This window comes from Azospirillum sp. VT-I1 (assembly GCF_055698305.1).
Genome location: NZ_CP168801.1, coordinates 1 through 45526, shown reverse-complemented (window position 1 = coordinate 45526; position 45526 = coordinate 1). Strand labels below are relative to the sequence as shown.

At 67.6% G+C, this 45526-nt stretch carries 42 protein-coding genes and 2 pseudogenes; 28 read left to right on the top strand and 16 right to left on the bottom strand.

All coding sequences use genetic code 11. From position 1 onward, the window contains the following. Window position 1: 1 nt before the first annotated feature. From AB8P05_RS14135 to AB8P05_RS14120, 4 genes and pseudogenes are all read left to right on the top strand, one after another. A pseudogene (locus tag AB8P05_RS14135) lies at window positions 2-964 on the top strand (class I tRNA ligase family protein); the annotation flags it as partial. A 52-nt stretch (window positions 965-1016) separates the two neighbouring features. Beyond that, window positions 1017-1523 carry an LPS assembly lipoprotein LptE gene (lptE, locus tag AB8P05_RS14130; protein WP_472757860.1) on the top strand — a complete coding sequence of 169 codons (507 nt, stop codon included), beginning with the start codon at window positions 1017-1019 and terminating at the stop codon, window positions 1521-1523. Window positions 1524-1541: 18 nt separating this feature from the next. Then, window positions 1542-2567 (top strand): DNA polymerase III subunit delta, encoded by a 1026-nt coding sequence (gene holA / locus AB8P05_RS14125; RefSeq protein ID WP_472757861.1) that lies wholly within the window; start codon window positions 1542-1544, stop codon window positions 2565-2567. A 47-nt stretch (window positions 2568-2614) separates the two neighbouring features. Then, window positions 2615-3142, top strand: a complete 528-nt coding sequence (locus tag AB8P05_RS14120) for a tryptophan-rich sensory protein (RefSeq protein ID WP_472757862.1) — start codon at window positions 2615-2617, stop codon at window positions 3140-3142. 10 nt (window positions 3143-3152) lie between these two features. On the opposite strand, the gene AB8P05_RS14115 is transcribed toward AB8P05_RS14120, so the two are convergent. Next, on the bottom strand, window positions 3153-4190 hold the full coding sequence (locus AB8P05_RS14115; RefSeq protein ID WP_472757863.1) for a lysine-2,3-aminomutase-like protein: 1038 nt from the start codon (window positions 4188-4190) through the stop codon (window positions 3153-3155). 66 nt (window positions 4191-4256) lie between these two features. On the opposite strand from AB8P05_RS14115, the gene AB8P05_RS14110 reads away from it, so the two are divergent. The 3 genes from AB8P05_RS14110 to irrA all read left to right on the top strand — a co-directional run bounded on the left by AB8P05_RS14110 (window position 4257) and on the right by irrA (window position 7322). Continuing rightward, window positions 4257-5000 (top strand): glycerophosphoryl diester phosphodiesterase, encoded by a 744-nt coding sequence (locus tag AB8P05_RS14110; RefSeq protein WP_472757864.1) that lies wholly within the window; start codon window positions 4257-4259, stop codon window positions 4998-5000. Between the two features lie 280 nt (window positions 5001-5280). Continuing rightward, a complete protein-coding gene (locus tag AB8P05_RS14105; protein WP_472759368.1) occupies window positions 5281-6654 on the top strand; it encodes an NAD(P)H-dependent flavin oxidoreductase in 1374 nt (457 codons plus the stop codon). A 239-nt stretch (window positions 6655-6893) separates the two neighbouring features. After that, window positions 6894-7322: an iron response transcriptional regulator IrrA gene (gene irrA, locus AB8P05_RS14100; RefSeq protein WP_472759367.1), complete on the top strand. Its 429-nt coding sequence runs from the start codon at window positions 6894-6896 to the stop codon at window positions 7320-7322. A gap of 30 nt (window positions 7323-7352) precedes the next feature. Here irrA and AB8P05_RS14095 read toward each other — a convergent pair whose 3' ends face one another. Then, window positions 7353-7589, bottom strand: coding sequence for a hypothetical protein (locus AB8P05_RS14095; RefSeq protein WP_472757865.1), 237 nt, complete (start codon window positions 7587-7589; stop codon window positions 7353-7355). After that, the gene (locus tag AB8P05_RS14090; RefSeq protein ID WP_014246573.1) at window positions 7586-7816 is read right to left on the bottom strand and encodes a hypothetical protein; all 231 of its coding nucleotides are present in this window, start codon (window positions 7814-7816) and stop codon (window positions 7586-7588) included. Before AB8P05_RS14090 ends, AB8P05_RS14095 begins: the two co-directional genes overlap by 4 nt. Window positions 7817-8127: 311 nt before the next feature. Between AB8P05_RS14090 and AB8P05_RS14085 the strand changes: the two genes are divergently transcribed. From AB8P05_RS14085 to AB8P05_RS14075, 3 genes are all read left to right on the top strand, one after another. Further along, window positions 8128-8538, top strand: a complete 411-nt coding sequence (locus AB8P05_RS14085; RefSeq protein ID WP_472757866.1) for a hypothetical protein — start codon at window positions 8128-8130, stop codon at window positions 8536-8538. A gap of 77 nt (window positions 8539-8615) precedes the next feature. Next, on the top strand, window positions 8616-10190 hold the full coding sequence (locus AB8P05_RS14080; RefSeq protein ID WP_472757867.1) for a sensor histidine kinase: 1575 nt from the start codon (window positions 8616-8618) through the stop codon (window positions 10188-10190). 36 nt (window positions 10191-10226) lie between these two features. After that, the gene (locus tag AB8P05_RS14075; RefSeq protein ID WP_310118976.1) at window positions 10227-10448 is read left to right on the top strand and encodes a hypothetical protein; all 222 of its coding nucleotides are present in this window, start codon (window positions 10227-10229) and stop codon (window positions 10446-10448) included. A 61-nt stretch (window positions 10449-10509) separates the two neighbouring features. Here AB8P05_RS14075 and AB8P05_RS14070 read toward each other — a convergent pair whose 3' ends face one another. Next, window positions 10510-12180: a cation acetate symporter gene (locus tag AB8P05_RS14070; RefSeq protein ID WP_472757868.1), complete on the bottom strand. Its 1671-nt coding sequence runs from the start codon at window positions 12178-12180 to the stop codon at window positions 10510-10512. Then, window positions 12177-12500 (bottom strand): DUF485 domain-containing protein, encoded by a 324-nt coding sequence (locus tag AB8P05_RS14065; protein ID WP_455170720.1) that lies wholly within the window; start codon window positions 12498-12500, stop codon window positions 12177-12179. Before AB8P05_RS14065 ends, AB8P05_RS14070 begins: the two co-directional genes overlap by 4 nt. Window positions 12501-12718: 218 nt before the next feature. Here AB8P05_RS14065 and AB8P05_RS14060 point away from each other — a divergent pair, with 218 nt between their 5' ends. From AB8P05_RS14060 to AB8P05_RS14035, 6 genes are all read left to right on the top strand, one after another. Beyond that, the gene (locus AB8P05_RS14060) at window positions 12719-15538 is read left to right on the top strand and encodes a cache domain-containing protein (RefSeq protein ID WP_472757869.1); all 2820 of its coding nucleotides are present in this window, start codon (window positions 12719-12721) and stop codon (window positions 15536-15538) included. A gap of 75 nt (window positions 15539-15613) precedes the next feature. Next, entirely contained in the window at window positions 15614-16336 is a 723-nt protein-coding gene (locus AB8P05_RS14055; RefSeq protein WP_472757870.1) for a response regulator transcription factor, read from the top strand. 170 nt (window positions 16337-16506) lie between these two features. Then, a complete protein-coding gene (locus AB8P05_RS14050) occupies window positions 16507-18159 on the top strand; it encodes an acyl-CoA synthetase (protein WP_472757871.1) in 1653 nt (550 codons plus the stop codon). Between the two features lie 202 nt (window positions 18160-18361). Further along, a complete protein-coding gene (locus AB8P05_RS14045) occupies window positions 18362-19111 on the top strand; it encodes an electron transfer flavoprotein subunit beta/FixA family protein (RefSeq protein WP_472757872.1) in 750 nt (249 codons plus the stop codon). A 186-nt stretch (window positions 19112-19297) separates the two neighbouring features. Continuing rightward, window positions 19298-20224 carry an electron transfer flavoprotein subunit alpha/FixB family protein gene (locus tag AB8P05_RS14040; protein ID WP_472757873.1) on the top strand — a complete coding sequence of 309 codons (927 nt, stop codon included), beginning with the start codon at window positions 19298-19300 and terminating at the stop codon, window positions 20222-20224. Window positions 20225-20260: 36 nt separating this feature from the next. Continuing rightward, entirely contained in the window at window positions 20261-22081 is a 1821-nt protein-coding gene (locus tag AB8P05_RS14035) for an acyl-CoA dehydrogenase family protein (RefSeq protein WP_472757874.1), read from the top strand. Here the strand turns inward: AB8P05_RS14035 and AB8P05_RS14030 are convergent. Beyond that, complete coding sequence (locus AB8P05_RS14030; RefSeq protein ID WP_472757875.1) at window positions 22023-22682, bottom strand: pseudouridine synthase; 660 nt, start codon at window positions 22680-22682, stop codon at window positions 22023-22025. The two genes, AB8P05_RS14035 and AB8P05_RS14030, sit on opposite strands and share 59 nt — an antisense overlap. Window positions 22683-22762: 80 nt before the next feature. On the opposite strand from AB8P05_RS14030, the gene AB8P05_RS14025 reads away from it, so the two are divergent. Beyond that, entirely contained in the window at window positions 22763-23689 is a 927-nt protein-coding gene (locus AB8P05_RS14025; protein WP_472757876.1) for a 2-hydroxyacid dehydrogenase, read from the top strand. A 126-nt stretch (window positions 23690-23815) separates the two neighbouring features. On the opposite strand, the gene ubiB is transcribed toward AB8P05_RS14025, so the two are convergent. After that, on the bottom strand, window positions 23816-25354 hold the full coding sequence (gene ubiB / locus AB8P05_RS14020; RefSeq protein ID WP_472757877.1) for a 2-polyprenylphenol 6-hydroxylase: 1539 nt from the start codon (window positions 25352-25354) through the stop codon (window positions 23816-23818). A gap of 6 nt (window positions 25355-25360) precedes the next feature. After that, window positions 25361-26137: a class I SAM-dependent methyltransferase gene (locus tag AB8P05_RS14015; RefSeq protein ID WP_472757878.1), complete on the bottom strand. Its 777-nt coding sequence runs from the start codon at window positions 26135-26137 to the stop codon at window positions 25361-25363. A gap of 460 nt (window positions 26138-26597) precedes the next feature. Between AB8P05_RS14015 and AB8P05_RS14010 the strand changes: the two genes are divergently transcribed. Continuing rightward, window positions 26598-27554, top strand: a complete 957-nt coding sequence (locus AB8P05_RS14010) for a tyrosine-type recombinase/integrase (protein ID WP_472757879.1) — start codon at window positions 26598-26600, stop codon at window positions 27552-27554. 36 nt (window positions 27555-27590) lie between these two features. Further along, on the top strand, window positions 27591-28118 hold the full coding sequence (locus AB8P05_RS14005) for a CDP-alcohol phosphatidyltransferase family protein (RefSeq protein WP_472757881.1): 528 nt from the start codon (window positions 27591-27593) through the stop codon (window positions 28116-28118). On the opposite strand, the gene AB8P05_RS14000 is transcribed toward AB8P05_RS14005, so the two are convergent. Continuing rightward, window positions 28104-29141, bottom strand: a complete 1038-nt coding sequence (locus AB8P05_RS14000; protein ID WP_472757880.1) for a hypothetical protein — start codon at window positions 29139-29141, stop codon at window positions 28104-28106. The two genes, AB8P05_RS14005 and AB8P05_RS14000, sit on opposite strands and share 15 nt — an antisense overlap. A 351-nt stretch (window positions 29142-29492) precedes the next feature. On the opposite strand from AB8P05_RS14000, the gene rpmI reads away from it, so the two are divergent. The 5 genes from rpmI to AB8P05_RS13975 all read left to right on the top strand — a co-directional run bounded on the left by rpmI (window position 29493) and on the right by AB8P05_RS13975 (window position 34510). Next, window positions 29493-29693, top strand: a complete 201-nt coding sequence (gene rpmI, locus AB8P05_RS13995) for a 50S ribosomal protein L35 (RefSeq protein ID WP_012975158.1) — start codon at window positions 29493-29495, stop codon at window positions 29691-29693. A gap of 35 nt (window positions 29694-29728) precedes the next feature. Beyond that, complete coding sequence (rplT, locus tag AB8P05_RS13990; RefSeq protein WP_012975157.1) at window positions 29729-30100, top strand: 50S ribosomal protein L20; 372 nt, start codon at window positions 29729-29731, stop codon at window positions 30098-30100. A 134-nt stretch (window positions 30101-30234) separates the two neighbouring features. Further along, the gene (pheS, locus tag AB8P05_RS13985; protein ID WP_472757882.1) at window positions 30235-31302 is read left to right on the top strand and encodes a phenylalanine--tRNA ligase subunit alpha; all 1068 of its coding nucleotides are present in this window, start codon (window positions 30235-30237) and stop codon (window positions 31300-31302) included. Between the two features lie 12 nt (window positions 31303-31314). Then, window positions 31315-33726 (top strand): phenylalanine--tRNA ligase subunit beta, encoded by a 2412-nt coding sequence (gene pheT, locus AB8P05_RS13980; protein WP_472757883.1) that lies wholly within the window; start codon window positions 31315-31317, stop codon window positions 33724-33726. A gap of 430 nt (window positions 33727-34156) precedes the next feature. Beyond that, window positions 34157-34510 (top strand): response regulator, encoded by a 354-nt coding sequence (locus AB8P05_RS13975; protein WP_455170733.1) that lies wholly within the window; start codon window positions 34157-34159, stop codon window positions 34508-34510. Between the two features lie 34 nt (window positions 34511-34544). On the opposite strand, the gene AB8P05_RS13970 is transcribed toward AB8P05_RS13975, so the two are convergent. The 5 genes and pseudogenes from AB8P05_RS13970 to AB8P05_RS13950 all read right to left on the bottom strand — a co-directional run bounded on the left by AB8P05_RS13970 (window position 34545) and on the right by AB8P05_RS13950 (window position 38242). Next, window positions 34545-35066 carry an HD-GYP domain-containing protein gene (locus tag AB8P05_RS13970; protein WP_472759366.1) on the bottom strand — a complete coding sequence of 174 codons (522 nt, stop codon included), beginning with the start codon at window positions 35064-35066 and terminating at the stop codon, window positions 34545-34547. Window positions 35067-35299: 233 nt separating this feature from the next. Continuing rightward, window positions 35300-36160, bottom strand: a pseudogene (locus AB8P05_RS13965) (DUF3369 domain-containing protein); the annotation flags it as partial. Window positions 36161-36373: 213 nt separating this feature from the next. Beyond that, window positions 36374-37033: a hypothetical protein gene (locus AB8P05_RS13960; protein ID WP_472759365.1), complete on the bottom strand. Its 660-nt coding sequence runs from the start codon at window positions 37031-37033 to the stop codon at window positions 36374-36376. Then, on the bottom strand, window positions 37002-37304 hold the full coding sequence (locus AB8P05_RS13955; protein ID WP_472759364.1) for an SH3 domain-containing protein: 303 nt from the start codon (window positions 37302-37304) through the stop codon (window positions 37002-37004). Before AB8P05_RS13955 ends, AB8P05_RS13960 begins: the two co-directional genes overlap by 32 nt. After that, window positions 37301-38242, bottom strand: a complete 942-nt coding sequence (locus AB8P05_RS13950) for a LysR substrate-binding domain-containing protein (protein WP_472757886.1) — start codon at window positions 38240-38242, stop codon at window positions 37301-37303. The genes AB8P05_RS13955 and AB8P05_RS13950 overlap by 4 nt, the downstream gene beginning before the upstream one ends. 159 nt (window positions 38243-38401) lie before the next feature. Here AB8P05_RS13950 and AB8P05_RS13945 point away from each other — a divergent pair, with 159 nt between their 5' ends. Then, window positions 38402-38638 carry a hypothetical protein gene (locus AB8P05_RS13945; RefSeq protein ID WP_472757887.1) on the top strand — a complete coding sequence of 79 codons (237 nt, stop codon included), beginning with the start codon at window positions 38402-38404 and terminating at the stop codon, window positions 38636-38638. 49 nt (window positions 38639-38687) lie between these two features. After that, the gene (locus tag AB8P05_RS13940; RefSeq protein WP_472757888.1) at window positions 38688-39773 is read left to right on the top strand and encodes an asparaginase; all 1086 of its coding nucleotides are present in this window, start codon (window positions 38688-38690) and stop codon (window positions 39771-39773) included. An 80-nt stretch (window positions 39774-39853) separates the two neighbouring features. On the opposite strand, the gene AB8P05_RS13935 is transcribed toward AB8P05_RS13940, so the two are convergent. Continuing rightward, window positions 39854-40474 carry a hypothetical protein gene (locus AB8P05_RS13935; protein WP_472757889.1) on the bottom strand — a complete coding sequence of 207 codons (621 nt, stop codon included), beginning with the start codon at window positions 40472-40474 and terminating at the stop codon, window positions 39854-39856. Between the two features lie 158 nt (window positions 40475-40632). Continuing rightward, window positions 40633-42435 carry a translation elongation factor 4 gene (lepA, locus tag AB8P05_RS13930; RefSeq protein WP_455170740.1) on the bottom strand — a complete coding sequence of 601 codons (1803 nt, stop codon included), beginning with the start codon at window positions 42433-42435 and terminating at the stop codon, window positions 40633-40635. Between the two features lie 264 nt (window positions 42436-42699). Here lepA and AB8P05_RS13925 point away from each other — a divergent pair, with 264 nt between their 5' ends. Together AB8P05_RS13925 and AB8P05_RS13920 are read left to right on the top strand one after the other, a co-directional pair. Continuing rightward, on the top strand, window positions 42700-43995 hold the full coding sequence (locus tag AB8P05_RS13925) for a CHAT domain-containing protein (protein WP_472759363.1): 1296 nt from the start codon (window positions 42700-42702) through the stop codon (window positions 43993-43995). Then, complete coding sequence (locus tag AB8P05_RS13920) at window positions 43878-45476, top strand: ATP-binding protein (RefSeq protein WP_472759369.1); 1599 nt, start codon at window positions 43878-43880, stop codon at window positions 45474-45476. Before AB8P05_RS13925 ends, AB8P05_RS13920 begins: the two co-directional genes overlap by 118 nt. Window positions 45477-45526 lie beyond the last annotated feature (50 nt).

Here is a 45526-nt window from a genome sequence, read left to right as displayed (position 1 = left end):
GCATGCGGTCCTGCACCTGCTCTACAGCCGCTTCTGGACGCGCGCGCTGAAGACCTGCGGCTACCTGAACCTGGACGAGCCGTTCACCGGCCTGTTCACCCAGGGCATGGTCAACCATGAGACTTACAAGGACGCCGGCACCGGCGCCTGGCTGGCCCCAACCGACCTGACGAAGAACGACAAGGGCGAATGGGTCCGGGCCGACACCGGCGCGCCGGTCAATGTCGGCCGCGTCGAGAAGATGTCGAAGTCCAAGAAGAACGTGGTGGACCCGGCGCACATCATCGGCACCTACGGCGCCGACGCCGCCCGCCTGTTCATGCTGTCCGACAGCCCGCCGGAACGCGATCTGGAATGGACCGAGGCCGGCATCGACGGCGCCTGGCGCTACATCAACCGCCTGTGGCGGATGGTGACGGAGGCCCCGGTGGAGCTGCCGCCCGCCGGCACGCCGAAACCCGAGTCGTTCGGCCCCAAGGCCGAGGCCGCCCGCCGTCTGGTCCACAAGACCATCGCCGGCGTGTCGGAGGATCTCGACAAGTTCCGCTTCAACAAGGCGGTTGCCCGCGTCCGCGAACTGTCCAACGCGCTGGGCGAACTGGACGGCAAAGGCGAGGGCGAGGCCTGGGTCCTGCGTGAGGGCTTCGAGTCGCTGGTCCGCCTCGTCGGCCCGATGATGCCGCATCTGGGCGAGGAGCTGTGGGCCCAGCTGGGTCACACCGACCTGCTGGCCGATCAGCCCTGGCCGGAAGCCGACCCCGCCCTGGTGGTGGAGGACAGCGTCAAGGTGGCGGTCCAGGTCAACGGCAAGCTGCGCGCCACGCTGGAGCTGCCGCGCGACATGGACAAGGACGCGGCGGAGCAGGCGGCGCTGGCCGATGCCAATGTCCAGCGCGCCATGGACGGCAAGCCGGCCCGCAAGGTCATCGTCGTCCCGAACCGGGTGATCAATGTCGTCGTCTGATCCCAGTCTGTTCAGCCGGAGCCCGCTCCGCCGGGCCCCGTTCCGTCAGGGTTTGACGCGGGGGCTGTTCGCCCTCGCGCTCGGCCTGTCCGCCATGTCGCTGTCGGGTTGCGGTTTCCAGCCGCTCTATGGCGGCAAGGGCGTCGGGGCCGAGGCGGCGGACCGGCTGATGGAGGTCGACATCGCGTCGATCCCCAACCGGGAAGGGCAGAAGCTCCGCAACCTGCTGATCGACAACTTCTATCCGTCGGAGCGGCCGAGCAATCCGCGCTACCGGCTGGACGTGTCGGTGTCGGCGTCGGAGCAGAAGCTGGCCCTGCAGAAGGACGCCACCGCGGTGCGCGCCCAGCTGCTGGTCAACGCGCCCTACCGGCTGACCGACACCCGGACGGGGCAGGTGGTGTTCCAGTCGAGTTCGCGGTCGATGATCAGCTACAACACGCTGGAACAGCATTACGCCGCCATCGTGACGGTGCAGAGCGCCTATGACCGGGCGCTAGAGGACATCTCCAACGACATCACCACCCGCGTCGCCATGTATCTCGGCCGCGGATCCTGACCGGCGGGAGATGGTCGGGTGAAGCTCCAGCCCAAGGCGATCGACGGTTTCCTGCGCAGCCCGGACCCCAAGGTCCGGGCGGTGCTGCTTTATGGCCCCGACTCGGGCCTCGTGCGCGACCGTGCCCAGACCTTGGGCAAGACGGTGGTGCCGGACCTGTCCGATCCCTTCCGCGTCGCCGAATTCCTGGGCCGCGCCATCGCCGACGATCCGGCGCGGCTGGCCGACGAGGCCGCGGCGATCTCCTTCACCGGCGGCCGGCGCCTGATCCGCGTCCGCGACGCCGAGGACAACAGCACCGCTGCCTTCACCGCCTTCCTGGAAAACCTGCCGCCGGGCGACAGCCTCGTGGTCGTCGAGTCGGGCGACCTGTCGGCCCGCTCCAAGCTGCGGCTTCTGTTCGAAGGTGCCGACGGTGCCGCCGCCATTCCCTGCTATGTGGAGGAGGAGGCGTCGCTCGGCCGCGTCATCGCCGACATCCTGCACGGCCACGGGCTGACCGCCGATCCCGACGCGCTGAGCTTCCTCGCCGCCAACCTCGTCGGCGACCGCATGGTGGCGCGCGGCGAGGCGGAGAAGCTGGCGCTCTATATGGGCACCGACAAGCGCGTGCGGCTGGAGGACGCCCAGGCCTGCATCGGCGACAGCGCCGCCTTGTCGATGGACGAGCCGGTGTGGGCGGCGGCGGAGGGCGACTTCGCCACGCTCGACCGCTCGCTGGCGCGGCTGTTCGCCGAGGGCACCTCGCCGGTGCCGATCCTGCGCGGCGCCCAGCGCCATTTCCAGCGCCTGCAACTGCTCTGCGCCCAGGTCGCCGCCGGCAAGTCGCCTGAGGCCGCCGTCGAGTCGCTGCGCCCGCCGGTCTTCTTCAAGCTGAAGACCCGGCTGGTCAAACAGGCCCGCCACTGGTCGCCCGGCCATGTCCGGCAGGCGCTGGAACGGCTGGTCGACGCCGAGGCCGACTGCAAGCGCACCAACATGCCGGACGAGACGCTGTGCGCCCGCGTGCTGTTCCAGCTCGCCTCGCTGGGGGCGCGGCGCTGAAGGGGCGCTGACTTGACCGTTGGGGCCCGCGCGCTATTTCGCCGGGCATGAGCGACGCCACCTACACCGCGCCACCGCCCGCCCCCTTCCGGGTCCGCTGGTGGCAACCCCTGCTGTTCTGGGTCATCGTCAACGCCTGGGGCTTCGTCGAACGCGGCGGCCAGCCCTTTCCCGGCCATCAGCCGTCGCCGCTGCAGCCGCCGGGCTGGGCCTTCCCGGTGATGTGGTTCACGCTGAACGTCTTCCAGATCTGGGGCGACATCCGACTGCTCGACCCGGCGCGCCGGATCCGAGACCGCGGCCTGCTGATCGGGCTCCAGGCGGTGACCTGGGTGATCTACGCGACCTTCAGCCTCGTCTATTTCACGCTGGGCAGTTCGATCCTCGCCGCGGTTTGGACGGTGTCCTTCTTCATCATCACGTCCATCTGCATCGCGCTGGTGGCGCGGGACGACCGCGGCATCGCGCTGATCTGGACGCCGCTGATCCTGTGGACCGGCTTCGCGTCGGTCGTCGGCATCCACAACGCCCTCATCAACCCCGATCCGCTGTTCGGCACGCCGGCCTTGTGGTGAGGAGCCGGCCTCATCCCCGGTAATCGTGAACCCGGCCGGTGAAGTCGGTCACGCGATAGCTACCCTCGCCCTGTTCTTCGATCCAGGCCGGAGCGGCGGGTGCCTTGCCGTGGCCGCCGGGGATGTCGAGAACATAGGTGGGCTGACACAGGCCCGACAGCCGCCCCCGCAGGCCGGTCACCAGCGCCTGCCCCTCGGCCAGGGTCGGCCGGAAATGGCTGGTGCCGGCGGCAAGGTCGGGGTGGTGCAGGTAATAGGGCTTCACCCGGTTGCGCACCATGCCGCGGAACAGCGCCTCCAGCGCCGCATGGCTGTCGTTGATGCCCTTCAGCAGCACGGTCTGGCCGACCAGCGGAATCCCGGCCTCCACCAGCCGGGCGAGTGCCGTCCGCACCGGCGCGGTCAGCTCGTCGGCGTGGTTGATGTGGACGGCGACCCAGGTGGCGAGGTCCGGCGCGGTCAGCGCCTCCACCAGCTCCGGCGTGACGCGGTCGGGATCGGCGGCTGGGATGCGGCTGTGCAGGCGGACGACGCCGACATGGGGCATGGCCGACAGCGCCTGGACGATCCCGCGCAGCCGGCGGGGCGACAGCAGCAGGGGGTCGCCGCCGGTGACGACGACCTCCCACACCTCCTCATGATCGCGGATGTAGGCGAGCGCGGCGTCCAACTCGTCGGCGGTCAGTGCCTCCCCGCCCGGACCGACCATCTCGCGGCGGAAGCAGAAGCGGCAATAGACCGCGCAGGCATGCAGCGGCTTCAGCAGCACCCGGTCGGGGTAGCGGTGGACGATGCCCTTCACCGGGCTGCGCGCCACGTCGCCGATGGGGTCTTCCATCTCCTCCGGCGTGCTGTACGCCTCGGCGGGGGAGGGGACGTACTGGGCATAGAGCGGGTCCCGCTGGTCTGTACGTCCGGCCAGCGTCTCGCGCAGGTACGGGGTCAGCGCCACGGCGTAGCGGTCGGCCACCGTACGCACGGCGTCGCCCGCCTCCGGCGTCATCAGGCCGGCGGCCACCAGATCGGAAACGCTGTGCAGGGCCTTCATCGCTCTTTCCCGTCTCGACGGAATGGGTCATGTAGGAAAGCGACCGCTCTTACTCCTGCGAGACCCATGCTGTCGACTCTTCCCCGCCTGATCGGCCATCGCGGCGCCAAGGAAAATGCGCCGGAAAACACGCTCGCCTCGATCCGGGAGGCCGCCCGCCAGGGCGCCCGCTGGGTGGAGGTCGATGTCATGCTGACCCGCGACCAGTATCCGGTGCTGATCCATGACGACACGCTGGACCGCACCACCACCGGCACCGGCCCGGTGCCGCTCCTCGATCTGGCCGAACTGCAACGGCTCGACGCCGGGCGCTGGTTCGATGCCGGCTTCGTCGGCGAACGGGTGCCGACGCTGGAGGAGGCGGTGGCGCTGGTCCGCGAACTCGGCCTCGGCCTGAACCTGGAGATCAAGCCCTATCCGGGACAGGAGGAGATCACGGCGGAGGTGGCGCTGAACAGCCTGCGTCCGCTCTGGCCGTCGGGCCTGCCGCTTCTGCTGTCCAGCTTCGAGGTGCCCTGCCTGGAGGTTGCGCAGCGGCTGTGGCCGGAGATCCCGCGCGGCTACCTGCTGTGGGATCCGCCGTCCGACTGGGCTGCCATCGCCGACCGCATCGGGGCGGCGACCCTGAATGTCGACCAGAAGCGTCAGACCGCGGAGACTGTGGCGGAATACCGCGCCACCGGGCGGCCGGTGCTGAGCTATACCGTCAACGACGCCGGCCGGGCGCGAACGCTGTTCGGCTGGGGCGTGTCCGCCGTCTTCACCGACGCACCGGGCCGGCTGGCGCGGGAGTTGGGGCCGGATGCCTGACGGGCACGCCTGACGGTGTGCCGGGGGAGCGTCCGGCAGGCTGACGCTTCCGTTCGCGACTGCGGCAAATCGTGAACGTTTTTTGCGCGGGGGGCTGAATCCGCTCGTAGGGCGGGCCAATTCCTCATATATAGGACCGCATTGGCGATCCCGCCGGAACCCACGTGGATTCCGGCGGAGCTTTTCGTCGTCTGGTTGTCCGCCGCTTTTGATCCGGTGTCCCGCTGGGCGCCACGTACGGTCTTTGGAGGGTTCGTTGAAGGCGTTGAAGCCGTTGCAGATGTCCGGCCGGGAGGTTTTGCCGCTCGTCGAGGGTGGCAAGGGTATTGCCGTATCCAACGGCGAAAGCTCCGGTGCCTGGGCGGCAGCCGGTGGGATTGGCACCTTTTCGGGTGTCAACGCCGACAGCTACGATGAGAACGGCAACCTTCTGCCGCAGATCTACAAGGGCAAGACTCGGCGCGAGCGCCACGACGAACTGATCGCCTTCGGCATCGAGGGCGGCATCGCCCAGGCGCGCATCGCGCACGAGACGTCGAACGGCAATGGCCGCATCCACATGAACGTCCTGTGGGAAATGGGCGGGGCGGAGCACATCCTGCACGGCGTGCTGGAGGGCTCGCAGGGCCTGATCCACGGCGTCACCTGCGGCGCCGGCATGCCCTACAAGGTTGCCGAGATCGCGGTGCGCTACGGCGTCCATTACTATCCGATCGTGTCGTCGGCCCGCGCCTTCCGCGCCCTGTGGCTGCGCGCCTACCACAAGTTCCGTGAACATCTGGGCGGCGTGGTCTACGAGGATCCGTGGCTGGCCGGTGGCCACAACGGCCTGTCCAACTCCGAAGACCCGCAGAAGCCGGAGGATCCGTTCCCCCGCGTCCTGGCCCTGCGCCAGATGATGAACAGCTTCGGCCTGAATGACACCCCCATCGTGATGGCGGGCGGCGTCTGGTGGCTGTCGGAGTGGGAGGACTGGATCGACAACCCCGACCTGGGGCCGGTCGCCTTCCAGTTCGGTACCCGTCCGCTGCTGACGCAGGAAAGCCCGATCTCCATGGCGTGGAAGCGCAAGCTGGTGGCGCTTCAGCCGGGCGACGTCTTCCTCAACCGCTTCTCGCCCACGGGCTTCTATTCGTCGGCGGTGAAGAACCCCTTCCTGCTGGACCTGATGGGCCGGTCGGAGCGACAGGTCGCCTATCTGTCCAAGCCGGTGGGCGAGCATTCGGCCGAATTCCCGGTCGGTCCGCGCGGCCGCCCTGTCTATGTGACCGAAAGCGACAAGCAGCGCGCCGAGGGCTGGCTGTCGCAGGGCTTCACCACCGCGCTGAAGACGCCCGACAGCACGCTGGTGTTCGTCACGCCCGAGCAGTCGGAAAAGATCCTGCGCGATCAGGTCGACTGCATGGGCTGCCTGTCGGCCTGCGGCTTCTCCAACTGGGCGCAGAACGAGGAAGGAACGACGGGCAAGCGTGCCGATCCGCGCTCCTTCTGCATCCAGAAGACGCTCCAGGCGGTCAGTCACACCGACGACTGCGAGAATCAGCTGATGTTCGCGGGGCACAACGCCTACCGCTTCGCCAGCGATCCTTACTACAATGACGGCTTCATCCCGACGGTGAAGCAGCTCGTGGAGCGGATCGCCACCGGCTATTGACCGGCTGCGATCCCGGACCGACAGGGCCGCCGGCGGGTGACTGCCGGCGGCCTTTGCTTTGAACCGTTCCGATTGCCGCCCGTCCGATTGAATCCTGTCCGGTTGACGTCGGTGCGACAATAACTTGCGCCGTCTTTCCGAATGGTTTTACAGTTGAACGGTCTGCGGCCTTGTGCCGCGGTCCTGTCCCGGACCTTCGTGTCCGCCCCTGTGTCGACCGTACGGGTGCCGCGCCCATGATGACCGCCGAACGCCCCTTCAAGCGAGCCCTCGACCGGCTGAACGGTGCCGGGCTCCGTCCGACCCGCCAGCGCCTCGGCCTTGCCCGGCTGCTGTTCGAAGGCTGCGACCGGCACGTCACCGCGGAGCAGCTGCATGGCGAGGCGCTGGCCGCCGACCTGCCGGTGTCGCTGGCGACCGTCTACAACACGCTGAACCAGTTCACCTCCGCCGGCCTGCTGCGCGAGGTGGTGGTGGAGGCCGGCAAGTCCTATTTCGACACCAACACCAGCGACCACCATCATTTCTTCGTCGAATCCACCGGCCGGCTCGAGGATATCCCCGCCGACCGCCTGATGGTGCAGAACCTGCCCGCCGCCCCGGCCGGCACCCGCGTCGCCCGTGTCGACGTGATTGTCCGCCTGATCGAGGACGACGGCGCGGCCTGATCCCCGCCGTCGTTCAGAGTGATCGGTCGTTCAGCGCGCGCTGTCCGTCCCCTCCGGGCGGGCGGGGCGGTCGACGAAGGGCCAGCGCATGTAGGCGAAGACCCAGACGGCAACGACGTTCAGGTACGGGAACAGCAGCAGCAGGATCCACAGCGGGCTGCGCCCGGCCTTCGCCAGCACCCAGCCGCCGGCGATCAGCGTGTAGGTCGTGACGATCGACCCGATCAGCAGCGCCCAGAAGTTCCACTCGATGATGGTGTCCGTCATGCCGTCCTCCGCGCCTTGACCTTGCGCGCCTCGCGCACCGGCAGCACCGGCCAGCGGCTGTGCGCCATCACGCCGATCGCCACCACATGGCCGAGCGGCAGCAGCGCGAACAGGGCCCACAGCGGCGAGAAGCCGGCCCGGCGCAGGATGCGCGCCATCGGCCAGACGATGGCGACCTGGAACAGCATTAGCCCCAGCAGCGGGCTGTTGACGTAATCCTCAAGCATGCCGTCCCGCACCCTCCTCCCCATGGTTCGAGGGGCAGAGAAGCGCGGGCGGCCGGCTTTGTCGAGCCAAACTTTCTGCGCGCCGCTGTTCCGCGGCCGGCCGCGGCCCCGAGGGTTTCCACCCGCACCGGGAGTACGCGGGCGTGAAATCGTCCGTGCTGGCGTGCTACAGTTTGCCGCGTCCGGCCGAACCGGCTTGACGTTCTCTGGAATTCAGTTGCGGCGGACTCTTGCCTTTGACGGATCTCTCCGAACCGGCCAGCGGCTCTCATGGGTGGCGGTGGTGGCGGCGGCGGTGGCGAGCGGGCGCCTTGTCCCTGTCCCCGGCTGCCTGTCTGCGCGCCGGTCTGCTCGCGGCGGTGATCGCCGGCTTCTGGCTGGTGGCCTACGCCGACCTTGAGCGTGCGCGCGACCGGGCGCTCCAGGACGGTCTGCGCCAGACCGCCAACCTGTCCCGCCTGCTGGAGGAGGATGCCCGCCGCGTCATGGTCGTTGCCGGCCGCGCGCTCTACGCGATGGCCGAAGGCGGGCGGATTCCACGCTATCTGCTGAGCGAGACGACCGGATATGCGGGGGAGGAGGCTGGCCCGGGTGTGGCGTTGCGCAGCCTGCTGGTGGTGGAGCCCGACGGGCGGGTGAGGGAGGCTGCCGGGCTGGACTCCCCGCCTCCATTGCCGGGACCCCGCCGGCCGAGGCGGCCCGCACCGGATCGGCTGCCTTAGTCGCCCCCTACCGGGACCCCGGCGGGGGCTGGCGCGCCGCCCTGGTCCGGCCGCTGGCCGACGGCAGCGGCGTTGCCATGGCGATGCTCGACCTCGACCGTTTCGCCCGGATCTACGCCACGCAGGACATCGGCCCGCGCAGCATAATCCTGCTGTATGGCGAGGATGGCGTGGTCCTGGCCTATTCACGGCCGAGCGAGTTGCTGGACCGTAACCGTGCCGTCTTCGCCTCTGTCCTTCCGCGCGTACCCGGCGGGGAAAGTGTGAGGACGCTGTCCGGGTTCGATCCGTCGGAAGGGCGCGACCGCATCGGCACGGTCCGTCGCGTGTCGGGCCAGCCGCTCTATGTTTATGTCCGTATCAGCGCCGACGACGTGCTGGCCGGCTGGTATGCCGATCGTTGGAAGCGCATCCTGGAAACCGCCGCGGTTTCGGTGGTGGTGACCCTGCTGGCCTTGCTGGCCCTGCGGCAGCTCGGCCGGCTGGAGACGACGACCCAGGCGCTGCGCGCCAGCGAGCGCCGGTCGCAGGCCCTGTTCGACAGCAGTTTCCAGATCATGGGGCTGCTGTCCCCCGACGGCCGGGTGCTGGCCTTGAACCGGCCGGCCTGCGCCCTGGCCGGGCTGCCGGCGGAGGCGCTGATCGGACGCCGCGCCTGGGAGTTCCGCGGCTGGGCCCGCACCGACGAACTGGCGGAGGCCTTCCGCCTTTCCATCGCGAAGGCGGCCTCGGGCCGCTTCGTCCGCTACGAGACCGACGTGATCGCCGACGGCGTCACCCGGGTGATGGATGTGACGATCAAGCCGGTCCTGGACGACCGGGGGGGCGTGAGCGTGCTGGTGGTCGAGGCGCGTGACATCACCGAACGGGTCGAGGCGGCCGGACGGCTTGCCGCGGCACTCGACCAGGCGGAGGCCGCCAACCGGGCCAAGAGCGCCTTCCTGGCGACCATGAGCCACGAGCTGCGCACGCCGCTAAACGCCATCATCGGCTTCTCGGACATCATGCTGCACGAGCTGTTCGGTCCGCTGGGCAGCCCGCGCTACCACGATTACGCGCGCCATGTGCAGAACAGCGGGCGGCACCTGCTGGACCTCATCAACGACGTTCTGGACATGTCGAAGCTGGAGGCCGGGCGCTACACGCTGGACGAAAGCTGGCTGGACCCGGCCGACGCCATCGATACCTGCCGGACGCTGGCGGCGGTCCCGGCCGACGCCGGCGGGGTGACGCTGGAGGTCGACTGCGCCCCCGGGCTGCCCGGCCTGCTGGCCGACGAGCGGGCCCTGCGGCAGGTGCTGCTGAACCTGCTGTCGAACGCGGTTAAGTTCACGCCGAGCGGCGGCCGGGTGACGGTGACGGCGGGGCTGGAGGCGGGGGGCGGACTCGCCATCGCCGTGCGCGACACCGGCATCGGCATCCCCGCCGACGCGCTGGCCCGCATCCTGGAGCCTTTCCAGCAGGCCGACAGCAGCATCCCCGGCCGTTTCGGCGGCACCGGGCTCGGCCTGTCGATCTGCCGCGACCTGATGGGCCTGCATGGCGGCAGCCTGTCCATCGCCAGCGAGCCCGGCCGCGGCACCACCGTCACCATCCGCTTCCCCGCCGACCGCGTCGCCCGGCCGGTTGCGGCCGGTGGGATGCAGGCGTAAGCCTGTCCCCGGTGAACGGAGCGAAAGGCGGACGGAATGATCGGGAATGACGGAAAGCCGGTGTCCAAGGAGGATTTGCGCAAGCACATCGCCGTCTACAACGGCCAGTCGCGCGGATCCAAGGAGTTCGCGGCGATCCCGCGGGCGCTGGTGACGATCCTGGACGGGCTGAAGCCGGGCAAGACCGGCTACGTCAAATGCCTGGACGGTCAGGTGCAGCTGTCGCGCCGCAAGGACAACAGCGTGTCGGCGGGCTGACAAAGGAAAGCGCCCTTCCCCGGCCATGGGGAAGGGCGCTTTCCGCCGGAGCGTCAGGCTGTCAGTGCTTCGCTGCAGCCGCGGCGCCGATGCCGGTCTGGGAACGGACGAACTGGTCCTCGAAGGCCTCGCGCTCCGCACGGGCGGACGCGCTGCTGTCCAGCTTCGACACGATGATGGTGACGATGAAGGCCAGCGTCATCGAGAACAGGGCCGGCTGCTCGTAAGGGAAGATCGGCTTCGGGTTGTTCAGAACCACGACCCACACCGCGTTCGACAGGATCACCAGCGTCACCGCGGAGATCAGGCCGGCGATTCCGCCCGCCAGCGCGCCGCGGGTGGTCAGGCCCTTCCAGTACATCGACAGGATCAGCACCGGGAAGTTCACCGACGCCGCGACGCCGAAGGTCAGGCCGACCAGGAAGGCGACGTTCTGCTTCTCGAAGGCGATGCCCAGCACGACGGCCAGCACGCCCAGGACCAGCGAGGCGATCTTCGACACGCGCATCTCCTCGCGCTCCGTCGCCTCGCCCTTGCGGATGACGCGGGCGTAGAGATCGTGCGCGATGGCCGAGGCGCCGGCCAGCGCCAGGCCCGACACCACCGCGAGGATGGTGGCGAAGGCGACCGCCGACAGGAAGCCCAGGAACAGGTCGCCGCCCAGCGCCTTGGCCAGATGCATCACCGGCATGTTGCCGCCGCCGATCAGCTTGCCGCCGACCTTGCCGCCTTCGAAGAACTGCGGGTCGGTGCCGACGATGGTGATCGCCGCCATGCCCAGCACGCAGACGATCAGGAAGAAGAAGCCGATGAAGCCCGAGGCGTAGAAGACCGACTTGCGGGCCTCGCGCGCGTTCGGGACGGTGAAGAAGCGCATCATGATATGCGGCAGGGCGGCGGTGCCGAACAGCAGGCCCAGCGACAGCGACACCGCCGACACCGGGTCGGCCAGCAGCGTGCCCGGCCCCATGATCTTCACGCCGTCCTTGTGCGAGGCGATGGCGCTCTGGGCGATGGCCTCCAGGCTGAAGCCGAAGCGCGACAGGGCCAGGAAGGCCAGGATCACACCGGCGCCAAGCAGGAGAACCGCCTTGATGATCTGCACCCAGGTGGTGGCGATCATGCCGCCGAAGGTGACGTAGACCACCATCAGCACGCCGACGACGATCACCGCGACGTTGTAGTCCAGCCCGAACAGCAGCTTGATCAGCTGGCCGGCACCGACCATCTGGACGATCAGGTAGAAGCAGACCACCGTCAGCGAGCCAACGGCGGCGAAGGTGCGGATCTTGCCCTGGTCCAGCCGGTACGACGCGATGTCGGCGAAGGTGAAGTGGCCGAGGTTGCGCAGCCGCTCCGCCAGCAGGAACAGGATGATCGGCCAGCCGACGAAGAAGCTGATGGTGTAGACGAAGCCGTCATAGCCCTTGGCGAACACCAGGCTCGACAGGCCCAGCAGGGTCGCGGCCGACATGTAGTCGCCGGCGATCGCCAGACCGTTCTGGAAGCCGCTGATGCCGCCGCCGGCCGTGTAGAAGTCGGAGGTGGAGCGGGTGCGGCTGGCCGCCCAGTAGGTGATGCCGAGGGTCAGCACCACGAAGGCCAGGAACATGCCGATGGCCGACAGGTTGACCGGCTGCTTTTCCAGCTGCCCGACGTCGCCAGCGGCCAGCGCCGGCAGGGCGAACAGGGTGGCGGCAACCGCCGCCGGGAGGATGCGGCGGGCGGTCATTGCAGGGTCTCCCGCGTGATCTCGTCGGTCAGGTCCTGGAAGCGGCCGTTGGCGAAGTGGGAATAGACGCCGGTCAGCAGCCAGGACAGGATGATGATCGCCGCCCCGATGGGGAAGCCGACGCTGAGCGCCGAACCGTCGGACATCGGCTTGTGCAGCAGGTCCGGCGCGAAGGCGACCACCATCATGAAGCTGTAGTAGCCGACCAGCACGATGGCCGACAGGATCAGGGCCAGCCGGCTGCGCTGGCGGACCAGCTCCTGGAATTTCGGGTTCCGGCGGACCCGTTCGTAGACCGGAGTGTTCGCGGGGGAGTGCATGTTTCCTCCAGACGCTAATCGTCCTTGTGGCACCCTGTTCGGGCTTATGGTTTTCCGGCTAACAAAACACTGTTTCGCAAATTTCCCGGAAATATGACGAATTGTTTCAACGCGATTCGGGCAACAATCCCACCGATTCGGATTGAGCCGCGGCGACGAAGCTGGAATGATGGCTGGGCTTCCTCCAATCCCCCGCATCCCGCCGCCCCGTCCGGAAAATGATCCGCTCGCCCCTGTTCCTCCGGCTTTTCTCGGCGATCCTGATCTCGCTCGGGCTGTTCTCGGCGGCGGCCTATGTCTTCTCCGTCCCCTTCATCGAGGAGAAGGCTTACGAGATCGAACGCGACGCCAGCCGCACCATCCTCGACAACGTGTTCGAACTGGTCAGCCGCATCCGCGGCGGGCTGGAGGAGCAGCGGAGCACCACGGTGGAGTCCTACAAGACCCGCCTGCGCGACGTGCTCGAACTGGCGGTCGGCTATATCGAGCATGTCCATGCCCGCGCCGACCGCGGCGAGATCACGGCGGAGGAGGCGCGGCGCGAGGCGATGGACGGGCTGCACGCCTTCCGCTACGGCAACGGCGACTATGTCTGGGCTATCGGCTACGACTCGGTGATCCTGTCGCATCCGTCGCCGGACTATCAGGGGCGGAAGTCCGACGACCTGCGCGACAATCTGGGCCGCCACATCCTGCCCACCATCGTCGCCACCGCCAAGCGGGAGGGGGAGGGCTTCCAGACCTATCCGTGGTGGCGCCCCAACGGCGACGAACGGGCGCCGAAGCTCAGCTTCTTCAAGGATCTGCCCAGGCGCGGCATCATCGTCGGCACCGGCGCCTATCTGGCCGACGTCGATGCCGAGGTGGAGCGGCGCAAGGCCGAGGCCATCGAGGATCTGCGCCAGGCGCTGCGCAAGCTGCGGATCGCCCGCACCGGCTATCTCTACATCTTCGATTCGGCGAACCGGATGATCATCCACCCGAATTCGAACATCGAAGGCACCGCCTTCGGCGACCGGCTGAACTCAGCCACCGGCCGCCCGATCGCCGAGGACCTGAAGGCTGCCGCAGCGAAGGGGGAGCCGCTGACCTACCTGTGGGACAAGCCAGACGATCCCGGCAACTACGCCTACGAGAAGATCAGCTGGGTCCGGCATTTCGAAGGGTTCGACTGGTACATCGCCTCGTCGGTCTATGTGGACGAGCTGCGGCGGTCGTCGGTGGTGCTGGGCAACCGCATCCTCGCCATCGGCATGGCGCTGATGGCGGCGGGCAGCCTGCTGGGCTATATCGCGGTCGGGCGTCTGGTCGGGCCGCTGCGCCGGCTGGCCGACACCGCGGTGCAGGTGCGGGCCGGTGATCTCGGCGCGCAGAGCGGCATCCGCCGCGGCGACGAGATCGGGCTGCTGGCATCGGCCTTCGACGGCATGGTCCGGCAGCTGCGCGACACCGTCGCCACGCTGGACAGCCGGGTGCGCGACCGCACCGCGGCGCTGGCGGAGGCGGAGACGCGCCAGCGCGTGATCCTGGACGCCATTCCCGCCTGCATCGCCGGGCTGGACCGTGACGGGCGGCTGACCTTCGCCAACCTGCGCTGGGGCGAGCTGGTCGGCCGCGACAAGGCGGAGGTGATCGGCCGCGACGTCGCCGCGGTCGTCGGCCGGCGCGCCATGGCGGTGCTGCGCCCCCATCTCGACCGCTGTTTGTCGGGGGAGGTGGTGACCTTCGAATACGCCTTCCCGCGCGACGGCCGCGAGATGGTGACCAAGACCACGCTGATCCCCCATCGTGGTGAGGGCCATGGTGGCGAGAGGAGGGCGGAAGAGGGCGCCGTCGGGACGGGCATCGTCACCGGCCTGTTCGTGCTGACGCTGGACATCACCGACGAGAAGCAGACCGAACGCCAGCTGGTGGAAGCACAGCGCCTGAAGGCGGTCGGCCAGCTGTCCGGCGGGCTGGCGCACGACTTCAACAACCTGCTGTCGATCATCATCGGCAACCTTGCGGCGGCGCGGGAGCGCTATGCCGCGGTCAAGGGTCTGGACGCCTATCTGGAGCCGGCCCAGCGGGCCGGCCGCCGCGGCGCCGACATCACCGCCCGGCTGCTCGCCTTCTCCCGCCAGCAACCGCTGAAGCCGGAGCCGATCGAGCTGTGCGGGCTGCTGCGTGACATGGCGGTGCTGCTGCGCCGCTCCTTCCCCAGCTCCATCGCCATCGGCGTGCCGGAGGAGGGGCGGGAATGCTGGACCATCGCCGACCAGACCCAGCTGGAGAATGCGCTGGTGAACCTCGCCATCAACGCGCGCGACGCCATGCCCAACGGCGGCCGGCTCGACATCGCGGTCGGCGTCCGCCGGGTGGAGGAGGCGCTGGCCTTCGACGAACCGGTCCGCCCCGACGATTACCTGGAAATCCGCGTCACGGACACCGGCACCGGCTTCACGCCGGAGGCGCTGGCCCGCGCGGTGGAGCCCTTCTTCACCACCAAGGCGCTGGGATCGGGGCTGGGGCTGTCGATGGTCTACGGCTTCGTCAAGCAGTCGCGCGGCTATCTGCGCATCGACAGCCGGCCGGGGGAGGGGACCGCCGTCACCCTGCTGCTGCCGCGCGCCGAGCCGGTGGCCCGCCTGCTCGATGCCGACCCGGCGCTGGCCGAACCGCAGGGCGGCGGCTGGTCCGGCCAGCTGGCGCTGGTGGCGGAGGACAACGACGACGTCCGGCAGGTGATGCGCCAGCAGCTGGTCGACCTCGGCTTCTCGGTGGTGGAGGCGGCGAGCGGCGACGAGGCGGCGGAACTGGTGGAGCAGATCGACGGGCTGTCGCTTCTGGTCTCCGACATCGTCATGCCCGGCCTGTCGGGGGTGGAGCTGGCGCGGCGCGCCCGGCTGCTGCGGCCGGAGATGCGGGTGGTGCTGGTCAGCGGATTTTCCGTCGAGTATGGCGACATCCCCGCCGATGCAGTCATACTGCACAAGCCATGGGACAAGCGGGATCTGGTGGCGGCTATCGGCCACGCCGCCCAACCCGCGCCGGTCTGATATGATCGGCCGGATGAACGCAGTTGGAAAATGCACCTGGAAAACCAGGGCGACGAGTGCCGAGGGGAAACGCGCGTGGTGCAGAAAAAGCGCATCTATCTGGTCGAGGACGAGGCCGACATCCGCCGGCTGGTGACCGAGGTGCTGGAGGGGTACGGCTACGAGGTGTCCTGCTGGGCCAGCGGGCGGGAGGCGCGGGCGGCGATCCAGCGCCAGGCGCCCGACCTGTGCCTTGTCGATCTCGGCCTGCCGGACATGGACGGGCTGACGCTGGTCCGCGAATTGTGGGAGGACGTGCGCTTCGGCGTCATCATCCTGTCCGGACGCGGCGGCACCTCCGACCGGATCCTGGGGCTGGAACTGGGCGCCGACGACTACATCGTGAAACCCTTCGAGCCGCGGGAGCTGGTCGCCCGCGTCAACAGCGCCATCCGCCGGCGCGAACAGCTGACCGGTGCCGCGGCGCCGGCGGAAACCGCGCGGGCGCGTTTCGGCAACTGGGTGTTCGACCTGGGCAACCTGACGCTGAGCGCCGACGACGGACGCCAGGAAAGCCTGACCGCGGCGGAGGCCTCGCTGCTGCTGACGCTGCTGAAGGCGCCCAAGCGGGTGCTGTCGCGCGAGCATCTGCAGGGCCCCGACCAGGATCGCGACGATTTCCCCTATGACCGCAGCATCGATGTCCGCGTGTCGCGCATCCGCAAGAAGATCGAGGAGGATCCCCGCGCGCCGCGGCTGATCAAGACGGTCTATGGCGCCGGATACCTGTTCGCCGGCGACGTGACCTGGATACGGTGACCTGGATTACGATGGACGGGGCACCTCGTTTGCCCGGCGCCGCAACAACTCCAATAACAATTGGTCATAATCCTGAGAAAGTTGCGCAAAGCTGATCTGGTACAGGCTGTTTCCAACACCGCCGCGCCCAATGCCGGCGCGCGACAAGAACCTCTGGGGAGAACGGTCCGATGAGTGAAACTGCCGCCGCAGTCAATCCCAGCGCCAATCCGTACGAACGCGACCTCGACCGCAACGCCGCCAACTTCGTCGCGCTGACGCCGCTGACCTTCCTGGAGCGCGCCGCTTCCGTGTGGCCCGACCGGCTGGCGGTCGTCCACGGCCCGGTCCGGCGGACCTGGGCGGAGACCCTCGTCCGCGTGCGCTGTCTGGCCGCGGCGCTGGCGAATGTGGGTATCGGCACCGGCGACACCGTCGCCATGCTGGCCGCCAACACGCCGGAACTGTTCGAGGCGCATTTCGGCGTACCGCTGGCCGGCGCCGTGCTGAACGCCGTCAACACCCGCCTGGACGCCGAGGCCATCGCCTTCATCCTGAAGCACGGAGAGGCGAAGATCCTAATCGTCGACCGAGAGTTCTCCGGCGTCGCCAAGAAGGCGCTGGCCCTGCTGGATGCGCCGATCCCGGTGGTGGATATCGACGACCCGACCTACAGCGGCGGCGAGCTGATCGGCGACCGCGATTACGAAGCCTTCATCAGCGATGTCGGCACCGAGCATCCCTGGACCCTGCCGGCTGACGAATGGCAGGCCATCGCGCTGAACTACACCTCCGGCACCACCGGCAACCCGAAGGGCGTCGTCTATCACCACCGCGGCGCCTACCTGAACGCGGTGTCGAACGCGCTGTCCTGGAACATGGGCGACGCGCCCGTGTATCTGTGGACGCTGCCGATGTTCCACTGCAACGGCTGGTGCTTCCCCTGGACCATCGCGGTCACCGCCGGAACCGCCGTCTGCCTGCGTCAGGTCCGCCCTGACGCCGTGCTGAAGCTGATCCGCGAGGAGCGGGTGACCAACTTCTGCGGCGCGCCCATCGTGCTGAACATGCTGAACAATGCGCCGGCCGAGCTGAAGCAGGGCATCGAGCAGACGGTGAAGGTGATGGTGGCCGGCGCCGCGCCGCCCGCCGCCGTCATCGCCGGGATGGAGCGCATGGGCTGGGAAGTCACCCATGTCTACGGCCTGACCGAATGCTATGGCCCGACCGTGGTCTGCGTCTGGCACGACCGCTGGGACGGCCTGTCGCTGGACGAGAAGGCGGCGATCAAGGCCCGCCAGGGCGTGCGCGGCCCGATGCTGGAGGCGGTGATCGTCGCCGACCCCTTCACGCTGGAGCCGGTGCCGAAGGACGGCCGCACGATGGGCGAGATCATGATGCGCGGCAACAACGTCATGAAGGGTTACCTGAAGAACCCCAAGGCGACCGAAGAGGCCTTTGCCGGCGGCTGGTTCCACACCGGTGACCTCGCCGTCTGGCATGAGGACGGCTATGTCGAGATCAAGGACCGGTCGAAGGACATCATCATCTCCGGCGGCGAGAACATCTCGTCCATCGAGGTGGAGGACGTCCTCTACAAGCATCCTGAGGTTCTGGAGGCCGCGGTCGTCGCCCGCCATGACGAGAAGTGGGGCGAGACGCCCTGCGCCTTCGTCACGCTGAAGGATGGCGCCACCGCGACCGAGGCCGACATCATCGCCTTCTGCCGCGCCCACATGGCTCACTTCAAGTGCCCGCGCACGGTGGTGTTCGGCCCGCTGCCGAAAACCTCGACCGGCAAGATCCAGAAATACGTCCTGCGCAAGCAGACCGAGGCGCTGTAAGGGGCACTTTGCCCCCTCCCTAACCCTCTCCCCTATCGGACCAGCCTGCGGCCGGTCGAGGAGAGAGGGGACTGCCGCAACTCCTTTGCAAGAACTCCCGCAAGCGTCCTGCCCCCTCTCCCACCGAAGGTGGGGAGGGATGGGGTGGGGGCCAACGCTCTCCCATGCCCGCACTGCGCCCAATTTCAAAGGGACCCGCGCCATGAAGATCCTCTGCGCCGTGAAGCGCGTCGTCGACTACAACGTCAAGATCCGGGTTAAGACCGACCAGTCCGGCGTCGAGACGTCCAACGTGAAGTTCTCGATGAACCCCTTCGACGAAATCGCTGTCGAGGAGGCCGTGCGCCTGAAGGAAGCCGGCAAGGCGACCGAGATCGTCGTCGTCTCCATCGGCCCGGCCCAAGCGCAGGAGACCCTGCGCACCGCGCTGGCGATGGGTGCCGACCGCGCCATCCTGGTGCAGACCGACGTGACCACCGAACCGCTGGCCGTCGCAAAGGTGCTGAAGGCGCTGGTCGAGAAGGAGGCCCCCGGCCTCGTCATCCTCGGCAAGCAGGCGATCGACGACGACTGCAACCAGACCGGCCAGATGCTGGCCGCCCTGCTCGGCTGGGGCCAGGGCACCTTCGCCTCGAAGGTCGAACCGGCCGGGGACACCGTGGCGGTGACGCGAGAGATCGACGGCGGGCTTGAGATCGTGTCGCTGAAGCTGCCGGCGGTGGTGACGGCCGACCTGCGCCTGAACGAGCCGCGCTATGCCAGCCTGCCGAATATCATGAAGGCGAAGAAGAAGCCGCTGGAGACCGTCACGCCGGACGCGCTCGGCGTCGATGTGACGCCGCGGCTGAAGACGGTGAAGGTGGCCGAGCCGGCCAAGCGCCAGGCCGGCATCAAGGTGCCCGACGTCGCCACCCTGGTCGACAAGCTGAAGAACGAGGCGCGGGTGATCTGAGGACTGGTCGTATCGGGGTGCCCCCTCCCTAACCCTCCCCGCTTCGCGGGAGAGGGAACTGCCGCCGCTTTGGCAATCACGTCACGCCGCCAAGCGTCCTACCCCCTCTCCCGCGAAGCGGGGAGGGATGGGGAGGGGGCATACCACAGCCGACACCTCGCCACCCGCCAACCAAGGACCCGCCCCATGCCCATCCTGATCCTTGCCGACCACGACAACGCCGCCCTCAAGCCCGCCACCGCCCACGCGGTCACCGCCGCCGCCAAGCTCGGCGGCGACGTCCACATCCTGGTCGCCGGCCGCAACGCCGCCCCGGCCGCGGATGCCGCCGCCAAGCTGGCCGGCGTCGCCAAGGTGCTGCTCGCCGACGATGCCGCCTACGAGCATGCCCTGGCCGAGCCGGTCGCAGCATTGCTGGTCTCGCTCGCCCCCGGCTACAGCCATCTCCTCGCCGCCGCCACGTCGGCCGGCAAGAATGTGCTGCCGCACGTCGCCGCACTGCTCGACGTGGCGATGATCTCCGACATCACCGCCGTGGTCTCCGCCGACACGTTCGAGCGGCCGATCTATGCCGGCAACGCCATCGCCACCGTGCAGTCCGGCGACGCGGTGAAGGTCATCACCGTCCGCACCACCGCCTTCGAGGCGGCGGCAGCCACCGGTGGCGCCCCGGTGGAGAGCGTCGCCGCCGTAGCCGACCCCGGTCTGTCGGGCTTCGTCTCGGCCGAGCTGTCGAAGTCGGAACGTCCGGAGCTGACCTCGGCCCGCATCGTCATCTCGGGCGGTCGCGGCATGCAGTCGGGCGACAACTTCCACCTGCTGGAGGTCATCGCCGACAAGCTGGGTGCCGCCGTCGGCGCCAGCCGCGCCGCCGTCGATGCTGGCTTCGTGCCCAACGACTATCAGGTCGGGCAGACCGGCAAGATCGTGGCGCCGGACCTCTATGTCGCCGTCGGCATCTCGGGCGCCATCCAGCATCTGGCCGGCATGAAGGACAGCAAGGTGATCGTCGCCATCAACAAGGACGAGGAGGCGCCGATCTTCCAGGTCGCCGACTACGGCCTCGTCGCCGACCTGTTCAAGGCGCTGCCGGAACTGCAGCAGGCCGTCTGATCCCGTTCATTCCCCCGTTACCCGAAGAGGTCCCCCATGACCGCCGCCGCGATCCCCTACACCCCGCCGCTGAAAGAGATCCGCTTCGTCCTCGACCACCTCGCCGGCATGGCCGAGGTGGCGGCTCTGCCGGGTTTCGAGGATGCCAGCCCCGACATGGTCGACAGCATCCTGGGCGAGGCGGCGAAGATCGCCGAGAATATCCTGGCCCCGCTGAACCGCATCGGCGACGTCCAGGGGGCGAAGCTCGACGCCGACGGCATTGCCCGCACGGCGGAGGGCTGGGGGGCGGCGTGGCGGGCGCTGGTCGAGGGCGGCTGGAACGGGCTGCCCTTCGATCCGGCGCGCGGCGGCATGGGGCTGCCCAACCTGCTGAACACCGCCGTGCAGGAGATGTGGCATTCCGCCAATATGGCCTTCGCGCTCTGCCCGATGCTGACGCAGGGGGCGGTGAACGCAGTTCAGCTCTATGGCTCCGACGCGCTGAAGGACCTCTATTTGCCCAAGATGATCTCGGGCGAGTGGACCGGCACCATGAACATCACCGAGCCGCAGGCGGGCAGCGACCTTGCCGCCACGCGGTCGCGCGCGGTGCCGAACGGCGACCATTACCTTGTCACCGGGCAGAAGATTTTCATCACCTACGGCGACCATGACCTGACGGAGAATATCGTCCATCTGGTGCTGGCCCGCCTGCCCGATGCGCCTCCCGGCGTGAAGGGCATCAGCCTGTTCGTCGTGCCGAAGTTCCTGGTCAATGCCGACGGCAGCCTGGGCGCCCGCAATCAGGTGAAGTGCGTGTCGCTGGAGCACAAGCTGGGCATCCACGGCAGCCCGACCGCCGTGCTGTCCTTCGGCGACGAGGGCGGGGCGACCGGCTTCCTGGTGGGCGAGCCGAACCGCGGCCTGGAATACATGTTCACCATGATGAACCACGCCCGGCTGAACGTCGCCATGCAGGGCCTGTCGATCGCCGAGCGCGCCTATCAGCAGGCTTTGGCCTATGCCCGCGACCGCGTGCAGGGCAAGCCGCTGGGCTGGACCGAGGGTCAGTCGAAGGGCATCGTCAACCACCCCGACGTCCGCCGTCTGCTGATGGGCATGAAGGCGCGGATCGAGGCGATGCGCGGCATCCTCTACACCGCCGCCGCCGCGGTGGATGTCTCGCACCATCACGCCGACGAGGCGGCGCGCGGCCGGGCCGGCCTGCTGGTCGATCTGCTGACCCCCATTGCCAAGGGCTGGTGCACCGAGACCGGGCAGCAGCTGGCGTCGGACGGCGTGCAGGTCCATGGCGGCATGGGCTTTGTCGAGGAGACCGGCGCCGCCCAGCATCTGCGCGATGCCCGCATCACCACGATCTATGAGGGCACCACCGCCATCCAGGCCAACGACCTGATCAACCGCAAGATCCTGCGCGACGGCGGGGCGACGGCCAACGGCCTGCTGGACGAGATCGCGGCGCTGGCCGGCGAGTTGTCCGGCCATGCGGACGAGGCGCTGCGGGTCACCGGTGCCGAACTGGCCGCCTCCGTCCTGGAGGCCAAGCAGGCGGTGGCCTGGGTGCTGAGCGTGGCGAAGCAGGACCCGCGCCTGCCGGCCGCGGCGTCGGTGACCCTGCTGGAGCTGATGGGCGTGGTCGCCGGCGGCTGGCAGCTTGCCCGCGCCGCCAAGGTGGCGGTGGAGCGGCTGGCGGAGGGCGATGCCGACACCGCCTTCCTGTCGGCCAAGCCGCTGACCGCCCGCTTCTACGCCACCCATGTGCTGCCGAAGGCGGCGGCGCTGCGGGCGACCGTCGTCAACGGCTCCGCGAGCGTGATGGCGCTGAGCGAGGAGCAGCTGTTCGGCGCGGCTTGACGGAGCCGCGCTTGCCGGTTGGTGCCGGGGTCTTTGGCCCTTTGCCGGGTGTCGCGGGCGGTTGGGGGACCTCCCGCCACTGCCCCGGCGCCAGCCCGTCCAGCGTCCAGTCGCCGATGGACCAGCGGATCAGCCGCAGGGTGGGGAAGCCGACCGCCGCGGTCATCCGGCGGACCTGCCGGTTGCGCCCCTCGCGCAGGGTGAGTGCTATCCAGCTGGTGGGGATGGCGGCGCGGTAGCGCACCGGCGGATCGCGCGGCCACAGCGACTCCGGCTCCTCCATCCGCCGCACCTCGGCGGGCAGGGTGGGGCCGTCCTTCAGCGTCACGCCGCGACGCAGCGCCTCCAGCGCCTCGTCGGTCGGGACACCTTCCACCTGCACCCAATAGGTCTTGGGCATCTTGTTGGCTGGGGAGGCGATGCGGGCGATCAGCGGGCCGTCGTCGCTGAGCGCCAGCAATCCCTCGCTGTCGCGGTCGAGCCGGCCGGCGGCATAGACGCCCTTCACCGGCACCAGCTCCGCCAGGGTGGGGCGGCCCTGGTCGTCGGTGAATTGCGGCAGCACGCCATAGGGCTTGTTCAGCAGGATCAGGCGCGGCACGGGCTTGCTTCCTTGCGCGGTTCGGGAAAGGCGCTATCGTTCGCACCCCAACATGATCTCTTGATAGCAGGGGTTCGGCCGTGACGCTTCTGTTCTGCTCCGCCAGCGACAGCGCCGAGGATTGGCGCCGGGAAATCGCCCGCCATCTTCCCGGGTTGGAGATGCGCGTCTGGCCCGAGACCGGCGACATCGCCGACATCGAGGTGGCGGTGGTATGGAAGCCGCCGGCCGGCATGCTGGCGACGCTGCCCAACCTGAAGCTGATCGTCTCGCTGGGCGCCGGGGTGGAGCCGATCCTTGAGGATCCGACCCTTCCCGACGTGCCGCTGGTGCGCATGGTGTCGGACGGCTTGACCCTCGACATGGCCGGCTATGTGGTCTTCCAGGTGCTCTACTGGCACCGGCTGATGGACCAGTACGCCGCCTTCCAGGCCGAGGCGCGGTGGGAGCAACTGGACCATCGCCCGGCTTCCGAGGTGACCGTCGGCTTCCTGGGCATGGGCGAGCTGGGGGCAGCGTCGGCCCGCACGCTGCGGACCTTGGACTACCGGTTGGTGGGCTGGAGCCGCAGTCCGAAGAACATCGAGGGGGTGGAGAGCTTCTCCGGCCCCGACGGGCTGGCGGCGATGCTGCCGCAGTGCGATGTGCTGGTCTGCCTGCTGCCGCTGACCGACGAGACCCGCGGCATCATGAATGCGTCGCTGTTTGCCGCCCTGCCCAAGGGGGCGGTGGTCGTCAACGCCGCGCGCGGTGGGCATCTGGTCGAGTCGGACCTGCTCGACGCGCTGGAGAGCGGGCATCTGCGCGGCGCCAGCCTGGACGTCTTCGCCACCGAACCGCTGCCGGCCGACCATCCGCTCTGGCGCCATCCGAAGGTCCGCGTCACCCCGCATGTCGCCGGGGTCACCCACCCGTCGCTCTGCGCCGTGCAGGTGGCCGATGCGGTGAAGGCCCTGCGCGAAGGCCGGCCGCTGCCCAATCTGGTGGACCGCAGCCGGGGTTACTGAGAACCATCTTATCGAGTATGAAGCCTGATAAATCAGGCTTCATACTCCTTGCCCTTAATCGGCGGGCGCGGCCGTCCGGCCGCTTGCCTCCGCAGGCATGGGCCTGCGGGGCCGCAGTCGCGGCCCTTACAGCATCTGGACGGCGATCACCGCCAGCAGGGCCGCGATCACCCACAGGGCGGCGCGGTCGGAGCGGCGGCGGTGTTCCCAGCCGTTCAGCATCTGGCGGAGGGTGTGCGGGTGCAGGCGCACACCGCCTTCCGCGATGTCGCGGGTCACCCGCTCCGCCTCGCTGACCAGGGCGGGGATGCGACGGACGGTGGTCAGCAGGGCGCCGGCATCGTCGATCAGCTGCGCCTCCGGCCCGCGGTTCTCGCGCATCCACTCCTCGATCAGCGGACGCGCCAGTTCCCACATGTTGATGTTGGGGTTCAGCAGCCGGCCGACGCCCTCGGCCGTCAGCATGCTCTTCTGCAGGAGGAGCAGCTGCGGCTGGGTTTCCATTTCGAACTGTTCGGTGACGGCGAACAGTTGGGCCAGCAGCCGGCCGACCGAGATGTCGGCCAGCGGCTTGTTCTGCAACGGCTCGCCGATGGCGCGGCAGGCCTGGGTGAAGATTTCGATCGACTGGTGGCGCGGCACATAGCCGGCCTCGAAATGCACGATGGCGACGCGGCGGTAGTCGCCGGTCAGGAAGCCGATCAGCATGTCCGCGAGGTAATAGCGCGTCTCGCGGTCCAGCCGGCCCATGATGCCGAAATCGACCGCGGTGATGGTGCCCTGTTCGTTGATGAACAGGTTGCCGGGATGCAGGTCGGCGTGGAAGAAGCCGTCGCGGAAGACCTGGTTGAAGAAGCTGGCCGATGCCATTGCCAGGATCTCGTCGCGGTCGAAACCGGCGGCGGAGATGCGGGCGGGCTCGTCCACCTTGAAGCCGCGGATGCGCTCCAGCGTCAGCACCCGGCCGCCGGTGCGCTCCCAATCGACCTTGGGCACGTTGAAGGTCGGATCGTCCTTGAAGTTCGACGCCAGCTCCGACGCGGCGGCCGCCTCCATCCGCAGATCCATCTCCAGCCGCGAGGTGCGGGCGAAGGTGTCGACCACCTCGACCAGCCGCAGCCGCTTCAGCCGGGGCAGAACCCATTCCGCGAGGCTCGCCAGCCGGTAGAACAGGTCGATGTCGCGTTCGAACGCCTCTTCGATGCCCGGACGCAGCACCTTGACCGCCACCTCCTGCCCATCGGCGGTGACGGCGAAATGCACCTGGGCGATGGAGGCGGCGGCGACCGGCTTGTCGTCGAAGCTCTGGAACAGCGCCTGGACGGGCTGGCCGAACTCCGCCTCGATGATGGCGCGGGCCTGATGGCCGGGGAAGGGCGGCAGCTTGTCCTGCAGTTCGGCCAGATCGACGGCCATCCGCTCGCCGACCAGATCGGAGCGGGTGGACAGCAGCTGCCCCAGCTTGATGTAGGTGGGGCCGAGTTCGGCCAGCGCGCGGGCCAGCCGCTCGCCCTCGCGGCCGGGCACGTCCTTGCGGGCGATGCGGCGCCACAGCCAGAGCAGGCCGGGGGCGGTGCCGAGCAGGCTGGTGGGCAGGGCGTCGTGACGGGCGACCGTCCGGCCGATCACGGCCATCCGGATCAGGTTGCGCAGGATACGGAACACGGGGACTTAGATCCGCCAGCCGGAATGGATGGCGGCGATCCCGCCCGACAGGTTGCGCACGCGCACGGCGCCGAACCCCGCGGCCTCGATCCGTTTGGCCAGATCGGCCTGCGGCGGGAAGCGGCGGATGCTCTCGGCCAGATAGCGGTAGCTCGCCTCGTCCTTCGCCACCACGCGGCCCATGAAGGGCAGCACCTGGAAGGAATAGACGTCGTACAGCTCGCGCAGCACCGGCAGGACGACGTGGCTGAACTCCAGGCAATAGAACTTGCCGCCCGGCTTCAGGACGCGGTGCGCCTCCTTGATCGCCTCGTCGATGCGGGTGACGTTGCGCAGGCCGAAGGCGATGGTGTAGGCGTCGACCGAGCGCGAGGCGATGGGCAGCCGTTCCGCGTCGCCGACCGTCCATTGCACGCCGGACAGGATGTTGCGGTCGATGGCGCGGTCGCGCCCGACCCGGACCATCGCCTCGGTGATGTCGCAGACCACCGCGGCCCCGCCGCCCTTCTTCAGGAAGCGGAAGGCGATGTCGCCGGTGCCGCCGGCCACGTCGAGCAGGGTCATGTCCGGCTTGGGCGCCACCATCTCCATCAGCGTGTCCTTCCACAGCCGATGGATGCCGCCCGACATCAGGTCGTTCATCAGGTCGTAGTTGGTCGCCACGCTGTCGAAGACGGCGCGGACCAGCCCGGACTTGGCGGACGGATCGACGGGGGTGAAGCCGAACCAGTTGCCTTCGGCACCGGACGCGGGCTTTTGCGGGTCGGGGGTGTGGTCGCTCATGGCCGGGAAGATAGCGCGCACAGGGGCCATGCGCCAGCGGGGGCGTGCAATGCGGAAGACGCTGCGGCGAATGGCGTAGGACGGGGGGAGTGAGGGGCGGGGGAGGGAGGATGGAACATCGTGGAACAGGTTTCGGAGACTGTTCCATGGGGTGCGGTTCGGCGGTGGTTCGGCGGTTCGCCGGGTGATGGAACAGGGTGAAACAGTTTCCCGGTGATGTTCCATCGCCGTGGCGACCTCCTGGGGGTGTAGGCAATCAATCCTATCACGGGGTCGACCGACGGGAAAGGATGGGGAGAATTCCTGCCTGTCCTGCTTCGCCGTCCTTTCGGTGGAAGAGCCTGGAGGCGCGGCTGTGCTTGCCATTGACCAGGGGCTGGCCTACTGACTGCCGGGAAGATCATACGCCCGTATTCCTGTGGCTGTCGTGGCCGTGGGTGGGAGCCTCTGGTGGATCGGCATGACCCTTGCTGAAGCCTGCGCCGAATTCCTGACCCACTGCCGGGTCGCCAAGAACCTGTCGCCCCACAGCCTGCGCGCCTACACCATCGATCTGGCCGAGTTCGAGCGGTTCGCCGGTTCAGCGACAGCGGTGGCGGTCGTGGACCGCCCGCTGCTGCGCCGCTATCTCAGCCACCTGTTCGAGGTGCGGCGGCTGAAGGAAACCAGCGTCAAGCGGCGGATCGCCTGCCTGAAGGTGATGTTCCGCTGGCTTGAGCTGGACGAGGTGATCGAGATCAGCCCCTTCCACCGGCTGGACGCCCGCATCCGCCTGCCGCGCCGCCTGCCGCGCAACCTGACCGACGACGAGGTGCGCCGCTTGCGGGCCGCTGCTCTCGCCGGGGCGGGGATTACCGGCCGGATCACCGAAACCAAGGCAGTGCGCGCCGCCCGCAAGGCCGACCATGACGCCTTCACGGCCCTGGTGGCGGTGGAGGTGCTGCTGGCCACGGGGTTGCGCGTGGGGGAACTGGCCGGCATGCGGGTGGAGGATGTGGATCTGATTTGCCGCGTCATCACCATCGTCGGCAAGGGCAGCCGCCAGCGCCGGGTGTTCCTGCCCGACGATGCGGTGACGGCGCTGGTGACGGCTTATCAGGGTGTGACGGGCGCGCGGCGGCGTGACCATGACCGGTTCCTGATGACGGGAACGGGCGGGCCGGCATCGACCCAGCATCTCCGCTTGCTGATTCGGGGAATTGGCGAGGATGCGCAACTGGCCCGCCGCGTCACTCCTCACATGCTGCGCCACACGGCGGCGACCCGGCTGCTGGAGAACGGGGTGGACATCCGCTTCGTCCAGCGCCTGCTGGGGCACCAGAGCATCTCGACGACGGAAATCTACACGACGGTGACGGATGCCAGCCTGCGGGCGGCGGTGGTCAAGGCAGCGGAGGGGATGAGGGGAATGGGATGATAACTAGGAATTATGGAGCCAAGACGGTACCATAAATTGCTGACGGCGCTTTCGCTATCGAGAGTGATCCTCGCAGTCTGCGCCCTACTCATCTTTCGAGGCGACCCGATTTCATCGGCTGTGGTGATCGCCCTTGCCATAGTCGCACAAGTTACAGATAATTTAGACGGTTACATAGCGCGCAAATATTCGACTCCTACTCTAGGCGGCGATATAGTCGATTCTGTGTCCGATAAAGCCATGCAATTTGCGCTCACTATTGCTGTATGCCGAGAGTTCCAAATCGGCTATACGATCGCGTGGATCGCATTCATGAGAGAAGTTTCCGTTTTGTCTATAAGGACATTATCAAAAAGTACGGACAAAATAAGATTATCGCCAAAATGGATGTCTAGACTTTATGCCGGCGGCTGGAGATTGTTTCTTCTAATAATGATTTCCACACCAATCGGTGTCGAGCTCGGAGCCAGCTTCCATTTTTTTATTTATACAGCTCAAGGAATATACATTTTGTCATTTGCATTTGCCATGTACTCACTCGGCAACGAGTTAAGAAAAGTGTAGATACGCTTTAGCTGATGAAACAACGAGGGGAGACAGGCGTACTGCTGCAATAAATAGCTTTTCTTTTTCGCTATACGGACTGAACGAGACGTGATTTTTTATATGCGTCAATCGACTGAAGGTTTCGTTGTCAAAGTTTCTACTCAGTCTGCTGCTGTATATTATTAGGAATATTGCTTTCTTTTCGCGTAAAAATCCACGCAAGGGATATAGCATCACTGACGTGCCCGTCAACAACATGGCGGTCGCTATCACAAATCCTGATATCAATCCTGGGTTAAAATGCTTATGCTGAAACAAAACTAGTATTAGCTCTCCATAAATGACAATCATTCCCACCAAAAAAATTATGTTAGCGTCGCCAAGATAAGAGAAACCTCCACATCCATCTTTGTGGAAAATGTTAAAACTTAAAACCTTGTGCTTTCTAGTTGTTGATATTATTTTAAAAAAAGTGTATAATATGATTACGCAAATATACGCCATGTATGGCAACAGAATGACCCATGAGTTAAAAAATACAAATTTCGCTGCAAAATATCCAAGGGGGTTGTTTATCGAGCCAAATACGTCGCAGCCGTAGAAGCGATAAGGGTCAAGAGTTTGCTTGGCGTTATTGGCCCAAAAGAGGATGGCAAAGAGGCATGATAAAAAATATATCCGAACGCCACGGTTTTCAAAATATATGTAAGATAACATGTTTCTTTTCGCTATCCTGAGGTATCGGCGCGCTAGCTCACTCCGATCTGTTGGGAAATGCTTTGTCATCTTTTTTGCGTGACTTACCATCCATTGAACAATGGACATGGTTAAAAGGTCGCCAACAAGTATCCCAAGAACACCTGGCAATTCCAAGAGCCCTTGATTCTCCCCCGCCATATACAAAGTGCCTTCATATATGGCGGCAGAAAACAGCAACCCCGTATTTGCAAAGAAAATTACAAGACCGAGCACTAGTGCCTGCCGTCGAGTTCGCGCCACTGAGAACAAGGCTCTGGCAAAGGCGTAGGCGTACCGTTCCATAATTCCTAGTTATCATCCTGACTATTAATTGGATGGATATGCTGGCGATTGTCACATTAAGGTAGTGTGCCAGAAATCAGCGATGTACTCAAGAGTTAGCTTATAATGGGTTTTGCGCTCATTTGTGTGCATTCTGTCAAAAGGATCGGCGTTTCCGCGCCCGCCAAGCCCGCAGTACCGCCTGTGGCTTGCGCAGGCTTCAAAAAGATCACCCCCACATCCCCCTTGCATCCCGCCGCCCCCGCGCGTATAAGCGCATCCTTCCACGGGCGGCGAGGCCGGGCCGTATGGCTCAGGGCATGCCCAACCGTCCGCTGGAAATTCCGCCTCATTTCCATCTAGGAAACGAAAATGCCCAAGCTGAAGACGAAGAGCGGCGCCAAGAAGCGCTTCAAGGTGACCGCCACGGGTAAGGTCCGCGCTCAGGCCGCCTACAAGCGCCACTGCCTGGAACAGAAGTCCCCGAACATGAAGCGCAACGCGCGCGGCATGATGACCCTGTGCGACTCCAACGCCCGCACGGTGCTGAAGAACTGGCTGCGCAACGCCTGATCTCGGCACATCATAGAATTCGGAAGGACTGAACCATGGCTCGTGTTAAGCGCGGCGTCACGACGCACGCCCGTCACCGCAAGATCCTGAAGCTCGCCAAGGGCTACCGGGGTCGCAATTCCAAGAATTTCCGCATTGCGATCGAGAAGGTCGAAAAGGCGCTTCGTTACGCCTACCGCGACCGCCGCAATAAGAAGCGCGATTTCCGCGGCCTGTGGATCCAGCGCATCAACGCCGGCGTCCGTCAGTACGGCCTGACCTACTCGCGCTTCATCAACGGCATCAAGCTGGCCGGCATCGAGATCGACCGCAAGGTCCTGTCCGATCTGGCCGCGCGCGAGCCGGAGGCCTTTAAGACCCTGGTGGACAAGGCCCAGGCCGCGCTCGCCTCCAAGGCCGCCGCGTAACGCGCCTCGCGTTTCCCGAATTCAGGGAACGCTTGCCGTCACGGCGTCAGTTGTAAGAGAAGGGAGCCGGGCCGCTGGGCCGGCTCCCTTTTTCTTTTGCACCGATTTCTTCCCCACGCTTGCCGGGAACCGCCATGCTCGACGCGCTGAAAGACGAACTTCTGTCGCAGGTCAACGCCGCCGCCGACCTTTCGGCGCTGGACGAGGTGCGGGTCTCCGCGCTCGGCAAGAAGGGGCGCATCACCGGCTTCATGAAGGAGCTGGGGAACCTCACCCCCGACGAGCGCAAGGAGCGCGGCCAGGCGCTGAACGCGCTGAAGGACGAGATCGCCGCCGCCATCGACACGCGCAAGGCCGACCTCGCCGCCGCCCACCTGAAGGCGCGGCTGGAGGCCGAACGGGTCGACGTGACCCTGCCGGTCCGGCCGGAGACGGAGGGGCGCATCCACCCGATCAGCCAGACGATGGACGAGATGGTCGCCATCTTCGCCGAGATGGGATTCTCGGTCGCCGAAGGGCCGGACATCGAGGATGATTTCCACAACTTCACCGCCCTGAACTTCCCGCCCGGCCACCCGGCGCGCGACATGCACGACACCTTCTATCTGCCCGATTCGGGGGATAAGAAGATGCTGCTGCGCACCCACACCAGCCCGGTGCAGGTCCGCACCATGCTGAACAACAAGCCGCCGATCCGCATCATCGCGCCGGGGCGCACCTACCGCTCCGACTACGACATGACCCACACCCCGATGTTCCACCAGATCGAGGGGCTGGTCATCGACGAGGCGACCAACATGGGGCACCTGAAGGGCTGCCTCGTGGAGTTCTGCCGCGCCTTCTTCGACGTGGACGACCTGCCGCTGCGCTTCCGCCCCAGCTTCTTCCCCTTCACCGAACCGTCGGCGGAGGTCGACATCGGCTGCTCGCGCAAGGGCGGCGAGCTGAAGCTGGGCAATTACGGCGACTGGCTGGAGATCCTCGGCTGCGGCATGGTCCATCCCAACGTGCTGGAAGCCTGCGGCATCGACAGCACCAAGTATCAGGGCTTCGCCTTCGGCATGGGGGTGGAGCGCGTCGCCATGCTGAAATACGGCATTCCCGACCTGCGCACCTTCTTCGAAGCCGACCTGCGCTGGCTGAAGCATTACGGCTTCGTGCCGCTCGACATTCCCAACATCGCCCACGGCCTGACGCGCTAAGGAGCCGGACCCATGAAGTTCACGCTGTCCTGGCTGAAGGACCATCTGGAGACCGACGCCTCGCTCGACCAGATCACGGAGAAGCTGACCGCCCTCGGGCTGGAGGTGGAAGGCGTCCATGACCGGTCGAAGGAGCTGGCGCCCTTCCGCGTCGCCCATGTCGTCTCGGCCGAGAAGCACCCGGACGCCGACAAGCTGCGCGTGCTGATGGTCGATACCGGCGCCGGCACCCTGCAGGTGGTCTGCGGCGCCCCCAACGCGCGCGCCGGCATGAAGGGCGTCTTCGCGCCGGAGGGGACCTATGTCCCGGGTTCCGACATCACGCTGAAGAAGGGCGTCATCCGCGGCGTCGAGTCGAACGGCATGATGTGCTCCAAGCGCGAGCTGAAGCTGTCGGACGAGCATGAGGGCATCATCGAGCTGCCGGACGACGCCCCCGTCGGCGCCGGCTTCGCCGATTATGCCGGGCTGAACGATCCGGTCATCGACATCAACCTGACGCCCGACCGCGCCGACTGCGCCGGGGTGCGCGGCATCGCCCGCGACCTCGCCGCTGCCGGGATGGGCAGGCTGAAGCCGCTGACCGAGGGGCTGCTGAACGCCACCCCGGTCCCCGGCGCCTTCAAGAGCCCGATCGGGGTTGAGATCGAGGCGCTGGACGCCTGCCCCTACTATGTCGGCCGTTATTTCCGCGGCGTGAAGAACGGCCCGTCGCCGCAATGGCTGCAGGACAAGCTGACCGCCATCGGCCTGCGTCCGATCTCCATCCTGGTCGACATCACCAACTACATCACCTTCGACGTTTCCCGCCCGCTGCACGCCTTCGACGCCGACAAGGTGAAGGGCGGCATCGTGGTCCGGCTGGCGCGCGAGGGCGAGACCCTGCCGGCGCTGAACGGCAAGGAATACCAGCTCGACCTAGCGATGACGGTGATCGCCGACCATGAGCGGGCCGAGGCGCTGGGCGGCATCATCGGTGGCGAGACGTCCGGCTGCACCGAGGAGACGACCAACGTCTTCCTGGAAGCCGCGATTTTCGACACCGTCCGCACCGCGCAGACCGGCCGCCGGCTGGGTGTGGAATCGGACGCCCGCTACCGGCTGGAGCGCGGCGTCGATCCCGCCGCGGTGGTCGAGGGGATCGAGCGGGCGACCCGACTCATCCTCGATCTGTGCGGCGGCGAGGCGTCGGAGATCGTGACGGCGGGGGCCGAGCCGGAGTGGAAGCGCACGCTGACCCTGCGTCCGGGCCGCGTCGCCGCGCTCGGCGGCGTCGAGCTGCCGCGCGAGCGTCAGGAGCGCATCCTGACCGATCTGGGCTTCACCCTGGAAGGCGAGGATGCCGAGGGCCGGCTGGTCGTCGGCGTCCCGTCCTGGCGGGCCGACGTCCATGGCGAGGCCGATCTGGTCGAGGAGGTGCTGCGCGTCCACGGCTTCGACGCCATCCCGGCGACGCCGCTGCCGCGCGAGACGGTGCTGACCCGCCCGGCGCTGACGCTGAAGCAGCGCCGCGTGGCGCTGGCCAAGCGCACGCTGGCCGCGCGCGGCCTGTCGGAGGCCGTCACCTGGTCCTTCCTGTCCGGTGCGGTCGCCGAGCTGTTCGGCGGCGTCGAGCCGGGCCTGCGGCTGGTCAACCCGATCAGCAGCGACCTGGACGTCATGCGCCCGTCGGTCCTGCCCAACCTGATCCAGGCCGCCGGCCGCAACGCCGACCGCGGCTATGCCGACGTGCGCCTGTTCGAGGTCGGGGCGGCCTTCCACAACCCGGCGCCGGACGGGCAGGATACGGTCGCCGCCGGCATCCGCGCCGGTGCGGCGGTGCCGCGCCACTGGGCGGAGAAGGCCCGCGGCGTCGACGTGTTCGACGCCAAGGCCGACGCGCTGGCGGTGCTGGAGTCGGCCGGTGCCCCGACGGCCAACCTGCAGGTCACCACCGACGCGCCGGGCTGGTACCACCCCGGCCGGTCCGGCGTGCTGCGGCTCGGCCCCACCGTGATGGCCCGCTTCGGCGAGATTCACCCGTCGGTGCTGGAAACGCTGGGCGTCAAGGGGCCGGTCGTCGGCTTCGAGGTGATGCTGGACGCCGTGCCGCTGCCCAAGAAGAAGGGCGGCACCGCCAAGCCGATGGTCCAGCTCTCCGCCTTCCAGCCGGTGGAGCGCGACTTCGCCTTTGTGGTCGACCGCAGGGTGGAGGCCGACAAGATCCTCCGCGCCGTCAAGGGCGCCGACAAGGCGCTGGTCAAGGATGTCGCGGTCTTCGATGTGTATGAAGGTCCCGGCGTGGGCGAAGGGCGCAAGTCGGTCGCCGTCTCGGTCACCTACCAGCCGACCACCGCGACCCTGACCGACGAGGCAATCGAGGCGGTCGGCCAGAAGATCGTCACGGCCGTGGTCAAGGCCACCGGCGGCAGTCTGCGCACCTGAGGGTCGGCACCTTCCGGTTGAAGGAAAGGCCGAGCAATACAAAGGCCCCCGCTTCCCCGGGGGTCTTTTTTTGTGAAGCGGAAAAACTCACAGGGAATCGCTACTCAGTTACCCGATCACACAAGCATATGATGAATCGCTGATTGAGGAGTCCCGAGTGCTTTCGGTAAGGGAAGACTGTGGCGCTCTTCGTTGCAATTGAATGTTTGACGGAAGCGTGGGGCTCTGTGGAAAGATTGGGGTTCCGGACAATTTGTCTGCGGTAGGCCCACGATGCGCCCGATGTCACCGCTATGGCACAGGCAACGCTTCCATTGCCTTGGCGTGTTCGGTGGCAATCATAATGCTGATGACGGAGCTGGGGTAACCAATGGCTGAGCCGAAGGACGATCAAGCGAGCAAACCATCGGCAGGTAAACCACTTATCGTTGTGGTCGATGACGACCGGTCGATCGTCGAAGGGTTGGCGATCCTGCTGGACGGCTGGGGGTACGAGGTGGTGACGGCGGGCAGCGCCGCCGCCCTGGAGGCGCAGCTCGGCGGCCTGACACGCACGCCGAACCTGATCATCGCCGACCATTACCTGCCGGCCGGCCGGACCGGGCGCGAAGTGGTGGAGCGGGTGCGTGCGGAAACCGGGCAGCAGATCCCGGCCATCATCCTGACCGGCGACAGCACCCCCGAACGGCGGGACGAGGCCGAGCTGATGGGCTGCCAGCTGCTGCTGAAGCCGGTGCAGGTCGGCCCGCTGCGCGAGGCGGTGGAAGCGCTTTGCCGCCCCTGAAGGCGGCGGACCGCGACCCGATGGGCACGAACGCCTAACGCGGCGCCGGACCCATCCGGCCGATCATCCGGTCAATCACTCGGTCGATCTCCGGCAGCACCGCAAGGAAGGCATCGACCACCGCCGGGTCGAACCGCAGACCCGCCAGACGTCGGATTTCCGCCACCGACTCCTCCCGCGACAGCGCCTTGCGATAGGGACGGTCGCGCGTCATCGCGTCGAAGGCGTCGGCGACGGCGACGATGCGGGCGCACAGCGGGATCGCTGCCCCGGTGCGGCCGTCCGGATAGCCGGTGCCGTCCCAATTCTCGTGATGCCAGCGCGCCACCGCCGCCCCCAGATGCAGGTGGGTCGGTCCGTCGGCCAGATCGCTCGCCTGGCTCAGCAGGGTGGCGCCGGCCACGGTGTGGGCCTGCATGGCGCTGCGTTCCGCCGGGTCGAGGGGGCCGGGCTTCGACAGGATGTCGGGATTGACTGCGGCGTTGCCGATGTCGTGCAGGATCGCCGCCAGCCCGATGATCTCCAGCGTCGAGTCGTCCAGCGACTCGGGGAACAACCCGTCTTCATGCAGGCGGCGGGCGATCGTTCCGTGATCGCCGCGATGCGTAGCGACCGGCTGAAGCGGCCATCTTCCACCATCTCCGCAGCAAGCCCGTCCGGGGCAAGCGCGCCGCGCCCGCGTTCGGCCAGATCGGCCAGCGCCGCGAGCGTGCCCTGCTGCGCCCGGTAGAGCTGTTCGTAATGGTGCAGATTGTCGAAACCGACCGAGATCTTGCCGCAGAACACCTCTATCAGCTTGCGGTCCAACTCCGACAGCGGGCGGTGGGAGCGCAGATAGACCACCGTCTCGCGGTCGTTCGGCGTGCGGATATAGAGCGTGCAATGGTCGCCGGCATAGGCATGCGCCCGCCTTTCCAGGCAGGCCGTCACCGCATCCAGCACCGAAGGGTCGACATGACCGGCGGCTGGCTCGTTGATGAGAGCCTCGAACCGGCCCGATCCGGCCAGCACATAGAGGCCGTTGCCGCCGCTGCCGTTGCCGTTGACGTTTTTGCCGCTGAAGGGCGGGTTGCAGCTACCCTGGCCGCCGGCGCCGCCGCGCTGCACGCACAGGATCGCGTCGGGCCCCACCCCCAGCAGGCCCGACAGCTGGGTCAGCACGCCGGCGGCGAACAGCTTCATGGAGCGGGCGCGGAACAGCGACGACGACGCCTCGATGATCTTTTCCAGGCCGCGGCGGTTGGCGTCGATGGCGACGATGTCCTCGTAGGAGCGCAGGGCCGCGACCGTGGTGGTGAACAGCTGCTGGGCGGTCAGCTGGGTCTTCGCCTTGTAGTCGTTGATGTCGTAATCGAGGATCACCGCGCGTTCCGGTGCCTGTCCCGGCTGGCCGGTGCGCAGGATGATGCGGACGTTGCGGTTCTGCAGCTCTTCCCGGATGTGGTGGACCAGCCGCAGGCCGGCATCCTCCGTCTCCATCACCACGTCCAGCAGGATCAGTGCGATGTCGCTTTCCCGCGCCAGGATCCGCCGCGCCTCCGCCGCCGAATGGGCGGACAGGAAGCGCGCCTTGCGCCCCTTGTAGGCGAAGTCGGACAGCACGAGCTTGGTGATCGCATGGACCTCCGGCTCGTCATCGACGATCAGCATGGTCCAGCGGCTGCCGGGATCCTGATCCTCCTCCGGCGGCTGGCCGGCATCGGCGGACGCATCGTCCAGGAACACCAGATCCTCGTCGCCGCTGTCGGGCGGGAGGGGGCTTCGCGTCGTCCTGGGGTCCGGTCGGGTCGGCGTTGGTCATGGCTCTTCGATCGTGAAGGGGTCATGAAGGAGGGCGCGGCCGGCCCGTCTGGTGCGGACCCATCAAAACGTATCCAGCTCGATCACCGTACAATCGAGTCCGCGTTGCGCCAACGTGCCGCAGGCGGTGTCCACCTGCAACCGCGTGAAGGGGGCGACCCCCACCTCGTACAGCAGCCGGCCCTTGCGGAAGACCGGCCACACCATCGGCGGCAGGTCGCGATAGGCGCTGCCCGGCCCGGCGGTGAACTCCTTCCAGGCGCGCAGGCCCTCGGCATAGCTGACATATTCGCCGAGCTTGATGCCGTAGAGCATGCCCGGCTCCACCGGCGGCATGCCCGGCAGCGGATAGGGCGCCACCACCCCGACCAGCCCCTGGACCGGCGCCACCGCGCGGGTGCCGGCGGGCAGGGCCAGCGTCGCCTCGCCGTTGGCGGCGCCGATCAGCGCCACCACGTCGCCCTTGCGCAGGGTGAAGCCGCGCCGCTTGCGGTTGCTCAGGATCTCGGTCGCGGAGATCGGGCCGGCGGCGACGACATAGCCCTCCGCCGGGGTCTGGGCGGCCTTGTCCCAGGCGGCGCGCGGGACGACGGCGGCGCTGCGGTGGGGCGGCGGGGCGTCCGCCGGCTGGCTGGCGGCGGCTTGGGCGGGCGCGGCCCCTCGCCGCCGACCGCCGGCCGGCCGGTGACCATCAGCGCCGGGTCCAGCGATCGGCGGGCACATAGCCGATGGGCTGGCCGCCGATGGCGATCTCCGTCCAATAGGTGCCGCGCGGGGTGCCCAACGCGTTCAGCGCCTTGCCCTGCTTCAGCGTCATGACGATGCGGGCGTCTTCGCTGGGGCCGATCCGCACCTCGATGTCGCGGTTCAGCACCACCTCGCCGGTCAGGGGGGCGCCGATGGCGACCGGGCTCTGCGCCCGGGCCTGCGGGATGGCCGCCATGGCGCCGGCAAGGCCGAGGAGGATGGCGGCGGTGATGGACGCTGCGGTCATGGCGTGACTTCCCTCGCGTGCACGGGCACATCGCGGTTCGGCACCCGGCGGCCCAGCATCTGTTGGCCGACAAGGTCGTGGATGGCGTCGGCCAACAGGCGCACCGGCTTGGCCGCCGTACCGCGGGCGCGGTGCAGGGCGATGTCGATGTCCGGCAGCTCCGGAAACCCCTCCGCCGCACCGATGCGTCGCAGGCTGGGCGGGATGGTGCAGTTTTCCATCGCCGTCACCCCCAGCCCGCCCATCACCGCGCCATGGACGGCGACGACGCTCTTGCTGGTGAAGGCGACGCGCCAGTCGCGCCCCATCCCGTCCAGGGCGGCGACGGCGAGGTCGCGCACGACGCAGCCCTTGGGGAACAGCGCCAGCGGCAGCGGATCGAGGCTTTCGACCGGACGGTATCCCGGAGGCGGAACCGAATCCTGCGGCGGGGCGACCCAGGACACCGGTTCCTGCCGCACCAGCTCGCCCCCGGCCTCGCCGGCCTTGCGGGTGACCAGGGCGAGGTCGTAGCGGCCCTTGTCGATCTCCGCCACCAGATCGGGGCTGTTGTCGCAGATCACCTCCACCATCACGTCGGGATAGGCGGCGTTGAAGCGGGCCAGCACGTCGGGCAGCAGCATGGTGGCGTAATCGTCGGGCGTGCCGATGCGGACGCTTGCCACCGCCGGGCTGCGGTGCATCAGCGCCATCACCTCGTCGTTCAGGGTCAGCATGCGCCGGGCATAGGCCAGCAGGACCTCGCCGTCACGGGTCATGCGCACGCCGTGGGTGTCGCGTTCGAACACGCGCTTGCCCACCGTGTCCTCCAGCCGGCGCACCTGCTGGCTGACCGCCGCCTGGGTGCGGCCCAGCCTTTCGCCGGCACGGGTGAAGCTGGCGCTGTCGGCGACGGCCACGAAGGCGCGCAGCAGGTCGGTGTCGAGATTGGCGGGCATGGCTGGGGACCGGAAGTTGCCTCCCATTCAAGCAGAGCGCCCGTCCATCCGCAACGTCGCGGTCATTACGAATCGTGATGACGGCATAATGCCTATTCGTTTCCAAGGGAATGGTGGGCGGCCCATGTTCGGTTTCCAACCGCTTTGGAGTTTCCGACCATGTCCCTGTTCGCCGCCTGGACCAGCGTGGTTCTTGCTGCCGCCCGGATCGATCCGCCCGCGGCATGCCAGCCGGCGGTGCCGGAACCGCGGCGATTCCGCCTTGCCTACAACCCTGTTCCGGCAGGCATTCCCGCCCTCGGCGCCGCGCCTGGCCGGCAGCTGGTCGCGGAGGAGGCCCCGGCGTCGGTGCGGAGCCCGCTGGCGCTCCAGGACCGGCTGTGCCTTGAGAAGTAGGCGGGGGAAGCCTATCCTGCCGCCGCCAAGATTGCGGGAGGAGCGGACGATGGCGCGGGTCTATGTGCTGTACACCGGGGGCACCATCGGGTGCGTCACCAATCCCGACGGGGCACTGGCCCCGGTGCCGGGTGCGGAGTTCGAACGGCTGGTCCTGTCGATGCCCGGCCTGTCCGGCCACGGGGTGCGGGATTACAAGGACCTGACCTGGACCATGGGCTGGTTCGACCGCACGCTCGACAGCTCCAACATGACCCCGGCGGACTGGATCGCCATCGCCCGGCGGCTGCTGTCGGTTTATGGCGAGTATGACGGCTTCGTCGTGCTGCACGGCACCGACAGCATGGCCTACAGCGCGTCGGCCCTGTCCTTCCTGCTGCCCGGCCTGTCGAAGCCGGTGGTGTTCAGCGGGTCGCAGGTGCCGCTGTCCTTCACGCTGACCGACGCGGTGAGCAATCTGGTCGGCGCCGTCGTGGCGGCGGGGACCCTGCCGGTGCCGGAGGTCTGCGTCTATTTCGACACCAAGCTGCTGCGCGGCAACCGCTCGTCCAAGGTCGACGCCAACCGCTTCGCCGGCTTCGATTCGCCGAACTTCCCGCCGCTCGCCACCATCGGCAGCGTGGTCGCCCGCAACGAGCCTTACTGGTTGCCGATGCCGGGCGCCGCGGTCTCGCTGAACGATCCGGAGAACCGGGCCAAGCGGCTGGCGGCGCTGGACGCCCAAGCGGCGGCGCTGGCGGAATTCTCCGTCGTCATGCTGTGGCTCTATCCCGGCATCCGGGCCAGCACGGTGTCGGCGATGCTGACCGGCACCAGCCCGGCGGCGAAGGGGGCGGTGCTGCTGGCCTTCGGCGAGGGCAACGGTCCGACCGACCCGGATTTCCTGGCTGCGCTTTCGGCGGCGGTGAAAGCGGGCATGGTGCTGATGGACAACACCCAGGTGCAGCGCGGCGCCGTGCTGCCCGGCGCCTACGCCACCGGGCTGGGTGCCGTCGGTGCCGTCGGCGCCTATGACATGACGCCGGAGGCCAGCTACGCCAAGCTGGTCTGCCTGCTCGCCGCCGGCCTGGACGCCGGCGCGGTCAAGGCGGAGATGCCGAAGCCGCTGGCCGGCGAACTGACGGTGATCGACTGAAGGGGGATCGACTGAGGGCGATCGGGGGCTGAGCATTCCGGAGGCGGGGACCGTGGCGGCCTCCCGCCTCCGCCGGTGGCTTACTCCATGCCGGGCTTGTTCGGCGACATGATGCGCTCGTCCATCGTGCCCTGGCCCATCGTGCCCTGACCCATGGAGCCACGGTTCATGGTGCCCTGGTTCATCGATCCTTGGCCCATGGAGCCGCTCATCGAGCCCTGATTCATGCTGCCCTGGTTCATGGAGCCGGCGCCCATGCCGCCCGTGGAGCCGCCCATCGGACCACCCATGGCCCCGCCGGTCGAACTGCCGTAGCCGGTGTTGGCTTGGCTGCTGTATTGGGCGAGCTGCTGCAGCTCGTTCTGGTCATGCATGATGACGACCTGACGGCCGCGCCGTTCGAAGGAGGACGGGGTGAGCATGACGGTCTGGCCGGTCTTGGCCATCTTCAGCTCGACCATCGTCTGGCCGTCGGCGCCGGTGGTCACGTTCTGGATCGTGCCGGCAACCGGCCCGCCATGGCGGTGGACCACCCGCTTGCCGATCATGTCGCGGCTGGCCTGGAGGTCGCGGGCGCCGGTGTCCATCGTGCCGTTGGCGACCGCGTTGGCCCTGGCGGACCCGCTGGTCTGGGCGTCGGCAGGAGCGGCGGCGGCCATCAGCATGAGGGCCGGAACGGCGGCGGCGAGAATCTTGCGCATGTCATCCTCCCGGATTGGACTCACAGGTGAGGGGCACCGCGCATGCGCGGCACCGTACCCACGCGTGATGACACGCGAAATGGCGGTTTGTTTCGCAGGTTGTACGGAATTGCCGGGCTGCACAAAAAAGGCGGGCCGAGGCCCGCCTTTCCGTATCCTTACTCGTCGCCCATCTTGAGCGCCGCGATGAAGGCGCTCTGCGGGATTTCGACCTGGCCGAACTGGCGCATGCGCTTCTTGCCTTCCTTCTGCTTGTCCAGCAGCTTGCGCTTGCGGCTGATGTCGCCGCCATAGCACTTGGCCAGAACGTCCTTGCGCATGGCGCTGATCGTCTCGCGGGCGATGACGCGGCCGCCGATGGCGGCCTGCACGGCGATCTTGAACAGCTGGCGCGGGATCAGCTCCTTCAGACGCTCGCACAGCTGGCGGCCGCGGCGCTCGGCCTGACCGCGGTGGACGATCATCGACAGGGCGTCGACCGGCTCGGCATTGACGAGGATCGCCATCTTGACGAGGTCGCCCTCCTCATAGCCGTCCATCTGGTAGTCGAAGCTGGCATAGCCGCGGCTGATCGACTTCAGGCGGTCGTAGAAGTCGAACACCACCTCGTTCAGCGGCAGGCGGTAGACCAGCATGGCGCGCGAGCCGGCATAGGTCAGCTCGATCTGCTGGCCGCGGCGGTCGGTGCAGAGCTGGAGGATGCCGCCGAGATACTCGTCGGGCAGCATGATGGTGGCCTTGATCCACGGCTCCTCGATGCGGTCGATCTTGACCACGTCGGGCATGTCGGCCGGATTGTGCAGGTCCTGCACCGATCCGTCGGTCATGTAGAGCTTGTAGACCACCGACGGCGCGGTGGTGATGAGGTCCAGGTTGAACTCGCGCTCCAGCCGCTCCTGGATGATCTCCAGATGCAGCAGGCCGAGGAAGCCGCAGCGGAAGCCGAAGCCCAGCGCCGCCGACGTTTCGGCCTCGTAATGGAAGCTGGCGTCGTTCAGCTTCAGCTTGCCCAGGCTGTCGCGCAGCCGCTCGAAATCGGCGGCATCGACCGGGAACAGGCCGCACCACACCACCGGCACGGACGGCTTGAAGCCGGCCAGCGCTTCGGTCGCCGGCTTGCGCTCGTCGGTGATGGTGTCGCCGACCTTGGTCAGGGTGATGTCCTTGATGGCGGCGGTGATGAAGCCCATCTCGCCCGGCCGCAGCTCTCCGGTCAGCAGCGCCTTCGGGGTGAACACGCCGACGCGGTCCACGTCGTGGGCGGAGCCGGCGGCCATGAAGCGCACCTTCTGCCCGACCTTCAGCACGCCGTCGACGACGCGCACCAGGATGACGACGCCGAGATAGGGGTCGTACCAGGAATCGACCAGCAGGGCCTTCAGGGCTGCGTCGGCATCGCCCTTGGGCGGCGGCAGGCGCTTGACCACCGCCTCCAGCACGGCACCGATGTTGAGGCCGGACTTGGCCGAGATCTCCACCGCGTCGGAGGCGTCCAGCCCGATCACGTCCTCGATCTGCTGCTTGACCCGGTCGGGCTCGGCGGCGGGCAGGTCGATCTTGTTGAGGACCGGGATGATCTCGTGGTTGTTGTCGATGGCCTGATAGACGTTGGCGAGCGTCTGCGCCTCAACGCCTTGCGAGGCGTCGACCACCAGGATCGAGCCCTCGCAGGCGGACAAGGACCGGCTGACCTCATAGGCGAAGTCGACGTGGCCGGGGGTGTCCATCAGGTTCAGCGTGTACTGCTTGCCGTCCTCGGCCTTGTAGAGCAGGCGGACGGTCTGGGCCTTGATGGTGATGCCGCGCTCGCGCTCGATGTCCATGCTGTCGAGCACCTGTTCGCGCATCTCGCGCGCGTCGAGGCCGCCGCACTGCTGGATCAACCGGTCGGCAAGGGTCGACTTGCCATGGTCGATGTGGGCGATGATCGAGAAATTGCGGATGTGCGAAAGGTCAGTCATCGGGGCCCGGACAAGCGAGAGTTTGCCGGGAACATAGGGCGGACGGGGGATGGGCGCAATGATGGTGTGGTGGGGCGCCGGGACGTTTGGAACAGCGTGGAACGTTTTCACGAGGGGTGTTCAGTGTTCCATCCTGCGGCGCTCCGGCTGGTGGGTGGTCGCCCTCCGGGAACTATAGGCCGGACGTGGCGATATGCCCATCTTGATCTCCAAATGGTAGAAATGAGACAATAAGGAACGCGAAAAGATGCGGAAGGGCCAGCGATGCGCGTTCGTTTCCTCCATGATGGCGATGGCATTTTCCATGAAGAGGAGAGCGGGCGCCGCAGTGCGCCTCGTCCGCTGGGTGCCGCAGACCGGCAGCGCATCGACGAGTGGCTGAACCGCTATGCGGCGATTTTGGAGGACGGGGCAGCAAAGGACGGCGGCGAAAGCGCGCTGTTGGCGCTGGGGCGGGAGATCGCCGACTGGCTGGACGGGCCGGAGCGCTGGCTGTCCAGCCTGCTGCGCCCCGGTGCGGCGCGACCGCTGGAAATCGAATTCATGGCGGAGGACCCGGAGCAGGACGGCGCGTCCGATTTTCTGGCCCTGCCTTGGGAAATCCTGGCGACAGCCAAAGGCTTCCTGGCCGCCGACGCGACGCTCGGCTTCTGCCCGATCCGCCGCGTCGGGGTTGCGGCGGCTCCCCGACCGCCCGCCGACGACCACGCTTTGACCATCCTGTTCCTGTCGGCGACGCCGCAGGGAGAGAGCGAGCTTTGGGTGGAGCAGGAGGAGGTGGCGATCCTCAAGAGCGCCGGCCGCCTCCCGCTGGATCTGGTGGTCGAGGATGGCGGAACGCTGGACGATCTGCGCGAACGCCTCAGCCTGGAATGGCCGGTGGAGGTGCTGCATCTGTCCTGCCATGGCCTTGCCGGCCGGGACGGCGATCCGCCGATGCTGGCGCTGGAGGATGAGCTTGGCGTCTGCGCCCCGATCGATCCGGCGGCCTTCCTCGGCGCCCTGGGGCCGGACCACCGCCCGCGCCTGCTGTTCCTGTCGGCTTGCGAGACGGCGGCGGATGCCGCTGGGGTCGATCCCTTCATCCTGCCGATGATGGCGGCGGGACAGCCGGCGGCCATCGGCTGGGCCGGATCGGTCTATGACAGCAACGCCAGCGCCTTCGCCGCGGCGCTCTATCAGCGGATCGCCGGGGGCGACCGGCTTGAGGCGGCGGTCGCCTCCGCCCGCCGCGCCCTGCTGGCGCCGCCGAACGGGCAGGACCGTCTGCCCCACTGGCATCTCGCCCGGCTGTTCCTGAGCGGCGATGGCGGCGGCGCGCTGTGCCGCCCACGGGCACGGCGGCGTCAGCGGCCGTTCGACCATGCCGAAAGCCGCTTTTCGGCAACAACAGGAAGGTGCCGGTGGTCGGCCGCACCGGCTTCGTCGGCCGGCGGCGGGAGGTGCAGCGCGCCTTGCGTGTCCTGCGCGACCGGCCGCGCGGCTGCGCCGGGCTGCTGCTGCATGGCGCCGGGCATCTGGGAAAATCCAGCCTCGCCGCCCGCATCGCCGACCGGATGACCGGGCATGAGCCGGCGGTGGTCTATGGCGCCTGCGACATCGATTCGGTGTGGAAGGCGCTGGCCGTTGCCCGTCCCGGTTTCGATGACCGGCTGGGGCTGGACCCGGCGGCCTTGCGCGGACGGCCGGATGCGATCCACGCCGCCATGCGCCGCGTGCTGGAGGGGCCGTTGCGGGATGAGCCGGTCCTGCTGGTGCTGGATGACTTCGAGCAATGTCTTGACCTGTCGGTCACCGGCCGTCCGACGGTGAAGGTCGCGGCGCTGCCGGTGCTGGAGGCGCTGCTGCGCGCCTTCGTCGAATCCTCGGGCGACAGCGCGCTGTTGATCACCTGCCGGTTCCGCTTCGCCCTGGCGGAGCGGCTGAAAGGGACATTGGAGGAAATCCCGCTTCATCCCTTCGATGCCGGCACACGTTTGAAACAGGCGGCGAGCCGGCTGCGCGACCGCAAAGCGGGCGATGTCGCCGACGATCTGCTGGACTGCTGCCTGGAGGCGGCGCGGGGCAATCCGGGGCTTCAGGATCTGCTGATCGCGCTGGCATTGAGCGCCCCGGACAAGGCGGAGCGGGCGGTGGCGGCACTGGACGGCTGGCTGGCCGGCACCGAGCGGCCGGACGATGCGGAGTGTGCCGAGCGGCTCGACCATCTGATGCTGGACACGCTGTGGGATTGCATCGATGCAGACGGGCGGCGGCTGTTGCGCGCCGTCGCCGGCGTCGAACTGCCGCTGCCGCTGCCGGCGCTGTCGGTTCTGGCCCGCCATGTCGGGATGGCGGATGCGGCGTTCGACCGACTGCTGTCGCTGTCGGTCTTCGACCTGTTCCGCGACGTGGTGGAACCGGACCGGCCGGCCGCCGCCTCATGTCACCTGCTGGCGCCGCGCATTGCGGGACTGGCGCCTTTGACCGAAGCTGAGGCTGCGGATTTCGCACGGGCGCTGCTGCCGGCGCTGTTCGCCGAATGGGATGATGACGGAAATCGGCCTTTCGAGGCCGATGTGGTGCTGGCGGATCTGGCGGTTCGGACAGGAGATGCGGGCGTGCTGCGGGTGGTTGCGACTAAGGCCGTTTATCATTTGATCCGGACGTACCGCTATCGGCGGGCGGCCGAGTTGGGGCGACGGGCCGTCACGTCGATCGAAAGGGCTGGCCTGTTGCCGCCTCTCCAATTGCTGCGTCATGCGGCTGATGCCGCGAGGAGTACCGGCGATGTCGGGTTCGCCCGCCAATGCTTGTACCAAGCGATGGATAGGCTGACCGAGGGGGACGGGTCTGATGATGTGGGGAGTGTTCGAACCCGATTATGCGCGTCTGTTGGTCCAGGATGGACAGATAGACGAAGCGATGGGCATCTTCGCCGCCAATCTCGAAGGCTTTGTCGAGGAAAAAGGGGAGGTGCGGTCGCGCGCGGTTATGCTTGGCGAGATCGCGCGTCTGAAAGCTGGCCGCGGCTTTGTGGACGAGGCGCTGGCCCTGCATGAGGAAATGCTCGGCATCTTCAGCGATCTTGGGGAGGTGCGGTCGCGCGCGG

Coding starts and splice junctions, on each gene's coding strand:
- AB8P05_RS14045 (WP_472757872.1), top strand. CDS start 18,362: ATGAAGATCCTCTGCGCCGTGAAGCGCGTCGTCGACTACAACGTCAAG.
- AB8P05_RS14120 (WP_472757862.1), top strand. CDS start 2,615: ATGAGCGACGCCACCTACACCGCGCCACCGCCCGCCCCCTTCCGGGTC.
- pheT (WP_472757883.1), top strand. CDS start 31,315: ATGAAGTTCACGCTGTCCTGGCTGAAGGACCATCTGGAGACCGACGCC.
- AB8P05_RS14000 (WP_472757880.1), bottom strand. CDS start 29,141: ATGGAACGGTACGCCTACGCCTTTGCCAGAGCCTTGTTCTCAGTGGCG.
- AB8P05_RS14115 (WP_472757863.1), bottom strand. CDS start 4,190: ATGAAGGCCCTGCACAGCGTTTCCGATCTGGTGGCCGCCGGCCTGATG.
- AB8P05_RS14035 (WP_472757874.1), top strand. CDS start 20,261: ATGACCGCCGCCGCGATCCCCTACACCCCGCCGCTGAAAGAGATCCGC.
- AB8P05_RS14010 (WP_472757879.1), top strand. CDS start 26,598: ATGACCCTTGCTGAAGCCTGCGCCGAATTCCTGACCCACTGCCGGGTC.
- AB8P05_RS13940 (WP_472757888.1), top strand. CDS start 38,688: ATGGCGCGGGTCTATGTGCTGTACACCGGGGGCACCATCGGGTGCGTC.
- rplT (WP_012975157.1), top strand. CDS start 29,729: ATGGCTCGTGTTAAGCGCGGCGTCACGACGCACGCCCGTCACCGCAAG.
- AB8P05_RS14080 (WP_472757867.1), top strand. CDS start 8,616: ATGGCGATGCTCGACCTCGACCGTTTCGCCCGGATCTACGCCACGCAG.
- AB8P05_RS13950 (WP_472757886.1), bottom strand. CDS start 38,242: ATGCCCGCCAATCTCGACACCGACCTGCTGCGCGCCTTCGTGGCCGTC.
- AB8P05_RS14095 (WP_472757865.1), bottom strand. CDS start 7,589: ATGACGGACACCATCATCGAGTGGAACTTCTGGGCGCTGCTGATCGGG.
- AB8P05_RS13945 (WP_472757887.1), top strand. CDS start 38,402: ATGTCCCTGTTCGCCGCCTGGACCAGCGTGGTTCTTGCTGCCGCCCGG.
- AB8P05_RS14075 (WP_310118976.1), top strand. CDS start 10,227: ATGATCGGGAATGACGGAAAGCCGGTGTCCAAGGAGGATTTGCGCAAG.
- pheS (WP_472757882.1), top strand. CDS start 30,235: ATGCTCGACGCGCTGAAAGACGAACTTCTGTCGCAGGTCAACGCCGCC.
- AB8P05_RS14105 (WP_472759368.1), top strand. CDS start 5,281: ATGTCCGGCCGGGAGGTTTTGCCGCTCGTCGAGGGTGGCAAGGGTATT.
- rpmI (WP_012975158.1), top strand. CDS start 29,493: ATGCCCAAGCTGAAGACGAAGAGCGGCGCCAAGAAGCGCTTCAAGGTG.
- AB8P05_RS14060 (WP_472757869.1), top strand. CDS start 12,719: ATGATCCGCTCGCCCCTGTTCCTCCGGCTTTTCTCGGCGATCCTGATC.
- AB8P05_RS14090 (WP_014246573.1), bottom strand. CDS start 7,816: ATGCTTGAGGATTACGTCAACAGCCCGCTGCTGGGGCTAATGCTGTTC.
- AB8P05_RS13925 (WP_472759363.1), top strand. CDS start 42,700: ATGCGCGTTCGTTTCCTCCATGATGGCGATGGCATTTTCCATGAAGAG.
- AB8P05_RS14110 (WP_472757864.1), top strand. CDS start 4,257: ATGCTGTCGACTCTTCCCCGCCTGATCGGCCATCGCGGCGCCAAGGAA.
- AB8P05_RS14040 (WP_472757873.1), top strand. CDS start 19,298: ATGCCCATCCTGATCCTTGCCGACCACGACAACGCCGCCCTCAAGCCC.
- AB8P05_RS13935 (WP_472757889.1), bottom strand. CDS start 40,474: ATGCGCAAGATTCTCGCCGCCGCCGTTCCGGCCCTCATGCTGATGGCC.
- AB8P05_RS14050 (WP_472757871.1), top strand. CDS start 16,507: ATGAGTGAAACTGCCGCCGCAGTCAATCCCAGCGCCAATCCGTACGAA.
- AB8P05_RS13960 (WP_472759365.1), bottom strand. CDS start 37,033: ATGTGCCCGCCGATCGCTGGACCCGGCGCTGATGGTCACCGGCCGGCC.
- lepA (WP_455170740.1), bottom strand. CDS start 42,435: ATGACTGACCTTTCGCACATCCGCAATTTCTCGATCATCGCCCACATC.
- AB8P05_RS13955 (WP_472759364.1), bottom strand. CDS start 37,304: ATGACCGCAGCGTCCATCACCGCCGCCATCCTCCTCGGCCTTGCCGGC.
- AB8P05_RS14065 (WP_455170720.1), bottom strand. CDS start 12,500: ATGCACTCCCCCGCGAACACTCCGGTCTACGAACGGGTCCGCCGGAAC.
- AB8P05_RS14070 (WP_472757868.1), bottom strand. CDS start 12,180: ATGACCGCCCGCCGCATCCTCCCGGCGGCGGTTGCCGCCACCCTGTTC.
- AB8P05_RS14015 (WP_472757878.1), bottom strand. CDS start 26,137: ATGAGCGACCACACCCCCGACCCGCAAAAGCCCGCGTCCGGTGCCGAA.
- irrA (WP_472759367.1), top strand. CDS start 6,894: ATGACCGCCGAACGCCCCTTCAAGCGAGCCCTCGACCGGCTGAACGGT.